Source organism: Pseudarthrobacter sp. C1, assembly GCF_034720455.1.
Lineage (GTDB): Bacteria > Actinomycetota > Actinomycetes > Actinomycetales > Micrococcaceae > Arthrobacter.
Genome location: NZ_JAYESK010000010.1, coordinates 57,672 through 113,240 on the forward strand (window position 1 = coordinate 57,672; position 55,569 = coordinate 113,240).

Annotated in this window: 56 protein-coding genes (2 of these 56 running past the window's edge); 28 read left to right on the forward strand and 28 right to left on the reverse strand. The window is 66.6% G+C overall.

What is annotated here, in order from left to right; translation table 11 throughout:
• A protein-coding gene (locus tag U7114_RS15980) for a carbohydrate kinase family protein (RefSeq protein ID WP_157239921.1) crosses the window boundary here: on the reverse strand, positions 1–293 show its 5' portion. The gene continues 649 nt to the left of window position 1, outside the view; the window shows 293 of its 942 coding nt (coding positions 1–293); its start codon is at positions 291–293; its stop codon lies off the left edge, out of view.
• Positions 294–332: 39 nt separating this feature from the next.
• Complete coding sequence (locus U7114_RS15985) at positions 333–1,154, reverse strand: alpha/beta hydrolase (RefSeq protein ID WP_323057917.1); 822 nt, start codon at positions 1,152–1,154, stop codon at positions 333–335.
• Positions 1,155–1,272: 118 nt separating this feature from the next.
• Here U7114_RS15985 and U7114_RS15990 point away from each other — a divergent pair, with 118 nt between their 5' ends.
• Together U7114_RS15990 and U7114_RS15995 are read left to right on the forward strand one after the other, a co-directional pair.
• Positions 1,273–1,599, forward strand: coding sequence for a GYD domain-containing protein (locus U7114_RS15990; protein ID WP_323057918.1), 327 nt, complete (start codon positions 1,273–1,275; stop codon positions 1,597–1,599).
• A gap of 174 nt (positions 1,600–1,773) precedes the next feature.
• Positions 1,774–2,880, forward strand: coding sequence for a RelA/SpoT domain-containing protein (locus U7114_RS15995; RefSeq protein WP_323057919.1), 1,107 nt, complete (start codon positions 1,774–1,776; stop codon positions 2,878–2,880).
• Between the two features lie 33 nt (positions 2,881–2,913).
• Here the strand turns inward: U7114_RS15995 and U7114_RS16000 are convergent, their stop codons facing one another.
• Positions 2,914–3,960 carry a LacI family DNA-binding transcriptional regulator gene (locus U7114_RS16000; protein WP_323057920.1) on the reverse strand — a complete coding sequence of 349 codons (1,047 nt, stop codon included), beginning with the start codon at positions 3,958–3,960 and terminating at the stop codon, positions 2,914–2,916.
• 297 nt (positions 3,961–4,257) lie between these two features.
• Between U7114_RS16000 and U7114_RS16005 the strand changes: the two genes are divergently transcribed.
• From U7114_RS16005 to U7114_RS16035, 7 genes are read left to right on the forward strand one after another with little or no spacing between them, the layout of a single operon-like run.
• Positions 4,258–5,577, forward strand: a complete 1,320-nt coding sequence (locus tag U7114_RS16005) for an extracellular solute-binding protein (RefSeq protein ID WP_321214979.1) — start codon at positions 4,258–4,260, stop codon at positions 5,575–5,577.
• Positions 5,578–5,583: 6 nt separating this feature from the next.
• Positions 5,584–6,486: a sugar ABC transporter permease gene (locus tag U7114_RS16010; protein ID WP_321214978.1), complete on the forward strand. Its 903-nt coding sequence runs from the start codon at positions 5,584–5,586 to the stop codon at positions 6,484–6,486.
• Positions 6,486–7,391 carry a carbohydrate ABC transporter permease gene (locus U7114_RS16015; protein ID WP_321214977.1) on the forward strand — a complete coding sequence of 302 codons (906 nt, stop codon included), beginning with the start codon at positions 6,486–6,488 and terminating at the stop codon, positions 7,389–7,391. Before U7114_RS16010 ends, U7114_RS16015 begins: the two co-directional genes overlap by 1 nt.
• A 12-nt stretch (positions 7,392–7,403) precedes the next feature.
• Complete coding sequence (locus U7114_RS16020; RefSeq protein ID WP_323057921.1) at positions 7,404–8,594, forward strand: Gfo/Idh/MocA family oxidoreductase; 1,191 nt, start codon at positions 7,404–7,406, stop codon at positions 8,592–8,594.
• Between the two features lie 37 nt (positions 8,595–8,631).
• Positions 8,632–9,636 (forward strand): sugar phosphate isomerase/epimerase family protein, encoded by a 1,005-nt coding sequence (locus tag U7114_RS16025; RefSeq protein WP_157239936.1) that lies wholly within the window; start codon positions 8,632–8,634, stop codon positions 9,634–9,636.
• 54 nt (positions 9,637–9,690) lie between these two features.
• Complete coding sequence (locus tag U7114_RS16030; RefSeq protein ID WP_323057922.1) at positions 9,691–10,389, forward strand: ThuA domain-containing protein; 699 nt, start codon at positions 9,691–9,693, stop codon at positions 10,387–10,389.
• Positions 10,374–11,501: a Gfo/Idh/MocA family oxidoreductase gene (locus tag U7114_RS16035; RefSeq protein WP_323057923.1), complete on the forward strand. Its 1,128-nt coding sequence runs from the start codon at positions 10,374–10,376 to the stop codon at positions 11,499–11,501. The genes U7114_RS16030 and U7114_RS16035 overlap by 16 nt, the downstream gene beginning before the upstream one ends.
• 38 nt (positions 11,502–11,539) lie before the next feature.
• Here the strand turns inward: U7114_RS16035 and U7114_RS16040 are convergent, their stop codons facing one another.
• Entirely contained in the window at positions 11,540–11,914 is a 375-nt protein-coding gene (locus tag U7114_RS16040) for a CBU_0592 family membrane protein (protein ID WP_157239939.1), read from the reverse strand.
• 265 nt (positions 11,915–12,179) lie between these two features.
• Here U7114_RS16040 and U7114_RS16045 point away from each other — a divergent pair, with 265 nt between their 5' ends.
• The 5 genes from U7114_RS16045 to U7114_RS16065 all read left to right on the forward strand — a co-directional run bounded on the left by U7114_RS16045 (position 12,180) and on the right by U7114_RS16065 (position 17,048).
• Positions 12,180–12,638 carry a helix-turn-helix transcriptional regulator gene (locus tag U7114_RS16045; RefSeq protein ID WP_323057924.1) on the forward strand — a complete coding sequence of 153 codons (459 nt, stop codon included), beginning with the start codon at positions 12,180–12,182 and terminating at the stop codon, positions 12,636–12,638.
• The gene (locus U7114_RS16050) at positions 12,626–13,048 is read left to right on the forward strand and encodes a VOC family protein (RefSeq protein WP_323057925.1); all 423 of its coding nucleotides are present in this window, start codon (positions 12,626–12,628) and stop codon (positions 13,046–13,048) included. Before U7114_RS16045 ends, U7114_RS16050 begins: the two co-directional genes overlap by 13 nt.
• A gap of 24 nt (positions 13,049–13,072) precedes the next feature.
• A complete protein-coding gene (locus U7114_RS16055) occupies positions 13,073–15,484 on the forward strand; it encodes an excinuclease ABC subunit UvrA (RefSeq protein WP_323057926.1) in 2,412 nt (803 codons plus the stop codon).
• On the forward strand, positions 15,481–16,053 hold the full coding sequence (locus U7114_RS16060; RefSeq protein ID WP_323057927.1) for an MOSC domain-containing protein: 573 nt from the start codon (positions 15,481–15,483) through the stop codon (positions 16,051–16,053). The genes U7114_RS16055 and U7114_RS16060 overlap by 4 nt, the downstream gene beginning before the upstream one ends.
• 269 nt (positions 16,054–16,322) lie before the next feature.
• Positions 16,323–17,048 carry an SDR family NAD(P)-dependent oxidoreductase gene (locus tag U7114_RS16065; protein ID WP_323057928.1) on the forward strand — a complete coding sequence of 242 codons (726 nt, stop codon included), beginning with the start codon at positions 16,323–16,325 and terminating at the stop codon, positions 17,046–17,048.
• Between the two features lie 18 nt (positions 17,049–17,066).
• On the opposite strand, the gene U7114_RS16070 is transcribed toward U7114_RS16065, so the two are convergent.
• From U7114_RS16070 to U7114_RS16105, 8 genes are all read right to left on the reverse strand, one after another.
• Positions 17,067–18,056, reverse strand: a complete 990-nt coding sequence (locus tag U7114_RS16070; protein ID WP_323057929.1) for a cyclase family protein — start codon at positions 18,054–18,056, stop codon at positions 17,067–17,069.
• A complete protein-coding gene (locus U7114_RS16075; RefSeq protein WP_157239946.1) occupies positions 18,053–18,307 on the reverse strand; it encodes a hypothetical protein in 255 nt (84 codons plus the stop codon). Before U7114_RS16075 ends, U7114_RS16070 begins: the two co-directional genes overlap by 4 nt.
• Before the next feature lie 13 nt (positions 18,308–18,320).
• On the reverse strand, positions 18,321–19,658 hold the full coding sequence (locus U7114_RS16080; protein WP_323057930.1) for a TRAP transporter large permease subunit: 1,338 nt from the start codon (positions 19,656–19,658) through the stop codon (positions 18,321–18,323).
• 79 nt (positions 19,659–19,737) lie between these two features.
• On the reverse strand, positions 19,738–20,517 hold the full coding sequence (locus tag U7114_RS16085) for an NAD(P)-dependent oxidoreductase (RefSeq protein WP_323057931.1): 780 nt from the start codon (positions 20,515–20,517) through the stop codon (positions 19,738–19,740).
• A 21-nt stretch (positions 20,518–20,538) separates the two neighbouring features.
• Complete coding sequence (locus U7114_RS16090) at positions 20,539–21,168, reverse strand: methyltransferase (RefSeq protein ID WP_323057932.1); 630 nt, start codon at positions 21,166–21,168, stop codon at positions 20,539–20,541.
• 30 nt (positions 21,169–21,198) lie between these two features.
• On the reverse strand, positions 21,199–22,203 hold the full coding sequence (locus tag U7114_RS16095) for a tripartite tricarboxylate transporter substrate binding protein (RefSeq protein WP_323057933.1): 1,005 nt from the start codon (positions 22,201–22,203) through the stop codon (positions 21,199–21,201).
• A gap of 46 nt (positions 22,204–22,249) precedes the next feature.
• A complete protein-coding gene (locus U7114_RS16100; RefSeq protein WP_323057934.1) occupies positions 22,250–23,752 on the reverse strand; it encodes a tripartite tricarboxylate transporter permease in 1,503 nt (500 codons plus the stop codon).
• Between the two features lie 2 nt (positions 23,753–23,754).
• Entirely contained in the window at positions 23,755–24,258 is a 504-nt protein-coding gene (locus U7114_RS16105; RefSeq protein WP_323057935.1) for a tripartite tricarboxylate transporter TctB family protein, read from the reverse strand.
• A 135-nt stretch (positions 24,259–24,393) separates the two neighbouring features.
• Between U7114_RS16105 and U7114_RS16110 the strand changes: the two genes are divergently transcribed.
• The 4 genes from U7114_RS16110 (at position 24,394) to U7114_RS16125 (ending at position 28,741) form a co-directional block, all read left to right on the forward strand.
• Complete coding sequence (locus U7114_RS16110) at positions 24,394–25,197, forward strand: IclR family transcriptional regulator (protein WP_323057936.1); 804 nt, start codon at positions 24,394–24,396, stop codon at positions 25,195–25,197.
• A gap of 124 nt (positions 25,198–25,321) precedes the next feature.
• Entirely contained in the window at positions 25,322–26,983 is a 1,662-nt protein-coding gene (locus U7114_RS16115) for an alkaline phosphatase D family protein (protein ID WP_321214969.1), read from the forward strand.
• Positions 26,980–28,248: an alkaline phosphatase family protein gene (locus U7114_RS16120; protein WP_323057937.1), complete on the forward strand. Its 1,269-nt coding sequence runs from the start codon at positions 26,980–26,982 to the stop codon at positions 28,246–28,248. The genes U7114_RS16115 and U7114_RS16120 overlap by 4 nt, the downstream gene beginning before the upstream one ends.
• Before the next feature lie 73 nt (positions 28,249–28,321).
• Positions 28,322–28,741 carry a nuclear transport factor 2 family protein gene (locus U7114_RS16125; RefSeq protein ID WP_323057938.1) on the forward strand — a complete coding sequence of 140 codons (420 nt, stop codon included), beginning with the start codon at positions 28,322–28,324 and terminating at the stop codon, positions 28,739–28,741.
• Here the strand turns inward: U7114_RS16125 and U7114_RS16130 are convergent.
• The 7 genes from U7114_RS16130 to U7114_RS16160 all read right to left on the reverse strand — a co-directional run bounded on the left by U7114_RS16130 (position 28,738) and on the right by U7114_RS16160 (position 35,424).
• The gene (locus U7114_RS16130; protein WP_323057939.1) at positions 28,738–31,206 is read right to left on the reverse strand and encodes a heavy metal translocating P-type ATPase; all 2,469 of its coding nucleotides are present in this window, start codon (positions 31,204–31,206) and stop codon (positions 28,738–28,740) included. The two genes, U7114_RS16125 and U7114_RS16130, sit on opposite strands and share 4 nt — an antisense overlap.
• A gap of 189 nt (positions 31,207–31,395) precedes the next feature.
• Positions 31,396–32,073 carry a TIGR00730 family Rossman fold protein gene (locus U7114_RS16135; protein WP_321214966.1) on the reverse strand — a complete coding sequence of 226 codons (678 nt, stop codon included), beginning with the start codon at positions 32,071–32,073 and terminating at the stop codon, positions 31,396–31,398.
• Positions 32,070–32,798: an ABC transporter ATP-binding protein gene (locus U7114_RS16140; protein WP_323057940.1), complete on the reverse strand. Its 729-nt coding sequence runs from the start codon at positions 32,796–32,798 to the stop codon at positions 32,070–32,072. Before U7114_RS16140 ends, U7114_RS16135 begins: the two co-directional genes overlap by 4 nt.
• Entirely contained in the window at positions 32,795–33,901 is a 1,107-nt protein-coding gene (locus U7114_RS16145; RefSeq protein WP_323057941.1) for an ABC transporter permease, read from the reverse strand. Before U7114_RS16145 ends, U7114_RS16140 begins: the two co-directional genes overlap by 4 nt.
• Positions 33,902–33,938: 37 nt before the next feature.
• On the reverse strand, positions 33,939–34,610 hold the full coding sequence (locus U7114_RS16150) for a methyltransferase family protein (protein WP_157239969.1): 672 nt from the start codon (positions 34,608–34,610) through the stop codon (positions 33,939–33,941).
• Positions 34,600–34,872 (reverse strand): DUF2933 domain-containing protein, encoded by a 273-nt coding sequence (locus tag U7114_RS16155; RefSeq protein ID WP_323057942.1) that lies wholly within the window; start codon positions 34,870–34,872, stop codon positions 34,600–34,602. The genes U7114_RS16150 and U7114_RS16155 overlap by 11 nt, the downstream gene beginning before the upstream one ends.
• Before the next feature lie 111 nt (positions 34,873–34,983).
• Positions 34,984–35,424, reverse strand: coding sequence for a hypothetical protein (locus tag U7114_RS16160; protein WP_323057943.1), 441 nt, complete (start codon positions 35,422–35,424; stop codon positions 34,984–34,986).
• Between the two features lie 392 nt (positions 35,425–35,816).
• Here U7114_RS16160 and U7114_RS16165 point away from each other — a divergent pair, with 392 nt between their 5' ends.
• The gene (locus U7114_RS16165; RefSeq protein ID WP_323057944.1) at positions 35,817–36,698 is read left to right on the forward strand and encodes a F510_1955 family glycosylhydrolase; all 882 of its coding nucleotides are present in this window, start codon (positions 35,817–35,819) and stop codon (positions 36,696–36,698) included.
• Positions 36,699–37,386: 688 nt separating this feature from the next.
• On the opposite strand, the gene U7114_RS16170 is transcribed toward U7114_RS16165, so the two are convergent.
• The 3 genes from U7114_RS16170 to U7114_RS16180 all read right to left on the reverse strand — a co-directional run bounded on the left by U7114_RS16170 (position 37,387) and on the right by U7114_RS16180 (position 39,815).
• Positions 37,387–37,842 carry a universal stress protein gene (locus U7114_RS16170; protein ID WP_323057945.1) on the reverse strand — a complete coding sequence of 152 codons (456 nt, stop codon included), beginning with the start codon at positions 37,840–37,842 and terminating at the stop codon, positions 37,387–37,389.
• 71 nt (positions 37,843–37,913) lie between these two features.
• Positions 37,914–39,242 carry an erythromycin esterase family protein gene (locus U7114_RS16175; RefSeq protein WP_323057946.1) on the reverse strand — a complete coding sequence of 443 codons (1,329 nt, stop codon included), beginning with the start codon at positions 39,240–39,242 and terminating at the stop codon, positions 37,914–37,916.
• A 105-nt stretch (positions 39,243–39,347) separates the two neighbouring features.
• Positions 39,348–39,815, reverse strand: coding sequence for a DUF4383 domain-containing protein (locus U7114_RS16180; RefSeq protein WP_157239976.1), 468 nt, complete (start codon positions 39,813–39,815; stop codon positions 39,348–39,350).
• Between the two features lie 329 nt (positions 39,816–40,144).
• Here U7114_RS16180 and U7114_RS16185 point away from each other — a divergent pair, with 329 nt between their 5' ends.
• Complete coding sequence (locus U7114_RS16185; RefSeq protein WP_321214957.1) at positions 40,145–40,612, forward strand: Hsp20/alpha crystallin family protein; 468 nt, start codon at positions 40,145–40,147, stop codon at positions 40,610–40,612.
• Positions 40,613–40,765: 153 nt separating this feature from the next.
• Positions 40,766–42,151, forward strand: coding sequence for an MBL fold metallo-hydrolase (locus U7114_RS16190; protein WP_323057947.1), 1,386 nt, complete (start codon positions 40,766–40,768; stop codon positions 42,149–42,151).
• A gap of 38 nt (positions 42,152–42,189) precedes the next feature.
• On the opposite strand, the gene U7114_RS16195 is transcribed toward U7114_RS16190, so the two are convergent.
• A complete protein-coding gene (locus U7114_RS16195) occupies positions 42,190–42,708 on the reverse strand; it encodes a flavin reductase family protein (protein WP_323057948.1) in 519 nt (172 codons plus the stop codon).
• A gap of 132 nt (positions 42,709–42,840) precedes the next feature.
• A complete protein-coding gene (locus U7114_RS16200) occupies positions 42,841–44,358 on the reverse strand; it encodes an FAD-dependent monooxygenase (RefSeq protein WP_323057949.1) in 1,518 nt (505 codons plus the stop codon).
• 236 nt (positions 44,359–44,594) lie between these two features.
• Between U7114_RS16200 and U7114_RS16205 the strand changes: the two genes are divergently transcribed.
• Positions 44,595–45,074, forward strand: a complete 480-nt coding sequence (locus tag U7114_RS16205) for a hypothetical protein (RefSeq protein ID WP_157239986.1) — start codon at positions 44,595–44,597, stop codon at positions 45,072–45,074.
• Here the strand turns inward: U7114_RS16205 and U7114_RS16210 are convergent.
• Together U7114_RS16210 and U7114_RS16215 are read right to left on the reverse strand one after the other, a co-directional pair.
• Entirely contained in the window at positions 45,071–45,361 is a 291-nt protein-coding gene (locus U7114_RS16210) for a hypothetical protein (RefSeq protein ID WP_157239988.1), read from the reverse strand. The two genes, U7114_RS16205 and U7114_RS16210, sit on opposite strands and share 4 nt — an antisense overlap.
• Before the next feature lie 201 nt (positions 45,362–45,562).
• Positions 45,563–45,766, reverse strand: a complete 204-nt coding sequence (locus U7114_RS16215) for a hypothetical protein (RefSeq protein WP_157239990.1) — start codon at positions 45,764–45,766, stop codon at positions 45,563–45,565.
• A 301-nt stretch (positions 45,767–46,067) separates the two neighbouring features.
• On the opposite strand from U7114_RS16215, the gene U7114_RS16220 reads away from it, so the two are divergent.
• Both U7114_RS16220 and U7114_RS16225 read left to right on the forward strand, forming a co-directional pair.
• The gene (locus U7114_RS16220) at positions 46,068–47,402 is read left to right on the forward strand and encodes a glycosyltransferase family 87 protein (protein ID WP_323057950.1); all 1,335 of its coding nucleotides are present in this window, start codon (positions 46,068–46,070) and stop codon (positions 47,400–47,402) included.
• Between the two features lie 28 nt (positions 47,403–47,430).
• Entirely contained in the window at positions 47,431–48,687 is a 1,257-nt protein-coding gene (locus U7114_RS16225; RefSeq protein ID WP_321214953.1) for a glycosyltransferase 87 family protein, read from the forward strand.
• Here the strand turns inward: U7114_RS16225 and U7114_RS16230 are convergent.
• Positions 48,684–50,000, reverse strand: a complete 1,317-nt coding sequence (locus U7114_RS16230) for a phosphoribosyltransferase (RefSeq protein WP_157239993.1) — start codon at positions 49,998–50,000, stop codon at positions 48,684–48,686. The two genes, U7114_RS16225 and U7114_RS16230, sit on opposite strands and share 4 nt — an antisense overlap.
• A gap of 63 nt (positions 50,001–50,063) precedes the next feature.
• Positions 50,064–50,396 (reverse strand): CU044_2847 family protein, encoded by a 333-nt coding sequence (locus U7114_RS16235; protein ID WP_157239994.1) that lies wholly within the window; start codon positions 50,394–50,396, stop codon positions 50,064–50,066.
• Between the two features lie 192 nt (positions 50,397–50,588).
• On the opposite strand from U7114_RS16235, the gene acsA reads away from it, so the two are divergent.
• The 4 genes in view from acsA to U7114_RS16255 are tightly spaced (each overlapping or abutting the next) and all read left to right on the forward strand, a layout consistent with a single transcriptional unit that may run on beyond the window.
• Complete coding sequence (gene acsA / locus U7114_RS16240) at positions 50,589–52,400, forward strand: acetate--CoA ligase (protein WP_323057951.1); 1,812 nt, start codon at positions 50,589–50,591, stop codon at positions 52,398–52,400.
• Positions 52,397–53,395: a pyruvate dehydrogenase (acetyl-transferring) E1 component subunit alpha gene (gene pdhA / locus U7114_RS16245; protein WP_323057952.1), complete on the forward strand. Its 999-nt coding sequence runs from the start codon at positions 52,397–52,399 to the stop codon at positions 53,393–53,395. Before acsA ends, pdhA begins: the two co-directional genes overlap by 4 nt.
• Complete coding sequence (locus U7114_RS16250) at positions 53,392–54,372, forward strand: alpha-ketoacid dehydrogenase subunit beta (RefSeq protein WP_321214947.1); 981 nt, start codon at positions 53,392–53,394, stop codon at positions 54,370–54,372. The genes pdhA and U7114_RS16250 overlap by 4 nt, the downstream gene beginning before the upstream one ends.
• Positions 54,365–55,569 carry the 5' portion of a dihydrolipoamide acetyltransferase family protein gene (locus tag U7114_RS16255; RefSeq protein WP_323057953.1) on the forward strand. The gene runs 196 nt beyond the window's last position, so the window shows 1,205 of its 1,401 coding nt (coding positions 1–1,205); its start codon is at positions 54,365–54,367; its stop codon lies off the right edge, out of view. The genes U7114_RS16250 and U7114_RS16255 overlap by 8 nt, the downstream gene beginning before the upstream one ends.

Here is a 55,569-nt window from a genome sequence, read left to right on the forward strand (position 1 = left end):
TGCCAGGTGAGGTCGAACGTGTAGGTGGCGGCGCCGTCGTCGTCAATCAGTGCGGTGGCCACGCTGGTGGGCAGGTCATCCGGGCCCATGGGAAGCATCACGGAGCTGGCGCGCAGGTGCGCCGCGACGGAGTCACCGTAGGCGTCCCGGCCGTACCGCCCGATGAACTGCACCGGGTGGTCGAGGCGGGCCAGGCCCACTGCGACATTCAGGGGGCTGCCGCCTACGTGGGCTTCGATTCCGGAGGCGCGCTGGACAACGTCAACGAGGCCTTCGCCAATAACTGTGAGCATGCTCATACTCTGCCAGAGGAGAGGCCGGCCGGCACGTTGCTAAGCCCGATGACGCTCAGCCCAGTGCAGCAGCTCCCCCACCAGCTCCCGGCACTTCGCGTACGCCTCCGTTGATGGATCGATCAGCGCGAAGTGGTCCCCCGGCACCATGACCAGCCGCGCGGGAGCCGGCCCGGACCTGGCCGCCTCCACATAGGACGCTGACATGCCCAGCGGCACGTCGGCGTCGTCCGTTGCATGCACGGCATAGACGGGGACGCTCAGCGGCAACGCGGCCATCGGGTCCGCGTACCTGTGCCGGCCGGGGAAGTCCGACGACGGCCCGCCCAGCAGGTTGGCCACGGCACCATCGCTGAGGTTCAGTTCCTCCGCTGCCGCGAGGTTGAGCACGCCGGACTGGCTGACCACGCCGGCGAGGCGGACGCCGTCGGGGCTGGCGCCGGCCTCGCGGTGCTCGGCCTCCAGCCCCAGGCGGCCCAGGCGGTCCCGGCCCGCCGCCCACACTGCGAGATGCCCGCCGGCGGAATGGCCCAGCGCCACCACCTTGCCCAAATCCAGGGCGTGGGGCCCTGCGAGCTCCTGGAGTTTGTCGATGCCTGCAAGGATGTCCGAGAAGGTTTGCGGCCAGCCCCCGCCGTTGCCCGCCCGGCGATACTCGAGGTTCCACGCGGCGAACCCGTGCCCGGCAAGGTCCGCGGCCAGGGGCTCCCCCAGTTCGGCACCGTACTTTGACCGCCAGTAGCCGCCGTGGATCACCACCACCACGCCGCGGTGGGGCGCCCCTTTTGGCATTTCGGGAAGGAACAATTCGCCCCACTGGCTGGGGTCATCGCCGTAGTGATACCTATGCCGCTTTGCCATCTGCCGAGCGTACCGCGCAGTGCATTGCCGGGCCTCACCACAGGCCGTTGCCGGGCGGGCAGCACAGTGCCATTCTGGGTGGACCTTACCCCGCGCCACCGACCGAAAGGATGGGAAAATGCCGCTCTATCTGTCAAGGTTCAGCTACACGCCGGAGACCTGGGGCCGGTTGATCAACAACCCGGAAGACCGGCGGAAAGCTGCCCAGGCGTACATCGAATCGGTGGGCGGAAAGCTCCATGGGTTCTGGTACGCCTTCGGCAGCCACGATGGCTACAACCTTTGGGAGGCGCCGGACAACGTGTCCATGGCGGCGGTGGCCCTGGCCATCAGCGGGGGCGGCGCCCTGAGTTCATTCGAAACCACGGTACTGATGAGCGTCGAGGAGACCATCGAAGCCCTGCAGAAGGCGGCCGAGATAAAATACCAGCCTCCGGGCGACTGAGGAGCTCGCCCGGCACGCCTCCCCTTCATCGAGTGCTCCGTACCGGCCCTTTTGGCGCGTGAAAACGGCAGGTACGGAGCAGTCGATGGAATCGCAAGCCGGCGCCGGGCAACGCGGTGAAGGAGCGACGGCGGTGCGCGGATCACGGCCGGGCCTCCGCCGTAAGCTGGAACCATGCCGAGTCATTGGGACAGCCTGGATGCGAGCCTCCGCGAATCCGTGGAGCAGAACGTGGAGATCTATGAGCGGGTCCGCCCTGCCCTGAAGCTGGTCACCCGGGACGTCCTGCTGACCCTTCGGGACATGCTGAAGGACTCCGAGGTCACGCCGCTGTTCGTCACGGGCCGCACCAAGACCGTGGAATCGTTCAAGGAGAAGATCTCCCGGATCGAGCAACCCCTGGAGCCTGGCGCGCCCCCTGTCCTCAAGTTCCCTGACCCGTTCCGGACCCTGAATGACATGGTGGGCATCCGGGTGATCACCAAGCTGCCCGCAGAGAATGCCCTGGTGGCCAACATCATCAAACACCAGCGGCAGCTCTTCGATTGCCGCGGGGACCGGGAAAAGGACATCGGCTCCATCGAATCGGGCACCTACGGGTACTCCAGCAGGCACCTGATCCTGCGCACCATCCAGAACGAGGCCGTCAAGGAGTACCAGTCGGTCTTCAACCCGGATGCCGTGCCCAACGGCAGCTACTTCTTCGAATGCCAGATCCGCACCATTTTCGCCCACGCGTGGAGCGAGATCGAGCATGATATCCGTTTCAAGGCCGAGGACCCCCGGGCCTGGACACCCCACTTCGACCGGCAGTTCACCGCCACGGCCGCCATGCTGGAAACAGTGGAGACCGCCTTCGCCGACCTGCACGAGCGCTACGAGGAAGTCCGCGGTTTCTGGGACGCCGACGGCGAAGGTGCTGCTCCGCTGACGCCCAACCGGATCCGCGACGTCTGGCGCACCCTGCTCCCCCACGTTGACCGCAAAGTGGACGATGACTGGGGCTGGGCGGCGGAACTCCTCGCAGCCCATGGCCTGAACCAGACCATGCAGCTGGCCGGGCTGCTCAGCGCCAACCGGATCACCGAGGTCCGCAAGGCACTGGACCACCGCTACTCCCCCGGTCCCGACCGGCTGCTCGACGACCTGCTGCTATGGCAGTACGGCACCAGGCACATCGACCTCACGGCAGAGGCGGCCGAGACCGTCCCGCACCCCCGGCGCGACAGCCTGATGCGGCGCCTGAGGCAGATCGAGCGCTACCGGCTCACCAAGAAGTAGGGCTCGCCCCCTGCCTGTCGCGCAGACCCGGGACTAACGCGGCTTCAGCTCCGCGGTCGATTCCCGGACCACCAGGTGCGTCGCCAGCTCCACGCGCTGGGAGTCGAGCGCTTCACCGTGCAACTGCCGGAGCACGGCCCGAAGCGCAGTGCGGCCCATCTCCTGCAGCGGCTGTGACACGGAGGTGAGGGGCGGGATGGACTCCTCCGCCTGGTACGTTCCGTCGAACCCCACAAGGCTAAGGTCTTCCGGGATCCGGAGGCCGTTCTTGCGCGCTTCACTGAGAACCCCGAGCGCAATACTGTCGCTGGCGGCGAAAATCGCCGTAGGGGGTTCGACGAGGTCCAGTAGCTTCTTAAGTCCCAGCACTCCGTGCTCGGCGCGGAAGCGTCCGGGGATAACGTAGGCAGGGTTCACTGCTACGCCCTTCGCCATCAACGCGGCCATGTAGCCGTGCAGCCGCGCCTGGTTGCATTCGGCCGTCTCAGGGCCGCCAAGGTACGCGATCCGTGAATGCCCAAGCTGGAGCAGGTGCTCCGTGGCAGCCTTGCCGCCGGCCCAGTTCGTCGCACCGACGCTCACCACATCCGCCGGCGGAGGGTTCAGCGGGTCGATGACGGCCACCGGAATCTTCCGGCGCCGGAACGCGTGCAGCTGGGCGGCGCTAAAAGCCGAGGTCACCACGATCATGCCGCTGCGGCCCGCTTCCACCATGCGCTGCGCCCGCCGTTCCGGGCTCAGGGTGGCGCCACCCAGGTGGCTGGTCACGCTGATCATGATCTCCACGTCGCTGGCCCCCGCATATTCCAGCACCCCGTTGAGGATCTCGACTGCATAGGCGGAGGTCAGCGCGTCAAAAATGACTTCGACGACGGTCTGTCCCGGCAGTGCCGTCCGGCGCTGCAGGGGCGACTGGTACCCCAGTTCCTCCAGCGCGGCGAGCACCCTGGCGCGAGTGGCTGACGAAACGTCCTCGCGCCCGTTGACAACCTTGGAAACTGTGGGCGCCGAGACTCCTGCCCGCAGCGCAACAGCTGCCAGGGTGGTCTTTTCCGGCTGGGCGGTGGTGGCCAACGTCATTCCCGTCTTTCGAAACATTTCGAGAAGTCCATCATGCCCTTGCTAGTAGAGCGCGTCAACAGACAGCGGCACTCGTCGTGCGGTGTGAGCTCGCTCTCGAAGAAAAATCCCTTGACTGTGACGGCGCTCACCGCTAGGTTTACCTCACTGACCGCAACTTTTCGAAATATTTCGAAAGACTGCCGCGGTCAACTACTGAACGAATGCGGACGTGCCGCCTCGAAGCCGAGGCGTAAAAGTCCACTTACACACGCTACCGGGTCCCAGCGTTGAGCCCGGAGGATGAACGGATGCGAAATGAAGATTCGAAAGTTGCGCTCGGCACTCTTGGCAGTTTCCGCCGCTGGTATGGCGATCAGCCTGGCCGCCTGCGGTTCAGCAGGTCCTGCCGGCACCAATGTGAGCAGTGACTCGGCGACGATGTGGGGCCTCACAGGAGGCAACCAGCCCGTCCTGCAGAAGTCAGTGGACGAATGGAACAAGGCGAACCCGGAGAAGTCGATCAAGCTGGACTTCTTCGCCAATGATGCCTACAAGACAAAGGTCCGGACCGCCGTCGGGGCCGGCGAAGGCCCCACGTTCATCTACGGCTGGGGCGGCGGGGTGCTGAAGTCGTACGTGGATGCAGGGCAGGTGGCTGACCTTTCCGGTTTCATCAAGGAAAACCCCGACGTCAAGGACCGCTACCTTCCGTCCGTCCTGAAGAACGGCGAGGTGGACGGCAAGACCTACGCCCTGCCGAACAACAACGTCCAGCCCGTAGTCCTCTACTACAACAAGGAAGTCTTCGAGAAGGTCGGCGCCCAGCCACCCAAGACCTGGGACGAGCTGATGGCCCTCGTGCCGAAGTTCAAGGACGCAGGCATCGCCCCCTTCTCGCTGGGAGGCCAGTCGAAGTGGCCGGACCTGATGTGGCTCGAGTACCTCGTGGAACGCATCGGCGGACCGGAAGTCTTCGAGAACATCGCAGCGAACAAGCCCGGCGCCTGGTCCGACCCAGCCGTGGTCGAGTCGCTTACCAAAATCCAGGAACTGGTTGACGCCGGCGGGTTCATCAACGGCTTCTCCTCCATTGCCGCCGACAGCAATGCCGACCAGGCCCTGATGTACACCGGCAAGGCCGCCATGATCCTGCAGGGCGGCTGGATCTACCAGGGCATGAAGAAGGACGCCGCCGACTTCGTCAAGAGCGGCAAGCTCGGCTACACCACCTTCCCGACGGTTACGGGCGGCAAGGGCGATCCTGCAAACGTTGTGGGCAACCCCTCCAACTTCTGGTCCATCTCCTCCAAGGCCACGGACGCCCAGAAGCAGGCTGCCCTGGACTACGTCAAGAACGGCATGTTCACCGACTCCAACACCGACGCCCTGATCAGCTCGGGCGCCGTACCGGTGGTGCAGGGCATCGAGTCCAAGCTCGCGGCCTCCCCGGACAAGGACTTCCTGACTTTCGTGTACGGCATGGCAAAGAACGCCCCCAGCTTCACACTCTCCTGGGACCAGGCACTCAGCCCGGCGCAGGGCGACGCGATGCTGTCCAACCTGGACCAGATCTTCCTGAAGAAGATCAGCCCGGAACAGTTCGTCACCACCATGAACGCCACGATCGGAAAGTAAAAGACCGTGACATCCCTTAGCTCTGCAAACCGGGGGGTCCGCGACGCGGGCCCCTCGGGGTGGCTCGCAGCACCGGCCCTGGTCTTCTTCCTGGCCTTCGCCGTCATCCCGCTCCTGGGCGTGGTCTTCCTCAGCTTCACCAGCTGGAACGGCCTGGGCGAGATCAAGCTCGAGGGCCTGTCCAGTTGGACCACGGTCCTGACGGATCCGGTCACGGGCAACGCACTGGTGGTGACAGCCAAGATCATGTTCTTCTCGTTCATCGTCCAGGCGCCGGTCAGCCTGCTGCTTGGCGTGTTCACGGCCGGGGGACAGAAATACCGCGCTGCCCTGGCCGTCCTGTACTTCCTGCCGCTGCTGCTCTCCTCGGCAGCCGTTGCCATTGCCTTCAAGGCCCTGCTGGATCCCAACTTCGGTCTGGGACCCGGGTTCAACCTGCCCGTCCTCACCCAGGACTGGCTCGGCAACTCGGACCTGGTGCTGTTTGTGGTGGTCTTCGTGATCGCCTGGCAGTTCGTCCCCTTCCACACCCTGATCTACCAGGGCGGCGTGCGCCAAGTCCCAACATCCCTGTATGAAGCCGCGGAAATCGACGGTGCGGGACGTCTTCGCCAGTTCTGGAACATCACGCTGCCACAGCTGAAGTACACAATCATCACCTCATCCACGCTGATGGTGGTGGGCAGCCTCGCCTACTTTGACCTCATCTTCGTGCTGACCGGCGGCGGACCCGGCTACAGCACCCGGCTGCTGCCGCTGCACATGTACCTGACCGGATTCAAAGCCAATGACATGGGCGCCGCGAGCGCCCTCGGCGTCATCCTCATCGTCATCGGCCTGGGACTGGCGCTCCTGCTGCAGCGACTGGGCGGCAAAAACCGCAATGCAAGCCAATTGGAAGGTGCCTGATGGCCTCCACGACCCAACTCCCCGTTCCTCCCTCCCCGACAGCCGGCACCATTGCAGCAAAGCCGGCTCCCCGGACCAAGGGGCCCGGGCGGCAGCGCCCCAACCTCCTCGGAGGGCTGGGCGGCTGGTTATGGCTGGCGATCATCATCGTCCCGATCTACTACGTGGTGATCACCAGCTTCAAGAACCAGGCCGGGTTCTTCACCTCCAACCCGATGCTTCCGGCAACGGAACCAACCCTGGACAACTACAGGCTGGTCCTGGAGAACAACTTCGTCCAGTACTTCACGAACAGCCTCATCGTCACCCTCGGCACAGTGTTTCCGGCCCTGCTCGTGTCCTTCATGGCCGCCTACGCAATCGTCCGCGGCAGGAGCCGGTTCCTGAGCCTGACGAACAACCTCTTCCTGCTTGGCCTCGCCATTCCCCTGCACGCCACCATCATCCCCATCTACTGGATGATCACCAGGGCGCACCTGTATGACACGCTGCTGGCCCTGATCCTCCCGTCCGTCGCCTTCGCCATTCCCGTCAGCGTCCTCATCCTGTCCAACTTCCTGCGGGACGTGCCCAACGAACTGTTCGAGTCCATGCGGCTGGACGGCTGCTCGGACTGGGCCATGATGTGGCGGCTCGCCCTCCCCATGACCAAGCCGGCCGTCATCACCGTGGGCATCTACAACGCCCTCCACGTCTGGAACGGGTTCCTCTTCCCGCTGATCCTGACCCAGAGCCCGTCCACCAGGGTCCTGCCGCTCTCACTCTGGACGTTCCAGGGCGAGTTCAGCGTCAACATTCCCGCCGTCCTCGCTTCGGTTGTCCTGGCGACCCTCCCCCTCCTGGTGATTTACGTCGTCGCCCGCCGGCAGCTGCTCAGCGGCCTGACCGCCGGCTTCAGCAAATAGAAAGGACTTCCGATGACACAACCCAAGCCCCTTCGCGTCGGCATGGTGGGGTACGCCTTCATGGGTGCAGCCCACTCCCACGCCTGGCGCACCGCTCCCCGGTTTTTCGACCTGCCGCTGCAGCCCCGGCTCACCGCCGTCGCCGGCCGGAACGCCGACGGCGTGCGGGCCGCAGCGGACAAGCTTGGCTGGGACTCGGTGGAGACGGACTGGCGCCGCCTGATCGAACGCGACGACATCGACCTGATCGACATCTGCACCCCCGGCGACACACACGCCGAGATCGCCACCGCCGCCCTTGAGGCCGGCAAGCACGTGCTGTGCGAGAAGCCGCTGGCCAACTCCGTGGAGGAGGCCGAGCGGATGACCCTCGCCGCGGAGACCGCCGCCAAGCAGGGAGTCATGTCCATGTGCGGCTTCAGCTACCGCCGCACCCCTGCCCTGGCGCTGGCCAAACGGTTCGTGGAGCAGGGCAGGCTGGGCGAGATCCGCCACGTCCGGGCCCAGTACCTGCAGGACTGGCTCTCCGACGCCAATGCCCCCATGACCTGGCGGCTGGACAAGAGCAAGTCCGGATCAGGATCCCTCGGCGACATCGGGGCGCACAGCATCGATGCGGCCCAGTGGGTCACCGGACAGCACATCACCGGCGTTTCGGCGCTGCTCGAAACGTTCGTTCCCGAGCGCCCGCTGGCCGGCGACCTCGTGGGCCTGGGCGGCCACGGCGACCTCAGCGGCGACGCGCCCCGCGGGAAGGTCACCGTGGATGATGCGGCCATCTTCAGCGCAAAGTTCGACGGCGGCGCCTCCGCAGGTGCCATAGGGGTCTTCGAGGCGACGCGGTACGCGCTGGGCCGGAAGAACGCCATGCGTTTGGAACTGAACGGCACCAAAGGCTCCGTTGCCTTCGATTTCGAGGACATGAATGTCCTGTCCTTCTACGACGCGGCCGAGTCCCCGGACGCCGGCTTCCGGAAAATCTTCGTCACCGAACCCGAGCACCCGTACGTCGGCAACTGGTGGCCCACCGGCCACGGCCTGGGCTACGAGCACGGCTTCACCCACCAGGTGGTGGACCTCGTCACCGCCATCGGTGAAGGCCGCCAGCCCGAACCGTCCTTTGCCGATGCCCTGCAGGTCCAGCGGGTCCTCGCGGCCGTGGAGTCCAGCGCCGCGAACTCCAGCCAGTGGCAAAAAGTCTGAGCATCGCCGCAAGCGACAGTACAACCAAGGAACCCTGATGACACGACCAATCACACTGTTTACCGGCCAGTGGGCCGACCTGCCCTTCGAGGAGGTGGCCCGGCTGGCCGGCGAGTGGGGCTTCGACGGGCTGGAGATCGCCTGCTGGGGCGACCACCTGGACCCCCGCCGGGCGGCTGAGGACGACAACTACCTCCAGGGCCGGCTGGACATCCTCGAGAAGAACAACCTGCAGGTCTTCGCCATCGCCAACCATCTCACCGGACAGGCCGTGTGCGACGACCCCATCGACGAGCGCCACCAGGGCATCCTGTCCGCTGGGATCTGGGGCGACGGCGACCCCGAAGGTGTCCGGCGCCGGGCCGCGGAGTCCATGAAGGACACCGCACGGGCCGCCGCGCGCCTGGGCGTCAAGACGGTAACGGGCTTTACCGGATCGTCCATCTGGAAGGCGGTGGCCATGTTCCCGCCCGCCTCCGAGGCAATGATCGACGCCGGCTACCAGGACTTCGCGGACCGCTGGAACCCCATCCTGGATGTCTTCGACGAGGTGGGCGTCCGTTTCGCGCTGGAGGTCCACCCGTCCGAAATTGCCTACGACTACTGGACCGCCAAGCGCACCCTGGAGGCGATCGGGCACCGCAAGGGCTTCGGCCTGAACTTCGACCCGTCCCACTTCATCTGGCAGGACCTGGATCCGGTGATGTTCCTGCAGGACTTCGCGGACCACATCCTCCATGTGCACGTCAAGGAATCGGTCCGCCAGCTCGATGGCCGCAACGGGCGCCTAGGCTCCCACCTGGCATGGGCGGACCCCCGCCGGGGCTGGGACTTCGTCACCGCCGGGCACGGTGACGTCCAGTGGAACCGGATCTTCCGTACCCTGAACGCCATCGGCTATGACGGCCCCACCAGCATCGAGTGGGAGGACGCCGGCATGGACCGGCTCGTCGGCGCACCGCAGGCGCTGGCCATGGTCAAGGAACTCGCCCGCATCGCCCCGCCGGCAGCCGCTTTCGACGCCGCCTTCGCCAGCCGCTGACCCATTTTTCGCCGGCCCTCCGGGGCCGGAAGCCAAACAAAAGGAAACCCCGACATGACAGATCGCAAGAACGCCCTGGTGGTCCGCGGCGGCTGGGACGGCCACCAGCCGTACGAGGCCACCGAGCTCTTCATCCCCTACCTCAAGGACAACGGCTACGACGTCCGCGTGGAGGAATCCCCCAAGGTGTACGCCGATGCCGAGTACATGGCAGGGGTGGATCTGATCCTGCAGTGCATGACCATGACCACCATCGAAAAGGACGAGTTCGCCGGGCTGCGGACCGCCGTCGAAAACGGCACGGGCCTGGCCGGCTGGCACGGCGGCATCGCCGATTCCTACCGCAACAACTCGGACTACCTGCACCTGATCGGAGGGCAGTTCGCCTGCCATCCCGGCAAACACCCGGACGAATGCGTCGGCGAGCAGTCGGACAACTACGTCCCCTACACGGTCAACATGCTCCCAGCCGCCGCGGAACACCCGATCACCAAAGGCATCTCCGACTTCGACCTGGTCACCGAGCAGTACTGGGTGCTCTCCGACGACTACATCGACGTCCTGGCCACCACCACCCAGAAGGTCCGGGAGTGGGACCCCTGGAACCGCGAAGTCACCTCCCCCGCCATCTGGACCCGCCAGTGGGGCAAAGGCCGCATCTTTGTCGCCACCCCCGGCCACCGGGTCGAAATCCTCCAGGACGCCAACGTCCGCACCATCATCGAAAGGGGCCTGCTGTGGGCAAGCCGTTGAAAGTCGGAATCATTGGCTGCGGAGCCATCATCGCGCAGTACCTCACCAACTTCCGCAAACTCGGCCAGATCGACCTGGTGGCCGTGGCGGACCTGGACCCCGCACGCGCCCAGGCCGTGGCGGAGCAGTACGAGGGTGTCCGCGCCATCTCCGTGGACGAGCTCCTCGCTGCGGACGACGTCGAACTGGTCCTGAACCTGACCATCCCCGCCGCGCACGCGGAGGTGGCGCTGAAGGCCATCGCGGCCGGAAAGAGCGTCTACGGCGAGAAGCCCCTCGCCGCCACCACTGCGGAGGCGCGCCAGGTGCTGGACGCGGCGCGCGAGGCGGGCGTCGCCGTCGGCTGTGCTCCTGACACCGTGCTGGGCACCGGCATCCAGACCGCCCGCAAGGCGATCGACGACGGGCTGATCGGCGCGCCGATTTCCGCCAGCGCCACCATGGTGACCCCAGGCCACGAGCGCTGGCACCCCAACCCGGACTTCTACTACCAGCCCGGCGGCGGCCCGCTGCTGGACATGGGCCCCTACTACGTCACCGCCCTGGTCACCCTCCTGGGTCCCGTGGTCTCGGTCATCGGCGCGGCGAGCCACACGCGCAACGAACGCATCATCGGTTCGGGACCGCGCCAGGGCGAAAAGGTCCCCGTCAACATCGATTCCCATGTCACCGGTGTCCTGGTGCACGCCTCCGGCGCGCTGTCCACGCTCTTCATGAGTTTTGACGCCGTCAAGTCCAAGTCCCCGAACATCGAGATCCACGGGGAGCGCGGATCGCTGGTGGTGCCGGACCCGAACCACTTCGACGGCGACGTCCAGCTGTTTTCCCTCGGGGCAGAGGACTGGGAGACCCTTCCCGTGTCCGCCGGCTACGTCGATTCCGGCAGAGGCTTCGGCATTGCCGACCTCGCCTCCACCCCTGAAGGCTCCGAGCCACGCGCGGGCGGGGCCATGGCCTACCACGCCCTCGATGTCATGGAATCCGTGCTCGAGTCAGCGCACAGCGGCACGGCAGTACGCATCAACAGCACGGTTGAGCGGCCGGCAAGCGTGGAACTGGCCGTCCTGGCCACTGACGTGGACATCCTCCAGGCCCAGGAAGCTGCTCCCTAGGCCTTTCCGTTGTTCATCGGGCGGCGAGTGTCGTGCGGTCAGCGAAGGGGGCGGTGCCCGTCGTCGTCGCCGTGGACGGAGCCGGTAAGAACCTCAACAACAGCGAGCTGGCCGGTGGTGTCCGGGACGCCGGGGAATTGGACCTGCGGAGCGTCTTCGGGCGTCACCGGCGGCCGGTCCGCCTGGCGCATGCGCAGAAGCGCAATGGCGGAAATGAGGAACCAGGCCACGTTCGTGACCACGGATGGCCATGCTTCGTGGACGGATCCGTTGATGATGAAGGCCACGGCACCCAGGAGATTCGCCGTCTGGAAACCCCTGCCGGCCTTCATCCAGCCCATGGAAACGGCAAGGTAGGCACTGAGGATGGCAACCGCACCGGCCCAGCCGGCAATTTCCCACAGCAGTTCCATGGAGACCTCTCAAGGGCGGTGCCCGGCAGGCAGAGGCCGGGCAAGGTTGTTGACGGGGTTTTCGGGGTGTCTTTTGCCGGAGGCCACTGCTGGCTGGATCAGGCGTTGCCGGACAAACCGTTTACTCGAGCCCGCAAGCGGGCGAGGACCTCATTTGTTGGTCGGCGGGATAATCATACTCTGCGGAGGGGGCGTGCTTTTATCGCCCGAAGCCCGGTTTTTCGCGCTCTGGACAACTCCCCCGCCGCGTAGCACCATCTGAAAGGTGACCACCAGCCCCCTCTCCGATGCCCGCCTGCGCGAACTCAGGGACCTCCGCCGCGTCAAGGACCGGATCGACCGGGAGTATGCGCAGCCGCTGGACGTCGAATCCCTGGCCCGCGGGGTCCACATGTCGGCCGGGCACCTGAGCCGCAGGTTCAAGCTCGCCTATCAGGAAAGCCCCTACAGCTACCTGATGACCCGGCGCATTGAACGGGCCATGGCGCTCCTTCGCCGTGGCGACGTTTCCGTCACGGAGGCGTGCTTCGCCGTCGGCTGTTCCTCGCTGGGGACGTTCAGCACGCGGTTCACGGAACTCGTGGGAATGCCGCCCAGCGTGTACAAACAGGAAGCGGCGATGTCGACGGCGGGCATCCCCGCGTGCGTGGCGAAACAGGTCACCAAACCGGTCAGGAATCGAGAAGCGTCCGCGCCGGAGCCGCAACTAGCATGGCTGCCATGAACAACATCAGCATTTCCTCTAGCTTCCTTCCGCACACCGATCCGGACGCCTCGCTGGCGTTCTACCGCGACGCCCTGGGCTTCGAGGTCCGCAACGACGTTGGGCGCGGCACCATGCGCTGGATCACCGTGGGACCCGCCGGCCAGCCGGACGTGTCCATCGTCCTGCACCCGCCGGCCGTGGACCCCGGCATCACCGATGACGAGCGCCGGACCATCGCGGAGATGATGGCCAAGGGCACCTACGCCACCGTCATCCTGTCCGCGCCGAACGTGGACGAAGCCTTCGCAAAAGTGGAGGCGACCGGGGCGGACGTGGTCCAGGAGCCGGTGGACCAGCCGTACGGAATCCGCGACTGCGCGTTCCGCGACCCGGCCGGAAACACCGTCCGCATCACCCAGCAGCAGTAAGCCGCAGCGAGCCCAGGGAGACGCATGAGCACCGACACCGGGACCCATACCCAAGCCCATACCGAAAGAAATGGCGTGCACATCGCGGACACCCACGGCCTCATCCGCGTGCAGGGCGCGCGGGAAAACAACCTCAAGGACATCAGCGTCGAGCTGCCCAAGCGCCGGCTGACCGTGTTCACCGGTGTCTCCGGTTCCGGCAAGAGCTCGCTGGTGTTCGCCACCATCGCCGCAGAGTCGCAGCGCCTGATCAACGAAACCTACAGCGCGTTCGTCCAGGGCTTCATGCCTTCGCTGGCCCGGCCCGAGGTGGACTTCCTGGAAGGGCTCACGACGGCGATCATCGTGGACCAGGAGCGGATGGGCGCCAACCCTCGCTCCACAGTGGGGACGGCCACGGACGCCCATGCAATGCTCCGCATCCTTTTCAGCCGGCTCGGCTCCCCGTACGTCGGCCCGCCCACCGCCTATTCCTTCAACGTGCCCACGCGCAAGGCCAGCGGCGTGATGTCCACGGAGAAGGGCGGGCGGGTGGAAAAGGCCGTGGTCCAGCAGGCCGTCTACCTCGGCGGCATGTGCCCGCGGTGCGAGGGGATGGGCAACGTCAGCGACATTGACCGGACAGCGCTGTACGACGACGAAAAGTCCCTGAGCGAGGGCGCCCTGCTTGTTCCGGGCTACTCCATGGACGGCTGGTACGGGCGCCTGTTCGAGGGCATGGCGCTGCCCATGGACAAACCGATTTCCAAGTTCACCAAGAAGCAGCTGGACACGATGCTCTACGCGGAGCCCACCAAGATCAAGGTGGAGGGCGTCAACCTGACCTTCGAGGGGATCATCCCCAAGATCCAGAAGTCCATGCTGTCCAAGGACCCGGAGGCGATGCAGCCGCACGTGCGCCGGTTCGTGGAACGCGCGGTGACCTTCCAGACCTGCCCGGAGTGCAAGGGGACCCGGCTGACCCGGCAGGCGCTGTCCTCGAAGATCAACGGCAAGAACATTGCCGAGCTGTGCCAGATGCAGATCAGCGACCTGGCCGGGTGGATCCGGGACCTGAAGGACCCCTCCGTGGCTCCCCTGCTCAAGGGCCTCCAGCACCTGCTCGACTCCTTTTCCGACATCGGCCTGGGCTACCTCAGCCTGGACCGGCCCGCCGGCACCCTCTCCGGCGGTGAGGCCCAGCGCACCAAGATGATCCGGCACCTGGGCTCTTCGCTCACGGACGTCACGTACGTCTTCGATGAGCCCTCCATCGGCCTCCATCCCCACGACATCGAGCGCATGAACCAGCTGCTGCTCCAGCTGCGGGACAAAGGCAACACCGTCCTGGTGGTGGAGCACAAGCCGGAAATGATCACCATCGCGGACCACGTCGTCGACCTCGGTCCCGGCGCCGGCACCCAAGGCGGCGAGGTCTGTTACGAGGGCAGCGTGGAGGGCCTGCGGTCCAGCGACACCATTACCGGCCGGCACCTCGGGGACCGCGCGTCCTTGAAGGACGCCGTCCGGAAGGCTTCGGGGGCGCTGGAGGTCCGCGGCGCGTCCACGCACAACCTGCAGGCGGTCGACGTCGACATCCCCCTGGGCGTCCTGACGGTAGTTACGGGCGTGGCCGGCTCGGGCAAGAGTTCGCTGATCCACGGCTCAGTGGCCAAGCGCGAGGGCGTGGTGGTCATCGACCAGGGTGCCATCCGCGGCTCCCGGCGCAGCAACCCCGCCACCTACACCGGCATGCTGGAGCCCATCCGCAAGGCGTTCGCGAAGGCCAACGGCGTGAAGCCCGCGCTGTTCAGCTCCAACTCCGAGGGCGCGTGCCCCACCTGCAACGGCGCCGGCGTTATCTTCACCGAGCTGGGGGTCATGGCCACGGTCGAGTCACCGTGCGAGGACTGCGAAGGCCGCCGGTTCCAGGCTTCCGTCCTTGAATACACCCTCGGCGGCCGGAACATTGCCGACGTGCTGGCCATGTCCGTGACGGAGGCCGCCGCCTTCTTCGCGGAGGGCGAGGCCAAAACGCCGGCGGCCCGGACCATCCTGGACCGGCTCGACGACGTGGGGCTGGGCTACCTCAGCCTCGGCCAGCCGCTCACCACCCTTTCCGGCGGCGAGCGCCAGCGGCTCAAGCTCGCCACGCAGATGGCGGAGAAAGGCGACGTCTACGTGCTGGACGAGCCCACCACCGGCCTGCACCTCGCCGACGTGGAGAACCTGCTGGGCCTGCTGGACCGGCTGGTGGACTCCGGCAAGTCCGTGATTGTCATCGAGCACCACCAGGCGGTGATGGCGCACGCCGACTGGCTCATCGACCTGGGTCCGGGAGCAGGGCACGACGGCGGCCGGATCGTTTTCGAGGGCACGCCGGCTGGGCTGGTGGCCGACGCCTCGACGCTCACCGGCAAGCATTTGGCCGCTTACGTTGGTTCGCAGGTGGCATGACGGAGACCTACCGGTACGACGTCCAGATCCTGCACCTGCTGGTGTCACCGGGGCACGCCTACTTCGGACGGGCCCGGGACGGCGCCGCGGAGGTGCCGACGTTCGACGCCCAGGCCGCCGAAGTGGTGGCGGGCAAGGGCATCGCGGGCGACCGGTTCTTCGGAAAAGCCGCCCACATGGACGCCGCAGTGACGCTGTTCGCCGTCGAGGCCCTGGAAGCCATGGCCGCGGAACTTGGGGCCGGACCGTTTGATCCCCTGGCCACCCGCCGGAACGTGATCCTCCGCGGAGCGCACCTCGCTCCGCTGCTGGGGCAGGACTTCACCCTGGAGCCCGGCGGTTCCCGGGTTGGGCTCCACGGCGGGCGTCCCGCACACCCCTGCGCCTGGATGAACGAGGTGCTGGCGCCGGGAGGCCATGCCGCCATGCGAGGCAGGGGCGGGATCCGTTGCCGCGCCCTGTCGAGTGGCACCCTGTACCGGGGCCCGGCGGTCCTGGTCAGCCCCGTTCCGCTGGACCCCGGGCAGGCTGGCGTGCCGAGCCTGCTGCGGCCCGGCCGGCTGCCGTAGCTGGACTTCCGACGGCGTCACACACGGCACGCTTTTGGCCCACCACGGCCTCGGGGCCGCGGAAACCCGCGCCGCCGCCCCCGCCTTTTCCCCAAAAGCGTGTTTTGCGTGACGCCCTGACAGGTGGCCAGCGCAGCACATCTGATTGCACAACGGGTCCTGGCAGGGCACCCCTTGCCCGCAGCAACCGTCATAGCCTTGGAACATGCCCGCATTCCACGGACGCGGGAACATCGCCGTCGGAACAATGAACAACTGCTGGAGGGATAGTGCCGCGCATATTCATCACCGGTTCAGCTGACGGGCTGGGGCGGCACACTGCCGGTACGCTGCTGGGCGAGGGCCACGACGTCGTCGTGCATGTACGCAGCGCCGCCCGCCTTGGCGCAGTCCAGGACCTCCTGGACCGCGGCGCCGCCGCCGTTGTTGGCGACTTGGCCGACCTGGAGCAGTCGCGGGACGCCGCCGAACAAGTCAACCGGATGGGGCCGGTGGACGCCGTCATCCATAACGCGGGAGTGCTGCACGGCCCGGACGTCTTCAACGTCAATGTCGTGGCCCCCTACCTCCTCACCGCACTCATCCACCGCCCGCGCCGGCTGATATATGTCAGCAGCGGCATGCACCGCGGCGGCCGCGCCGAGCTCGCGAAACTCGACGGGGGCGCCCGGACGCTGACCTACTCGGACAGCAAGCTTTACCTCACGGCCCTGGCGGCCGCCGTCGCCCGTTTATGGCCGGACGTCCTCAGCAACGCCGTCGATCCCGGCTGGGTGCCCACCAAAATGGGCGGCGCCGGGGCCCCGGACGATCTCCGGCTCGGTCACTTGACGCAGGAGTGGCTGGCCACCAGCGAGGATCCGGCGGCGCTCACGAGTGGCGGCTACTGGTTCCACCAGCACCGGCGAGACCCGCACCCGGCCGTCCACGACGAGGCGTTCCAGAACAAACTCCTGGACCACCTGGCCCGGATCACCGGCGAGCGCCTGGCCTGACCCAAATCCCCCCCAGGATCACATCACCGCAGTGGCGTTCGCGGGTGATCCGGTTCCGCCGGTGATGTTCAGCGGCTTGACGGTGATGAAGGCGTCCCACTGGCCGGCAGCCCGCATGTGCCGGGTCAGCGGACCCAGCCGCCACAGTTCCCCCAGCGGCAAGCCCAGCTTGGCCAGCAGCTGCTGGTGCATCATGCCGTGGTCGTTCGGTGCTGAATCGCGGTAAGGGCTGGCGGGCAGTGCGGGCAGGCATTCGAGGGCAAAATTGTCCGCCGCCAGGAGCGCGAGCCGGCGGTCCCATGCCCACGCAACGAACTCCTCGGACTGGGCCACGCCCGTTGCCCGCCTGCTGTCCCGCATGCGCTGCTTCTCCTCCGGCTGCAGGCCAAGGAACCATTCGCACCAGCCCGTATGCAGCATGAGGATGTCGCCCTGCCGGAGGTCTATGGACTGGCCGGCCATCGCCCCCTCGATCAGGTCAAGGCCCAGGGGTTCCCCGGCGGCATGGTCGATCGGGGCGCCCTGCCCGGCGCGGTACCCGGCCAGGTCCACCAGCACTCCCCTCCCCACAATGGGACTGTCCGCCCATTCCTGGATGCCGAGGTCCGGCGTGCCCTCGCTGATGCGGTCATCGGGCGTGCCGTTGTAGAAACCGGCGTCGTCCGCCCGGCGGTGGCGCAGCCCGTCGATCTGGCTGGATCCCTGCAGGTAGTACCCGTCAAGATAATCGTCGCGGTGGGCCGGGTGCGAGGAGTAGATGGTGTGCCGGGGGGCGCTGCGCTTAAGGGACATGCCCGGGTCGAAGGCATCCGCCGGATAGTCCAGGCCAAAGGCAGTTCCGGTCCGGATGCAGTCCCGCGCGTCCCGCACAGTTTGGGGAGTAATGAACGACGGCGTCCCCCGGGTTGGGTCCGGAAACAGGCCCCAGGAAGTCCCGGCCAATGCGCCCTCCCGGCGGAGGAGTTCAGCGAACGTCGGGTGCCGTCCGTCTTCGGCAGCAGGACTCACCGTGCCCCCGCTTCCTGGGGCTGATCCTGGTCCTGGCGGCGTTTGTAACTGAGCAGGAACCCGGCGACGGCACAGATGGAGGCGGCGATGCAGATGGGCGCCTTGATGGTGCCGTTGAGCAGTGTCAGCCACTCGCCTTTGCCGGCCGCCAGGGCGATGGCCTGCCCGGCCACGAACACGACGCCGCCGGCCAGCAGCACTGCCAGGGTCAGGACGAAGAGGACTTCGATGGCCCTTCGGATCGGTTGCATGTGTCTTTTTCCTTTAGATGGGCAGGATGCCGAGGATGATCAGGACGCCGATGCCCAGCAGCGGCAGGGCGTAGTGGGTCAGCAGCCGGAGGAATGTGGTGATCGGGTCCACGTCCGCTATGCCGCACGCCACGTACAGCGGGGCCCCTCCCGGCGGGACCGCCGCCTCGCAGGAGGAGAAGACAAGGACGGCCACGGCCGCCGTGGTGGCCGGGACACCTGCTGCCACCAAGGCGGCCACACCGACGGTTCCGACGGCCGCCATGGTCGCCGTCGCCGAAAGGGGCGCAGCCACGGCGATGACGATCAAGCCGATCAGGATGGCCAGGATCCACAGCGGCAGGTTCATCCCGTTGAGCAGTTCGGTCATCTGCTTGGGCAGGCCGGTGGCGGCGAGGGCGTTGGCACCGGCGAAGGCGAACACCACGGTGACGCCCACGATGCCGAAGCGCGGCGCGGACTCCTCCAGCAGCGCCCACCAGGCCCGGCCATCGGCGGGCAGCTTCTTCCGGCCCAGCAGGACGCCGGTGATGATGAGGACCACGGGGATCCAGACAATCACGCTGACCGATCTGGTGACGTCTCCGCCGGTCCAGTCCGACAGTCCCTTGGCGATGGCGCCGGAGGTGATGACCAGCGGGATGGCCACCACAACGAACAGCAGCAGGGTGGCCCAGCCGCGGCCGAACGCGGCCCGGACAGGCAACCGGTGCGCGGCGTCAAGCGGTGCCATGCCGCTCTTGCGGACCAGGAGCCAGGTGACAATCAGCCGGTGCACGAAGCACCACAGGCCGCCGAACAGCAGCGGAAGCACCAGCGCATTGATGTCCAGCAGGGGCCCCACCGTGGCGGAACCCACCAGGACGAACATCGAGGCACTGAACGGAAACGTGATGCCCATTCCAGCGTTCCCCGCCACAAGCGTGGCCGCCGAGGGCTTGTCCAGCCGGGACTTTTCCATCCACGGGATGGTCACCGATCCCACCGTTGCGGCGATGGCGGCCTGGTTGTGGACCACGCTGCCCAGTCCCGCTGATGCCACGGTGGAAACCCAGGCCGGCCCGCCTTTGACGCCGCCGATCAGGGAGTTCAGCAGGTCGATCAGCCGGTCCAGCACGCCGGTCCTGTCCAGCAGGTAGCCCATGAACACGAACGCCATGGTGGCGTAGACGATCTCGTCCGTGATGGCCGAGTACAGCGCCGCCAAGCCGATTTGCGCCGCAGCCGCCCCGGTGAACGGAAGCACGGCCAGGAACCCGAGGATCATGGCTTCCCCGACGCTGCGCTTGAGCACGGTGGTCCACAGCAGGATGGCGGCAAGGTAGGCGCCGAGTGCCCAAATGCCGATCATGCTGCTGCTCCTGACGGCGGTACGCCGGTTAGGTGGTGAGTCACGTAATACCCGTTCCTGATTCTGCCCGACTCCGGGCTCAGCGCAAGGCCGGCGCTGATTCCTGGGCGATGCGGCCAAGGGCGGCAGCGGACGCGGTGGTCATCTCGGCGGGCACTCCAAGGTCGCCGAGGTAGCCGGCGGTGTCCCGCATCTCCTTCGAGCGGCGGACGGCGTGCTTGGCAGTCCCGGTGAGGAACCGGTCAATCACTGCCTGCCCGTCACCGGCCAACTGGTTCGCAATCTGCGCACGGATCCATTCTTCGAGCCCGGCCGCCCGGCCCGCGGTGACTGCCTCGACCACCACGGAGGCCAGGCCCTTCATCAGGACGCTCCGTAGGAGTTTGTGCGCCATGGCCGCCCCGGGTTCCCCGTCAGCAATTTCGACGTCGACGCCAAGGGGGCTGAGCAGCCGGGCCACCGCCTGGGCACCCTTTCCGCTGACCATCAGGGGCGTCCTTTCGCCCAGTGCGGAAACCGGTCCCAGGATGGCGACGTCGGCGAAGGCGGCTTTGCTTGGCAGCTGTCCGAGTTCCTTCATGACTCCGGGGGAGGATGAGGTGAAGTCCGCGTAGCAGCTGCCTGTTTCGAGGACCGGAAGGCACTCCCCGGCGACGGTGCGCGCCGCGGCGGCACCCGTCATCACCAGGACAATGTCTGCTCCGATGCAGGCTTCGGCGGCAGTCGCCGCGCGGGTGACGCCGGCGGGGGCGGTGGGCGCAACGGGATCAAAGCCCGTGACCTTGTGGCCGGCGGCGTGGAGTGCCGCGGCGTAGGTGGCGCCGGCTTCGCCGAGGCCAATAACGGTTACCGCTGTCATGGTTTCTCTGTCTTTCTTGCGTTAGTGGCGGGCAGCGACGATGGTTTGGCGGCGGCTGGTTTCATCGGCGAAGACTGCTTCGGCGGCTTCGGCGACGGCGGCTGCCTGCTCCCGGGGAATCACCACGACGCCGTCTGAGTCGCCGACGATGACGTCGCCCGGCAGGACGGGGACGCCGCCGAAAGCGAGCGGCGTCCCCAGGCGGTAGGGGCCGTTCTTGTAGGGGCCGGCGGGGGAAGTAGCCCGGGCGAAGACGGGCATGCCGATCTCACCCAGCGCCTCGGCGTCGCGCGCTGCTCCGTCGAGCGCGAAACCCGCGATGCCAAGGTTGATGGCACGTTCACCAATGAGTTCACCGAGCAGTGCGCGGGAGGAGTCGCCGCCGCCGGCCACCACAATGACATCGCCGGGCCGGGCCAGCTCCAGCGCCTTGTGGATGCCCTGGTTGTCCCCCGGCCGGGTCCACACCGTGAAGGCAGGCCCGGCCAGGTTGGCACCTGGCCAGATCGCCTGGATGGCGGAGTCGGCGACGCCAAGCCGGTCCATGGCGTCGCCGATGTTGGCGGCCGGCAGTTTGGCGAGGCGTTCCACAACGTCCCTGGCAGGGCGGGGGAAATCGGCGTCGATGATGTCGATTGCTGGTGTTGTCATGATGGCTTCCGTCCGGTGGTTGCGGGAGGGTCAGTCGGTTTTCTGGACCAGCGGGAGGACCTTCTTGAAGTCCTCTTCCTGCCCGGCCCAGAACTGCTTGTAGTCGTTGCCGGAGAGGTAGCTGGTCTGCAGGCCGAGGTCGTTCATCTTCTGCACGACGGACGGATCTTCGATGGCCTTCTGGATGGCAGCCTCAAGCTTCGTTGCTACGGCTTCAGGCAGTCCGGCGGGGGCGGAGTAGCCACGGGCGGTCCCCGCTTCAACTTCGTAGCCAGCTTCCTTGAACGTGGGAACGTCCGGCAGTGAAGGGGACCTCTCGGACGTCATGACACCCAGGACGCGGGCCTTGCCCTGCTTGGTCAGGTCCGTCACGTCGCTGACGTTCGCCACCAGGATGTCAACGTGCTTGCCCAGGAATGCCGTGGTTGCCTGTGATGCGCCCTCAGAGAAGTGAACGGGAGCGAACTCCGCACCCGTCACCTCCTGGATCTGCGCCATGGCGAAGTGCTCGCCGGTCTGCAGGCCGGTGGTGCTCGCGGTCATGGACTTCGGGTTTGCCTTGGCTGCATCCAGGAGCTCCGTGAGCGTCTGGTACGGGCTGTCCGGCTGGACCGCAATGACGGCGGGGTCGATGACCTGGCGGCCCAGCGGCTGGAAGCTGTCGCGGGTGTACTTGGCGCCGCGGGCGGGATCCAGGGGTGATACGACGACGGACGGGGAACCGGTGGCGCCGATGGTGTAGCCGTCCGGCGCCGCGCTGGTCAGCTGGGTGTAACCGATCTGGCCGCCGGCGCCGGGCTTGTTGATGACCTCCACGTTGGTGCCGAGTTCCTTTTCCAGGATGGGCTGGATGAGCCGGGCGGCCGTGTCCACGGCACCGCCCGACGAGAAGGCGACCACGAGGTCGATCGTCTTGCCCTTCTTCGGGAAGTCGCCGGCGGAGGCGTTGGTGGCTCCGGCGTTGGCGCCACAGCCGGTGAGTGCAATCAGGGATGCTGCCGCGATGGCGGCGGCGATGCGGGAACGGGTTTTCATGGTTCTTCTCCTTTGAAGGGGTGTTGGGGGCAGTACCGGAAGGGGTTTAGGTTTCGGGGTCTTCATTGAGCGCTTTCGGCTTGCGGAGCTTGAGCATTGGGCTGAAGACGATCAGCAATCCCAGGCCGATCAGGACTGCTGAGATGGGGCGGCTGGTGAAGATACTGAAGTCGCCCTGCGAAATTTCGAGGGATTCGCGCAAGGAGCGTTCCATCAGCGGGCCGAGGACCAGGGTCAGCACCATGGGTGCCAGCGGGATGTCCAGGTGCCGGAGGGCGAGGCCCAGGAGCCCGAAGCCGATCATCACGAAGACATCGAAGACGCTGAAGTTGATGGTGTAGGCGCCGATCACCATGAAGAGCAGGATCAGCGCGGTCAGGATCGACGACGGGACACGGAGGATGGAGGTCCAGAGGCCCACCAGCGGAACGTTGAGGACCAGGAGGAGGAGGTTTCCGATGAAGAGGCTGGCGATGATGGCCCAGGCGATTTCGGAATGTTCGGTGAACAGGGTGGGGCCTGGGGTGAGGCCCTGCTGGAGGAAGGCGCCCATCAGGACAGCGATGGTGGGCGACGCCGGAATGCCGAGGGTGAACAGCGGGATCAGGGCGGCGTTGGCATGGGAGTTGTTGGCCGTTTCAGGGCCGGCAACACCTTCGATGGCGCCCTTGCCCAGTTCGCTGCGGTGGCGGGAGAACTTCTTCTCGGCGCCGTAGGCCAGCAGGGACGAAACGGAGCCGGTCATGCCCGGGATGAGTCCCAGGCCGAAGCCGATCCCGGTGCCGCGGGCCATGGCCGGTGCACTCCGGCGCCATTCCTTGCCGGTGGGAAGCAACGAGCGGAAGTTCGGGGCGTGCACCGTGGGCGTTGCCGTGCCCTTGCGATAGGACAGGAGTTCGGAGAGACCGAAGACGCCCACAATCACGGCAACGAAGCTGACGCCGTCCAGCAAACGGTCCATGCCGAAGGTGAACCGGGGGGCACCGGCGACGGGGTCGATGCCCACCATGGCGATCAGCAGGCCGAGGGCACCCGAGATCACCGCCTTGACCATCGATTTGCCGGCGAGCGCAACAAGCAGGGATATGCCCACCACCATCAGCGCGAAGAATTCCGGCGGCCCCACAAGCAGGCCCAGTTCCCCGAGCGGCTTGGCTGCCGCCACGAGGCCGATGGTGGCCACAGTTCCACCCACAAACGATCCGACGGCGGCGATGGTCAGGGCGGCTCCGGCCTTGCCGATCTTGGTCATTGCGTAGCCGTCAATGGTGGTGATGGCGGAGGCGGCTTCGCCGGGAGTATTCAGCAGCACGCTGGTGATGGTTCCCCCGTAGGCGGTGCCGTAGAAGATGGCACAGAGCATGATGATGGCACCGGTGGCATCCAGGTTCAGGGTGAGCGGGATGAGCAGTGCAACGCCGGCGACGGGACCGATTCCGGGCAGGACCCCGATGATGGTGCCCAGGAGGCAGCCCAGGAAGGCAAAGAGCAGGTTCTGCCAGGTCATGGCGGCGGCAAAGCCGCCCATAAGTTCGTTGAAGATATCCACGACTAGAGTCCGATCGTGTTCAGCAGGGGGAAGGCCGAGACGGGCAATGCCACGTTCAAGCCGTAGTTGAAGGCGTAGAACGCGCCCACGCTGCCAGCGAGCGCTGTGACCAGGGAGGAGACCCAGCCCCGGCGGCCGCGCAGCTTCAGGTGGTACAGGAGGAAGAAGAACATGCTGAGCTGGAAGCCGATCAGGTCCATGACGGCCGCTAGGATCGCTAGGCTCAGGACGACGGCGGCCACCAGTCCGCGGTCAACGCCTTCCGCCGTTTCGCTGGGACTGCGGAGTTCCTGGAGCAGCCACAAGACGGCCATGGCGGCGAGGACCGCGCCCATCGCGAAGGGGAACAGGCCAGGGCCTGGTCCCAGGGAAGTCCAGAGGCCGAGGCCGAGCGAGCTGACCAGGACGTAGACGCCGACGGCGGCGAAAGCGCCGATCCCCACGAGCACGGAGGGGGCCACCCGGCCGGTGCTCGTTGGTTTGGTCATCACTGACTCCGTTGTCATTGGTTCCTTCTTACTGTGCGTCGTTTTCACGCTGCGTCATTGCATTCCACAGAATGAAACTATATTGCGTACAGAGAAATAGTGACAGCAGACACACGCGCTGTCAAGCGCAAGGAACTTACATAGAATGAAAGGATGGCTACGACGACACCCACGCCCGCGGGCAGCCCGGCAGACGAGGGCCCCAAGGCCTCGAACATGCGTTCCCTCTCCCGCGCCATGGAGGTCTTCGCGGAACTGCAGCGCGCCGAACGCCCCCAGCGGCTTAGCGACCTGGCCAGGAACTGCGGCATGAGCCTGCCCACCACGCTCCGGATCCTGCGGGTGCTGCAGGATTTCGGCATGGTGAGCCAGACAGACAAGTCCTACCGGATCGGGCCGGCCGTGCTACCGGCGGCAAAGAGCTTCCTTGAGAACGATCCCTTGGCGGTTGCCGGACGTCCGGTCCTGCAACAGCTGGCAACGCAGACCGGCATGTCCGTTTCTCTCCATACCCGGCTCGGGAACGAGCGGATCCTGGTGGCGCGGGTTCAAGGCAAGGCGCCCATGCAGTACGACCTTCCCTTGGGTAAACGCCTGCCACTGACCCGCGGCGCGGCAGGGAAAATCCTGATTGCAGACGCTTCTGACCAAGAGCTCGAACAGGTAGTGGCGGCCGCGATCGCCGCCGGCCATGAGGAGCCGGGATTCACGGTTGAGGAACTGCGGTCGCGGCTGCCCGGGCCAGGCCTGGACTACGCGTACTCCGCGAACGAGCGCGTCGTGGGCGTGCTCTCCGTCGGGGTTGCCTTGACCAACAGGGCAGGCCGCGCCAACGAGGCCATGGCGCTGAACTGCCCGGCAGAGGCGACGACCGAAGAGAAAATCAAGGCCAATGTCCCGGAGCTGCGACGCGCCGCCCGCAGGCTGTCGGAACTGCTCGAGGGCTCCGTCTATTAGGAGGCTTGCACCCGGCCCCAGGGCCTGAAGGGGGCGAAACTGCAGGCGAACCTCGGTGGGACGTTTGGTGAACATCCGGCAAAATCCGCCAATTGCGCCGCACGGGGCGTTGATACTGGAGTACATGCCTTTTGTTACCCGCCAGTACGGACAATCGCCCACCCGCCGCCAGGTCCTCCGCGCAGGCGGCCTTGCCGCGGCCGTCGCCGGAGTGGCGCCCCTCGTCTCGAGCCCTGCCCAAGCGGCTGATCCGCTGTTCGCGCATGGAGTTGCCTCCGGCGATCCGCACCCGGACAGCGTGGTGCTCTGGACCCGGGTGACCCCCAGCCCGGAAGCCACACCCGGCTCGGGACTCGGCCCCGCCGCTACAGTGAACTGGGAAGTGGCGGCCGACCCCGCCTTCACAAGGATCGTCTCGAAGGGCTCGGTGAAGACCGGGCCGGAGCGTGACCACACCGTGAAGGTGGTCGCCGATCGCCTGCAGCCGGGCACCCCGTACTGGTACCGCTTCACAGTGGGCCGCGGGATGTCCGCCACAGGCCGGACCAAGACGGCACCGGCGGCCGGGGCCCAGGTGGAGCAGCTCCGCTTCGGCGTGGTCTCCTGCGCCAACTATCAGGCAGGCTACTTCAGCTCCTACCGCCACCTCGCCCAGCGCGGGGACCTCGACGCCGTGCTCCACCTCGGCGATTACCTCTACGAGTACGCACCCGGGGAATACCAGGCGAGGGACGTCGTCGTACGCCCGCACGATCCCGCCGTCGAAATGACCACCCTCTCGCATTACCGGCGCCGGCACGCCCAGTACAAAACAGACGCCGACCTGCAGGCCCTGCATTCGGCTGCACCCTTCATCGTCACCTGGGACGACCATGAAGCGGCCAACGATGCCTGGAGCGGAGGAGCGGAAAACCACACCGAGGGCGCAGAGGGGCCCTGGGCCGAACGCCGCGCGGCTGCCAACCAGGCCTACGCGGAGTGGATGCCCGTGCGCTACCAGCCCGGAGGTCCGCTGTACCGCCGCCTTGACTTCGGTTCGCTGGCCAGCCTGTCCATGCTGGACCTCCGCTCCTATCGGAGCCAGCAGGCCGCCAACGGCCTCGACCCCGCCGTGGACAGCCCGGACCGCACCATCACGGGAGCTGCGCAGATGGACTGGCTGCTGGGCAACCTCACGTCCGGCGGCCCCCAGTGGAAGCTGGTGGGCAACCCGGTGATGATTGCCCCCGTCCGGGTTCCCTCGACGCTCAGCCTGGCCGAACTGGCGGGGGTCCAGAAGCTCATGGGCGGCACCACCGTCGACGGCGTCCCCTACAACGTGGACCAGTGGGACGGCTACGAGGCGGACCGGAGCCGGGTGGTCCGGCACCTGCGGGACCAGGCAATCAAGGACACCGTTTTCCTCACCGGCGACATCCACTCCGGGTGGGCCTGCGACCTCCCCGCCGACCCCCTGACCTACCCCACCACCGGCGATTCGGTGGCGGCGGAACTGGTCTGCACGTCGGTGACCAGTGACAACCTCGACGACATACTGAACGCTCCACCGCGGACCTCCTCCCTGGCGGTGGAGGCGGCCATCAGGACGGCCAACCCCCACGTGAAGTACCTCGACTTCGACTCGCATGGATACTCCGTCCTGGACGTCACTCCTGCGGGAGTCCGGATGGACTGGTACGTCCTTGCCGACCGGACGGCGCAGGCCTCGGCGGCCACGCTGTCCACCTCCTTCAGGGTCGGTGCCGGCACCGGCAAAGTCGTCGCGGCAACCGGCGGCGCGCTGTGAACCCGGACCGCCGCCAGTTCCTGCGCCTCGCCGGCGCCGGAAGTGCCGCCGTCGTCCTTTCAGCGGCGCCCGGCACGTCGTGGGCCGGCCCGGCGACGAATCCCGGCACCGCCCGGACGCGCACCTATGTCCTTGTGGTGGACGGCTGCCGGCCGGACGAGATCACCCCTGAGCTGACCCCGCGGCTCGCCGCGCTGCGGACGCAGGGCACCAACTTCCCTGCCGCCAGGTCGCTGCCGGTGATGGAGACGATCCCGAACCACGTCATGATGATGACCGGCGTCCGGCCGGACAGGTCCGGAGTCCCCGCCAACTCGGTTTACGATCCCGCCGAGGGGGCAGCCAGGGACATGGACCGCGAAACCGACCTCCGCTTTCCCACGCTGCTTGAACGCCTGCGCGACTCCGGCTTCACCACCGCCTCCGTCCTGAGCAAGAAGTACCTCTACGGAATCTTCGGCACGCGGGCAAGCTACCGCTGGGAGCCTTATCCCCTGCTGCCCGTGACAGGACACGCGCCGGACGCCGCGACCATGGACGCCCTGCTGGCCATCGTTAGCGGCCCCGACCCGGACTTCACGTTCACCAACCTCGGCGACGTTGACCGGATGGGGCACTCGGACCTGACCGGAACCACGCTGCAGGCCGCGCGCACGGCTGCCCTCGCGGACACCGACCTGCAGGTGGGCCGGCTGGTGGACCACCTGGTTGATACGGGCAAGTGGGAGTCCAGCGTCCTGGTGGTGCTTGCGGACCACTCCATGGACTGGTCACTGCCCACCAATGTGGTTTCGGTGGACCTGATCCTCCAGGCCCGGCCGGACCTCCGGTCCTCCATCACCGTGGCCCAGAACGGCGGTGCGGACCTGCTGTACTGGACCGGCCCCTCGGAGCAGAAGGCGGCCGGCCTCCAGGCCGTGCGTTCCCTGGTCGAATCACACCCCGGCGTGCTGTCGGTGCAGGCACCTGCCGAGCTGCGGCTGGGGGCGGAGGCCGGCGACCTGGTGGCCTTCTGCCGTGCCGGCTGGCGGTTCTCGGACCCCTACATCGTCTCGAATCCCATACCCGGCAACCACGGGCATCCCGCCACCGAACCCATCCCGTTCTTCATCTCCGGCGGCAGCCCCCGGGTGCTCCGCGGCCGGACGTCCTCTGATCCTGCGCGGACGGTGGACGTGGCCCCGACCGTCGGTGCCCTTTACGGGCTCAAGGCGCCTTCGGGCGGCTACGACGGTGTTGCCAGGACGACGGCGTTCAGCGGCTGAGGGGGCGTGAGGGCCGCAGCCGGACCGGAGGAAGGGGTCGCAGCGGCCGAGGTGCCGGGATCATACTGGTGGCATGAGCGATCGCGCCGATTTCCTGGACTGGGTGAGGACCGAGCTGCACGCTGCGGAACTCGCCATTCATAACGGTAATGCCGCCCCGCGCAGGGCACTCTGGTCCCGCAACGAACCCGTGAGCGTCCTTGGTGCATGGCGCAATGCCTTCGGACAGCAGGAACTGGACGACTTGTTCACGGGCCTTGCCAGGCAGTTCTCCAACTGCACTTCGTACAGATTCGAGTTGCAGGCCTACGACATTGTGGGCGACATGGCATATACGGCGGGCCTGGAACACACTTCAGCCTCGGTCGACGGCCAACCGCGCAGCTACGTGCTCCGGGCAACCCAGATTTACCGCCGCGAGGACGGTGCATGGAAGGTCGCCCACCGGCACGGCGACACAGTAACCGGCTGGGGTCTTGGCCCGGGCGGCTAACGGTTGCCGGCCGGGGCCAGCGGCCGGGCCGGGCGGGCGGTGGTGGCCTCGGGCGTTTCGGGCCGGGGCAGCCGGAGCCTTTTGAGCAGCAGGGCGTTGACGGCGACCAGGAAGCTGGAACCTGACATCGACAGGGCCGCGATCTCGGGGCTGAGGACGATCCCCGCGAACGCGAACACCCCTGCCGCGATGGGCAGGGCTATTGCGTTGTATCCGACAGCCCAGCCCAGGTTTTGGCGCATCTTCCGCAGGGTTCCTTTGCCGATGCGCAGGGCGATGGGCACGTCCAGCGGGTCCGAGCGCATCAGCACGACGTCGGCCGTTTCGATGGCCACGTCGGTGCCGGCACCGATGGCGATGCCAAGGTCAGCCTGGGCCAGGGCTGGGGCGTCGTTGACGCCGTCGCCGACCATGGCGACTTTCCTGCCCTCCTGTTGCAGTTCGGCAATCTTCGCTGATTTGTCCCCCGGGAGCACTTCCGCGATGACGGTGTCGATGCCGAGCTGGCCGGCGATCCTTTGGGCGGTGGCTTCGTTATCGCCCGTGAGCATGACGACTTCGATCCCGGCCTCGTGCAGGGCAGCTATCGCCGCCGGCGCGGTTTCCCGGGCGGCGTCCGCCAGGGCCACCACGGCCGCGGCACGGCCGTCGACGGCGACGAGCACGGCGGTCCGTCCGGTTCCTGCCAGCTCGCTGCGCACCGCAGCCAGCGGCCCCAGTTCGATGTTCTCGTCTGCCATGAGTTTTCGGTTGCCCACCAGGACCTTGCGCCCCCCTACGGTTGCGCCGGCCCCGTGGCCGGGAACGTTCAGGAAGTCGCTGGCGTCCACGGCGGCGGCGCCGTGTTCCTCGGCGTGCCGAACCACTGCCGCGGCGAGGGGATGTTCGGATTCCTTTTCCACGGCGGCGACCAGGGCCAGCAGTTCTCCTTGGTCAATGCCCTCAACGACGACGTCGGTGACTTCCGGTTCGCCCTTGGTGAGAGTTCCGGTCTTGTCCATCACGACAGTATCGATCCGGGCGGAAACCTCCAGGGCAGTGGCGTTCTTGAACAGTACGCCGCGTTTGGCCCCGAGGCCGGTTCCGACCATGATGGCTGTCGGTGTGGCCAGGCCCAGGGCGTCCGGGCAGGTGATGACGACGACGGTGATGGCGAACAGCAGCGCGGTTTGGACCCCCGCGCCGAGGGCGAGCCAGGCCGCGAACGTCACGGTTCCGCCGACCAGGGCGACCAGGACCAGCCAGAACGCGGCCCGGTCGGCCAGCCGCTGGCCGGGGGCCTTGGAGTTCTGGGCTTCCTGGACGAGGGCGACGATCTGGGCCAGGGCGGTGTCGGCCCCGACCTTGGTGGCCCGGACCCTCAGGGTGCCGCTGGTGTTGATGGACGCGCCAATCACCTCGGAGCCGGTGGTCTTGGCGACCGGGAGGCTCTCCCCGGTGACCATGGACTCATCAACCTCCGATTGGCCCTCTTCGACCTGCCCGTCGACGGGGATTTTGGATCCTGGCCGGATCAGCAGCAGGTCCCCCACCAGGACTTCGGAGGTGGGGATCTCCACTGTCCCGCCCTCGCGGATGACGACCGCGACCGGAGGTGCGAGTTCGAGCAGGGTCCGGATGGCCTCATTCGCCCCGCCGCGGGCGCGCATTTCAAACCAATGGCCCAGCAGCACGAAGGCGGCCAGGACGGTGGCGGCTTCGTAGAACACTTCCCCGCCGCCGGTGAGTGTAACCCACACGCTGTAGAGCCAGCCGGTGCCGACGGCAATCGCGACCAGGACCATCATGTCCAGGGTGCGGGCCTTCAGTGCCCGGTAGGCGCCGTCGAAGAAGATCCAGGCGGAGTAAAAGATGACGGGCAGGGACAGGATCAGGGCCATGACGTCATCGCGGAGCCCGAACGGTGTCGGGGCGGTGAAGCCGAGCATGTCCCGGCCCATCGGGGACCAGAGCGTCACACCGATGGACAGGACGGCGGCCACCAGGAACCGGTTGCGCATGTCCCTGACCATGTCATCCATCGACATCCCGGCGTGGTGTCCGCCGTGGCCCATCATCTCCTGCGGGGTTCCGTGCATCGCCCCGTGGCCGGCGGGGCCGTGGCCTGCATGTTCGCCGGCCGCCGGATGGGCATGCCCGGCACCCTGGGTCCTGGCCGGGGCGTGCAGGGGCTCGTCCATGGGGTAGCACACGTGATCCGGGACCGATTCGCCCCGGCAGTGGTATCCGCAGTCCCGGACCCATCCGGAGATCTGCTTCACGGACGTCAGTGACGGGTCGAACTTCACGGTGGCGGTCTGGGCGACGGGGTTCGCATCGACGGCGGTGACTCCGGGCCGCTGCAGCAGCACGCGTTCAATGACCGCTTTGGAGGTCGCCCAGTGCAGGCCCCGCACCTCCACGACGGTGCTCTTCAAAGGAGCGTCTACTGCTCCGCCGGCGGTGGCCTTCCTGTCAGCAGTCATCGCGGGTCCTTTCGCAGGGTTGTCCGGGAAGGCAGCGGGCGTTTCACCCGTTGCCGGACCTTCACCGCGTGGGAGCAATGCACCACTGCCCTACCGTTCACTATCGTCCTTGGCGCCGGGAAGCGTCAGAGTCTTTGGTCCCCGGCGTCCGGGGCTGTTCGGCGGGCGGCACATTCATCGCGTCCCGGATCACCGGGCGAGCTGGCGCAGGTGGCAGTGCTGGATCAATTCCACGGCTTCGTCGATGTCGTCGGTGCACCGCAGCAGGCGGATGTCCTGGGCTGCAATGAATCCCTGGCTTTGGAGCTGCTCCCGGATCCAGTCGGTCAGTCCGGTCCAGTGCCTGGTCCCGATCAGGACGACGGGAAACTCGTGGATTTTGCCGGTCTGGACGAGGGTGAGGGCTTCAAAGAGTTCATCAAGTGTGCCGAACCCGCCGGGAAGGACAACAAAGGCCGAGGCGTAGCGGACGAACATGAGTTTTCGGGCGAAGAAGTACCGGAAAGTCATGGACACATCGACATAAGGGTTCAACACCTGTTCCCTCGGAAGTTCGATACCCAGTCCGACCGAGGTGCCGCCGGCTTCCGTGGCGCCGCGGTTGGCAGCTTCCATCAGTCCCGGCCCGCCCCCTGTAATCACGGCGAACCCGGCCTTTGCGCACCGGGCGCCCAAGGTCCGGGCCACCGCGTAGCGGGGATCCTGGGGGCCGGGGCGTGCTGATCCGAAGACGGCGACTGCTTTGCCGAGCCGGTGTGAGAGGAGGCTGAATCCGGCGTCGATTTCGGTGCTGATCCGTTCCATCCGGGCCGGGTCATCGGCCGGGTCGGCGAGGACTGCGAGCAGTTCTTCATCGGTCATTTTCATGCCGGTGCCGCTTCCGTGTGCATGCTGCAGTAGCGGTTGTGTTCCCCGGCTTCTTCGGCGGTGAGCCGGCCGTCTTCAATGGTGAGGACACGTTTGGCCGCGGTCCGCAGCCGCTGGTCGTGGCTGACGATGATGACGGCCCGATTTTCCCGGCAGGCCGTCCCGCACAGGAGCAGGGTCACGTCCTGGCCTGTTTTCGCGTCCAGGTTGGCGGTGGGTTCGTCGGCGAGGATCAGCCGCGGGTCGTTCGCCAGGGACCGTGCGATGGCCACGCGTTGCTTCTCGCCGCCGGAGAGGTCCCGGGGCAGGTTCCGCAGCCGGTGTCCGAGCTGGAGTTGTTCCAGCGCGGCCCGGGCTTTTGTCCGCGCCGCTTTCCTCGGTGTTCCCGCCGTGATCAGTGGCAGCATGACGTTTTCCTCGGCAGTCAGGGCCGAGAGCAGGTTAAAGGTCTGGAAGACGAAACCGAATTCGCGCAGCCGCAGCCGGGACAGTTGCGCAGGTGAAAGGTTGGAGGTGTCCTGCCCGGCAATGAGGATCCGGCCGCCGGAAGGGGACATGAGCGTGCCGATCATGGACAGCAGGGTTGTTTTCCCGGATCCGGAGGGGCCCATGACGAGCACGATGTCCCCGGGGTCAACGCTCAGGGACACGTGCTCCACCGCGGTCACGGCGGTGTGCCCGGACCCGAAGGTCTTGGACACGTCCTGGACGTCGACAATTCTCATGCCCGGAACACCTCCGCCGGGTCGATCCGTGACAGCCGGCGCACCGGCAGCAGTGAAGCCACCACGGCCATCACCAGTGTGACCGCGAGGATCCAGGCGGCGTCCAGCCAGCGGATTTCCGTGATGAACTCCGGGACATAGATTCCCGCGGCCCCGCTGACGGCCAAGGCAAGGCCTGCCCCGACGAGGTACCCGAGCACGGCGGCGGTGATGGCCTGTTCGATCACAACGGTGTAGAGCTGGCGGTTGCTTACCCCGATCGCTTTCAGGACACCGTATTCGCGCGCTTTTTCGATGGTTGAGGTGAAGATGGTCAGGCCGATCACGGTCATGCCCACGGCAATCCCGATTAAGAGCAGCACCAGGATGATGGGCAGGAAGGTGTCCCGGACGATGTTTGTGTTGTTCTCCACGAACCTGTCCTTGGTGATCGCGTCCACCGCGGGGTCCGCTTCGATCCGGGATGCGACCGCGCCGGCGTCGGTGCCGTCCTTGACGGTGACAAGGAAGAAGTTGGTGGCTCCGGGGAGCTGCAGGATCCTTTCGGCGTCTTCCTTGGTGGTGAACGCGAAGGAGAAGCTGAGGATGTATCCGCCCTCGGAGTAGCCGGCGACCTTCAGCGTCCTGCCTGCGACGGGGATGGTGTCCCCGATCCTGATGTCCTGGCTGCGCCCTACCACCCGGTCGATGATGATTTCGCCCTTATCGGGCACGGTTTTGCCCTCGACCACCCGGGCGGGTGCGCCGACATTATTCTCCGTGTCATCGGCAATGACGTAGAGGTTGATGTCCTTGCCGTTATGCGCGAACGCCACCCGGCGGCCGCTGAAGGGCTTGGCGCTGGCGACACCGTCAACCCCGCTCAGGAAATCCCTGACGGTCAGGGGCAGCACGGAGGGGGTGTGGAACATGTCCGTCGCGCCCGTCTGGGTGATCCAATAATCGGCAGGGACAGTGCGGATGTACTCACCGATCTTGTTGCTCCAGCCCTGATACAGGCCCTGGATGCTCATGATCAGCAGCACGCTGAACGCGACCCCGCCCACGCTGATCAGCAGCCGGGTTTTCTCCTGGACGAGGTTCTTTACCGCCAAGAACAGCATGATGCCACCCTTCAGGCCGTCGTTGCCCGCATGGCTGTCACGGGCCTTCCTGCAACTTCTGCCCGGTCCCGGCACGGCCCCGACCGGACCGGGGGACGAAGCCGGGGACCTCCCGGCGGTACGCGGCATAGGCTTCGCCGAACTCGGCCTCCATCATCCGCTCCTCCTTCCGGGCCAGGCGAAGGTACACGATGACCAGGACCGGGAACATCAGCAGTGTCAGCAGCGTGGGCCACTGCAGCAGGAATCCGGCCATGATCGTCAAAAACCCCATGTACTGCGGATGCCGCACCTTTGCGTAGGGGCCCGACGTGGCCAGCCGGTGCTCGCGCTGCGCGGCGAACAGGACCTGCCAGGACAGGTAAAGCAACATGAAACCGGCTGCGATCAGCACATTGCTGAGGAGGTGCAGCGGGCTCAGATGTGGGTCCCCCTGCCAGCCCGTGAGGTCCTGCCACAAATGACCCGTGTTATGGCTCAGCAGGTCCAGGCCCGGGACCCGGTTCCCCAGCCAGCCCGACAGCAGATAGATGGTCAGGGGAAAACCGTACATCTCGGTAAAGAGCGCCACGATGAAAGCAGAGAAACCGCCCAGGGCGCGCCAGTCCAGCTTCGTCCTGGGCCGGACAAAACTGAACGCGAAAATGATGAACACGGCCGAATTGAGGATAACCAGCCACCACAGGTCATACCCGTAGTCAGTGGGCATGCCCGGCACCCCCTCCGGAGTGCGGCCGGCCCGCACCACGGCCAGCGCCACCATGACCGGCATGGCCGTGGCCGCCATGCATGAAGAGATGCATCGACATCATCAGCACCACCCACAGGTACGGCAACGCGTCCAGGACATGCAGCCAGTGGTTCGTGACCAGGTACACCGCGGTGGCCGCGATAAGGACCGTCAGCAGCCCCTGCGTCCAAGGCCCCGACGGCCTGGGTATGGGGAGCTGCGGCTCCGGGCTAGTGCTCATACCGGAAAGTATTGGCCGCACCACGGCACGGGGAAAGGGTCAAACGGCCCGAGGAAAACAGATGTTTCCTGGATGCCCCACGACCTGGCGCGCTCACACGAACCCGGACGTTCAGTGGCCGCCGGTATGCCCTCCGGAGTGATCCACGGTGGGCACCGGTCCGGGGGTTATGTCCGTCCCGGTGCTGCTGATCGCGGGACCTATGACAAACGCGGACAGGGAAAACATGGCGGCGAAAACCAGCAGTCCCAGCACCGGTGCGATCCAGCTGCCAAACCGCCGGTAAAGCCGGACCAGCAGGGGAACCGATGCCAGAAGCCCCAGCGCGCCGAAAAGTGCCGTGCCGCCGGACCCTGCCACCAGGGCAGTTCCGGCGAGCAGGCCGATGTGGTGCAGAACGTGCGGCAACAGCCCCATGATCAGGCCGACGGCGCCGACCACAGTGTGCCATAGCGCCTGGATCCTGCCCCGGATGCCCGGTCCGGCAGGAACCGCTCCGCCCCGCGCCCCCGCTCCCCGGTGCATGTGGTGGGAGGAATGGTCAGCGGTCACGGCTATCCTGCTCACCCCGGGCATCCCGGGAGCTGTGCCCGGACGGTGCAGAACCATCCAAGCCCGCCGCGATCCTGAACACTTCACCGCCTATGACTTATGCCCTTCAGGAGGTGCCTGCCACTGTTGCCCCCCAGTGTGATGCCAACCTCAAGTACACCGCAAGGGCCGAAACTCCCTACCCGCCCCGGCCGGCTGACCGGGGTGAAACGGAACCCGCCGCAGGCTCGTTGTACCGGACAGCGTCCTGCCATTGGGCCGATAGTCTTGAACATAAACGTTGTCCGCGAAGGAGGACCCATGACCGAGCCGGCCTGCGCCCCTGCGGTTGCCACGCTTCGCCGCGCAGGACTCCCCGCGGCTGTTCCGGCCCCGATGACCGGATCCTCGGCATGCGTGTTCTGACCACCGGCAGGTCCTCGGCCGCGTCCACCGCCGCTGCCCTCCTGCTTACCCTCTCCGCCTGCGTCCCAGGCGCTACACCCGGTAGTCCGGGCGCCGGCCCTGTCCCGGCAACCGCCACCGCCGGGCTGCCCAGCTCCCATGTCCACGGCCTGACCGTAAACCGCAAAACGGACCAGGTGCTGCTTGCCACCCATGAAGGCCTGTTTGACGTCACCAAACTACCGGGCACCAAAATTGGCGCCACCAACGATCTGATGGGCTTTACCGCCGCGGCTGACCAAGGTGTCTTCTACGCATCCGGACATCCCGGCCCCGGCTCCGATCTGCCCAACCCCATGGGCCTGATCAGGTCCGTCGATGGCGGCAAGACATGGGAACAGCTCTCCCGACAGGGCGAATCTGATTTTCACGCCCTCGCCGCCACCGCGTCCGGCATCGTCGCCTACGACGGGACGCTTCAAACCAGCCCGGACGGAAAAACCTGGACCCCGGCAAGGGCGGGCTTCGTTCCGGCCGTCCTTGCAGGCACCCCGGAGAGCGACACCGTTCTGGCCACCACCCGCGAAGGGCTCCAGCGCTCCACCGACGGCGGGAAAACCTGGGAACTAAACGCCACAGCCCCCATTGTCCAGTTCGTCGCCTTCGCCGGCGCCACGGAGGTCATCGGCGTCGAACCCGGCGGGACCGTGCATTACTCCGCCGACGCCGGAAGAACCTGGACACGCACCGGCCAAATCGAGGGTCAGGTCCAGGCAATGACAGCTGTAACCGGCGCTGAAGGCAAGCCACGGATCTGGGCCGCGACCGCCGAAAGGCTCGTCGTATCCACCGACGGCGGAGCCAGCTTCCGGGCCGCCGATTCCTCCTGAGCCGCCAGGCTCTGCCGGCTTCGTTGCCTTGAGGATGGCCAGCCGGCGCTGATGACCACGACTGCGCTAGGGGGTTTGGGGTGAGGGTAAACGGCCGGGAACGGCTGCTCTGAGCAGGGGGCGTGGCCTGGCGCCGAATAAGGGGAAGCCCCATCAGCCAGGCTGAAGGGGCTTCGACTGTTTTGATTCCGTTATGACGAACATCATCTCCCGAACTTGCGGGAATCCCGGCGCTTCCTGCCTCGTCACCGGCAGACCACCATGGATCAGATCCACGGCGTGTTCCAAGGTTCCCTGGTTGTTCGTTCCCGTCCTTCTTTCGAAGAACGTATAACTAGTTTCTCGCCTACTTTCCGGTACCGCAAGGGCAATTCCAGTGGATTTCGGGCGTTCCCGACGACACCTGCGCATCGCTCGAACGCAGGGATTCTGCTTGCAAGCGCCGCGCAAGTCCTTAAGCGCAGAACCTGCAGGTACCTTCGCGATCTCGCTAAGAGAAGGCCCGGACATTCTCATGTCCTGAACGACCCGGCGTCATCTGATGGTTACCTGCAGGCGATTTAAGTCTACGCCCGGACTGCGCCCTACAACAGGGCACGGTCCGCATCGCATCCCGCGGGAACTGCATCTTTGTGCCGGCTGGAAGGGGCATGTCCATTGGGACCAGTGAAGGGAAGCTCCGGGGAGGTCACGCCTTGGAGTGGACCACCAGAACAGGACATTGTGCGTGGTTGACGACCTGCGTCGAAACCGAGCCCAGGTGCAACCCGGGAAAACCGCCATGACCCCGGGAACCGACGACGATAAGGTCCGCGTCCTTGGCGGCGTCGAGTATTGCCGAAGCGGGTGAATTGGTATTGACGAGGTGTCCTGCGGCGGTCACGCCTCCGTCTGCAGCGGTCTTCAGCGCCTCACCCTGAAGCGTCCGCGCGGCTTGCTCTGGAGACTCTTCGGCGGCAATTTCGCCTGCCGCCGTTTCCAGGACAGCCGGATACCACGCCAACGGAGCCTTGTTCCAGGCTGTGACGAGGCGGAGCTGGCCGTGGCGCTGGCGGGCCTCATCCATGGCCCAGTCCAGTGCTGCCCGGGAATGCCCGGAACCGTCAAAACCAACAATAATCAAGAACGAACCGGTGCTGGTCACTTGTCTTTCCTTTCGATCGCCTCGCCGGGCCCTACCGCAATCAGGGTTACGCTTCTGTCTCGAGGCATCGCTTAGAAGCCTGTCGGTTCGGTTTCGAGCTCAGGTTCGCTGGGCAGGTGTTCATGGTGGAGCGGCCGCAGCGCTGTTGTTTGCGGGAACCACAGCAATGCGTCGTAGCGGTGGCCCATGGCCGTGGGGACGTAGTTGCCTTTCTCACGGTCGGGGTTGTAGACAACCCCGATGGCGCGGTGGCCGCGCCAGGAGGAGAGCCAGTGGCCCGCCCGGTCCGGTCCGAACACGAGAGTGGACGGGCTTTCGAGTGCCGCGTGGAGGAGGTCTTCGTGGCTTCCGCGTACGGCTGCCGGGACGTTCATGACCTCTTCCGGGAGACCCCAGGCCGGCGCGGCAGTGACGGATCCCCCATAGGACGCGAAGCCGACAAGGACTACTGATCCGTGATGGCGCAGGCGCATGAGTTGGCCGATGTTGACCATGCCGTCCAGCGCCATATCCGTTGCCCTGGCGTCGCCTATATGCGTGTTGTGCGCCCAGACCAGTCCCTTGGAGCCGGGGCCGTGGTGGCGTGCCAGCCGGTCTATGGTGTCGCTCATGTGGTGGTCCCGGATGTTCCAGGATTGCCGGTCACCGCGGATCATGGTCCGGTAGTAGCGTTCGGCGTTTGCCGCCACGATGGCGTTCTGCACTGCGTCAAAAGCTGCAGCATCGTCCTCCACCCGGCCGAAGGTCTGCCGGTGCACCTCGGCCAGAAGCATCACCACGTCCGCCTCGCAGGATCGTGGTACCAGGCGGGTGTCCGAGGCATACCGCTGGGGGTCTTCCCGGAACGGTACAAAGCACTGCCAGGCCTTCATTGCTGCCGGCATGGCCTCGGGTGCGTTGGCGTTGAGCCAGCCGAAGATTTCCCTCAGGGAATCCCAGAGGGAATAGACATCCAGTCCGTAGAAGCCGGTGCGCTGTTCTTCCGGTCGGGCCAGATTCCATTCGCGTAGCCAGGTGAGGAACTCTGCCACTTCCTGGTTTGCCCACATCCAGGTGGGCCACCGCTCGAAGCCGGCCAATAGTTGCCGGGCATCGAGGTTCTGGTCGGTTTGGCCGCGGACCCAGCGGTTGACGCGCCAACAGTCCGGCCAGTCGCCCTCCACCCCAATCCAGCTGAATTGGTGTTCCTCGATGAGACGACGGCTGAGGGCTGCCCGCCACTGGTAATACTCCTGCGTGCCGTGTGAAGCCTCGCCCAGGCAGACGAAGCGTGCCCGGGCACATAAATCCACCAGGCCGTCCAGGTGTCGGGAAGCCGTTTGCAGCGGCCTGGCCAGGGCCCGGATCTCGTCCAGTTCCAGCCCGTGGGGATGGTGCCGGTCCCCGGTCCCGCGGTTCACAACATCATCCCTCGCACGTCATTGGACTGTTTCCCTGGCAAGCCGGCTGCTTCCCGGGTGCATCGGGATCCGCAGGACAGACGGGCGGATCAGCAGCCGGGCGGATCAGCGCGCTTTCGCTTGGCCGGTACCGCGGCCAAGCAAGATCCCCACGGCGAGCATGACGACTCCCAGAACGACGTGGAGCCAGTTATCTGCCGTGTTCACTGGGATGAAGTTGGCAGACGACGCCTGGTCAATCAGCAGCCCGTAGAGCCAGATCACCAGATAGAGGGCGCCCGCACCGATGAGGTAGTACTTCGACTGGAGTGCGGACCTGCCCATGAGCAGGCCGGCGGCTCCGAAGAGCAGGTGAACAATGTTGTGCAGGATGGACACCTGGAAAATGCCGAGGAGCATCGCGCCGGACTCAGTGCCGGCAAAGGTCATTTCCGCATAGTTCGTGGTGACCCCGGGGATGAAACCGAGGACGCCCACCAGAGCGAAAACTGCTCCAGCGCCCAGGGCTGTGATTTCGAGGGGCGTGCGGTGGTGGCGTGCGCCGATTCCCGGATGTGCTGATGATGCCGACATGGCTTTCTTCCTTGTTTGAAGGGGTGGAATCTTTGGTGCTCGAGTGCGGCCGCCAGCGGGGAGTGGTGCAGCGCCACGCTGGTTATGCTTCCAGCTTCAAGCTACGGTTGCCTGGCTTTCAGAGGCTTAAGTCCTTAGGTCAGTGAAGGTTAGGGATGAAGTGCGAAAACCGCTATTTTCCGGGCTCCGGGCATGAACGCAGACCGTGTGCGAAGGCTCCCGGGAGGAGGGTCTTTTGTCCCTATCTGGACCACATCCGCAGGTGTTAACTGGATTGACACCGGCCCCTCACGCGGCCCTTTGCCTGCATGGAATCTGGAGAACCCGTCATGTCTGATCTGCTCAAATGGTCCCCTTTTGCATCGACCCGGTGGACCTCCCCCTTCAACACCGTATTGCGATCCCCGGCCGAGCTGCTGGACTCCGTAGAGCGCATGTTCGACTCGGCAACAGGCCCCGCCCCCATCCGGGTCGAAGAGTTCGTCGACGGTAAAACGCTTGTGGTGCGTGCTGAGATGCCCGGCGTCGATCCGGACAAAGACGTCGAAGTGACCATGGACGACGGGTTCCTGCGGATTCGCGCCGAGCGCCAGGAAAAAGAAGAGCACAAGGACAAAGGACGCTACCGGTCGGAGTTCCGCTACGGGTCATTCAGCCGGAACATCCCGCTCCCTGAAGGGGTTAAGGAAGAAGACATCAAGGCCACCTACGTCAACGGGGTCCTGGAAGTCCGTGCCCCGCTGCCCGAGCAGGGCCTGCCCGCGGAGCCGAAGAAGCTCCCCATCACCCGCGGGTAACCTGGCAGCGCCCCACAACCACACCGGCACCACCGTTGTGCCCCGCAAAATCACCGCCGAGCTTTGCGGGGTCGTCGGCCAGCCGCTTCCCAGGATTCCCACGGCTGACACCAGGAAGCTTCTGAGCTGAGTGAGGTGTCCGAAGGAGCTGCTATGAGAGAACAGCATCCCCCGACGCTGCGGTTTCTCGGCGCAGCCGACACAGTGACAGGTTCCAGATACCTGATCCGGTCGCAAGGCCACCGGGTCCTTGTAGAGTGCGGCCTGTTCCAGGGCTATAAACACCTTCGCGACCGTAACCGCGTACCTTTCCAGGTCAGTCCCGCGAACATCGATGCCGTTGTCCTCACCCATGCCCATCTGGATCACAGCGGATACATCCCTGCACTGGTGCGCGACGGATTCCACGGCCCCGTCTATGCCACACCGGGCACGGCCGAACTGTGCAAGCTGCTGCTTCCCGACAGCGGATACCTCCAGGAAGAGGAAGCCCGCTACGCAGACCACAGGGCATCATCAACCCATCACCCTCCCGTGCCCCTCTACACAGCCCAGGACGCCGTCCGATCGCTCGACAGTTTCAAAACCCGGGACTTCGACTCTCCGTTCCCCCTGCCCGGGGGCATTGAAGCAACGTTCCTTCCTGCCGGCCACATCCTCGGCGCGGCCCAGGTGCACCTCCAACTTGCCGGCCGGACTATCCACTTCACTGGAGACCTGGGGCGGGCCGATGACCCCCTGATGTACGCGCCGAGAGCGCTGGGGCGCGTCAATGTACTGGTCACCGAATCCACCTACGGCAACCGGACACACCCGCAGGGCAACCCGGAAACTGAACTCGGCGACATCATCACCCGGGTGGCCAAGCGAAACGGCGTCATCATGATCGCCGCGTTCGCCGTCGGCCGGGCCGAAACGGTCCTGCTGCACCTGTCGCGGCTTCTCGCCAAACATGCGATCCCCTCCATCCCCGTCTACCTCAACAGCCCAATGGCAATCGACGCATCCGGCATGTATCAGCGCCATCGCGAAGAACACAGGCTCAAGCAGGACGAATTCGAAGCCATGTACAAAGTGGCCACCCCCGTCCGCAGCCCCGACGAGTCAAAACTGCTCAACCTGCGCGGCGGACCCATAATCATCATCTCCGCCAGCGGCATGCTCACCGGCGGCAGGATCCTGCACCACCTCACGGCCTACGGGCCGGACCGGCGCAACGCCATTATCCTCAGCGGATACCAGGCCGGTGGAACACGGGGCGCATCACTCGCCGCAGGCGAAAAATGCCTCCGGATCTACGGACAGGACGTCAGGATCGAAGCAGAAGTCATCCAGATGGAAGGACTATCCGCCCACGCCGACTCCAGCGAACTGATCCAATGGATGAGGACCGCCCCTCAGGCCCCGTCGATGACCTACGTCACGCATGGAGAGCCGGACGCCTCCGACGCCCTCCGGGCCCGCATCAAACGCCAACTGGGATGGAAAGCCCGCATTCCCGAGCACCTGGAAGCCATCTCACTCGAAAACCCGCGCTGAAGAAAACGCGTTCAAGGGGCTGCCGGGACCTGGCCCCGTCATGCCACCTTCTCCTGCCGATTGGCACGGGGTTCCACTCCTTCAAAGTAGCCGCCCTTGAAGAAGAGGAGCGGCTCGGCGCCGTCCCGCGCCCCCAGTGCGCGGACAGCACCCACCACAATGGTGTGGTCGCCGCCGTCGTACTCCTCATGCAGTTCGCAGTCCACCCAGGCGAGCGCCTGGTCCAGTACGGGATTGCCCAGGGGTGACGCAGAGTAGTTGACGCCGGCGTATTTGTCGGTGCCGGAGCGGGCAAACCGGGCTGCCAGGTGCTGGTGTTCCGCGGGCAGGATGTTCACGGTGAACCGGCCCGCGTCGCGCAGCCGCGGCCAGGTGCTGGAGCTTCGTGCAGGGCTGAAGGTGACCAGGGCGGGGTCCAGGGAGAGCGACGAAAACGACTGGCAGGTGAAGCCAACGGGGCCGTTGTCCGTGGCGGCGGTGATGACGGTCAGTCCGGAGGCGAAATGGCCCAGGACGTGGCGCAGGCGCTGCGGCGTGAGGTCAAAGTGTTCCGTCATTGTTCTTTCCTTTCGAGGCCGGTGGTTCAAACCAACCACCCGTAAGCGTGCTGTTCAATCGGGGGTGAAACGCACTGACTCCCTGGGCAATACGTGGTCACGGCCCGAAGCATGACGTAACGAAAAGGGGGGTCAAAGGCTTGGCACCGAAGCCGGCGGCGTAGCGGGTCCGAACCATCTGGCCAGCGCCTCCCTGAGGCCGGCTTCGCTTCCGCCACCCACCCAGGCCACATGCCCGTCCGGCCGGACGAGGACTGCGGCAGGCGCCGGAACCTCCCCGAGCGCGGGCAGCTTCCATGCCCCGCCGTACTCGGCATCCACCAGCTTCACCCGTGGCGGCCGCGGAAGATTGTCGAAGGCGCCCGGCACCCCGAAGTTCAGGAGCACGGGCCGGGCGTCATGCAGCAGCGAATAGACCGTGCGGGGTCCTTCCCGGGCGGCGAGCTCGACGTCGGGCATCCGCCGCCCGAGCAGCGGGTGTCCCTCGCCGACGTCGTAGTGAACGTCCAGGCCGGACTGCATTGCCGCGAAACGCCGGCGCGGTTCCTCCATGCCCAGGAGCTCGGCAACAACTTCCCCTGCCGCCTCGATCCGCGGGTCCGGGCGGCGCAGTGCGCTCTGCGCCATGGTGTTGCGCAGCACGCGGGCAGCCACCGGGTGGCGCTCGGCATGGTAGGTATCCAGGAGCCCGTCCGGGGCTGTTCCATGGACCACCTGCCCCAGCTTCCAGCCCAGGTTCACCGCGTCCTGCACCCCGATGTTCAGGCCCTGCCCGCCGTCCGGGGCATGCACGTGCGCCGCGTCGCCCGCGAGGAGGATCCGACCCGAACGGTAGGCAGCGGCCTGGCGCGTCATGTCCGTGAACCGGGAAATCCAGGTGGGGCTGTGGGCCCCGTAGTCCGTGCCGCAGGCGGCAATCAGGGCCGCGCTGAGATCAGCCAGCGTGGGTTCCGTAGCGGGACCCACGTGTTCCTCGGTCACCATCACCCCCACCGGCCCGCTGTCCGCGTAAACCACCTTGCCGTCCACGATCTTGTACTCCCGCCGGCCAAAGGAGTGGATGCCAAAAGCGTTCCGGTGCACGCCGAACTCCGGCTGGCCTGTCATCTCCACCTCGGCAATCAGCGCACTGGTGGTGGGCTCCCAGCCGGGGAACCCGATGCCCGCAGCCTTACGGACGAGGCTCCTGCCGCCGTCGCACCCCACCACGTAGTCCCCCCGCAGCGTCCTGCCGTCCTTGAGGTGGAGGCCGACGCCGGTGCCATCCTGCGCCAGGCCGGTCACCTCGCATCCGCGGTAGAACGTTACGGCCAGCTCCGCCACCCAGCCGGCCAGGATGCGTTCGATGTGGTTCTGCCACAGGCCCAGCCCGTAGGGATGGCGGGTGGGAAAGTCGCTGATGTCCAGGCGGGTGCCGGCGAAGCCCGCCACCTGGGCCACCTGGCCCTCCGCGAGGAACCTCCCCGCGATGCCTCGCTGGTCCAGGACTTCAAGGGTCCGCGCATGAAGCCCGCCCGCCCGCGCTCCGGCGAGGTCCTGGTTGGGGCGCCGCTCCACAACGGCCACATCAACCTCCGCCAGCGCCAACTCCCCTGCCAGCATCAGCCCCGTCGGGCCGCCGCCCACAATCACTACCGCATGCCCTGTCATTCCGCTTGCTCCAGTTCTCCCGGTTTCCGGCCCTGCGATTATCCGGCCGCGCCCGGGCCTTGCCGCAAGCCCCACCTGCGGGGATACAGTGGAAATGGAAGGTGTGCACAGGCCTCCGCGCGGGCCGGCCGCCCGTTGCGTCCAAATCGGTCCCGGGAGCACCCGTTCAGGGGACCCATATGGGTCTAGTGTTGGGCGGGTCGGCATTTGCCGCGAATAGCCCTCAGGGAGGGTGCATGAACTCCAGACAGTCCAGCTCCGAGCAATTTATGCAGTACTTGGAAAGCGTTGGGGGCTCGGAGGCGGACGTCGCCGGAGCGTCGTACGTGGTCAGCGACGGGGACACCGTGGAGAACGTGGTTTCAGCGCTGCGGATGGAACAACAGCAGCATGGCAGCACCGCCAAGGACCCGTCCGTCCTCCATGCCTTGGCGCAGGTGATGGTCAGCAGGCGCGATGAGCGGGATCCAGGCCACCATGCCGGAGCCTCCCAGCCCGGGGAGTACCAGCTGGACATCCATCTCAGCGCTGGAAACAACACCCGCGAAAGCATCCCGGAAACTGACATCGAAGCCGCCAAGGCCTGGGCACGCAAACGGATCGAAGCCCAAGGCGCCGAGTTTGGGGCCATCTACTTCCCGGCGGGCGGAAGCGGCGCATCAGGCACGGGAGCCTTGGTGTCCAGTTACGACCGTTCCGTGGGCTGGTACCGCTAGCCGGATTCCCCGCGCTGATGTCCGCCAGCAGCCAAGAGGGCATCCAGCTGGGCGGACTGGTGTGCCTGGAAGGCCTTGTCGGCGCTCACGTTCGTGCTGGCCAGCAGCGGTATGTCCAGGCTGGCGTTGCAGCCCCGGCAGCGGATCTCGTCCGTCCACACCCAGCTGTAAGCCGCATGCAATTCCCGCACCCTCTGCATCGCTGAGGTGATTGCTTCCGTCTTGGCCGCAAAGTGCGCTGCGTCCTCATTGCTGAGGCTTGTACCAATCTCGATGTCGATGCTCATCGTGCCTCTTCTCCGTTGTCCCGGATGGTGCTGTCGACAGTAACGGGCGATGCGCCGGGACGGAACGATTGGAAGGTCACGGTTGGCTAACCTTCTGATGCACAGCCGCGCATCAGGAACCGAAGAGAGCGGGAGGGCCCGGAAACGGCTCCGCAGCACCGGGCACAGCTAAAGCGCCGGTAACGCGGACCGGCCGCCCGGCTACCAGGCCTGGTGTTCGCGGGTGAGGCCGAAGGGGACTGCCTCGCTGAGGGCAACAGTGAACTTGTCGACGCCGAGGCGTGTGACCAGGATGCCGTGGCGCTTGCCGGCGAGTGCCTGGGCCTTGGCGGCCGTCACGGCGGCGTCGAGCTCAGCGTCCATGCTGTGGCGGTCGGCGACGGTCAGGGTGAGGGGGAAGTTCATGGGTCTAGCCTTTGTAGGTCGAGGGACGGGGGGTGAACAGGCACCTGCGCTCCCCAAGGCTGCAGACGAAGCGGGCATCGGTGTGCCCCGCCCAATGTTTCCCGAACGTTAAACTGCCAGCAACTTTAGATAAAAGCCGCAGGTCAGAGAGGGATATGGCTTTCCGTGGGCCTGCAACAGTCATCGGGCTCCAAGCGGTTGAATTAGAGTTGGACAGGAGTGGGCGCTGTTTCCGGACGGTTCCCATGCCCCTGAACAACCGCCAGGCGCAGAACCAAGCAACCAGCGCAGCACCATACGCGTGCCACAACCTGACAAGGATCCCGCCATTTCCACGGACGCTTTCTTCGGCAGACTCACCCGGATCCGCAATGTCATCCTTCCCGCACCCGCCCGGGCGCGGCTGAACACCGGGCGCGGACTGCTGGGCGGATTCATCGTTGTGCACATGGTCTTCCTGGTCTTCGCCGCCTCGGTGTCCCTGCGCGGCGAAGCCTTCAGCGACACCTTCATCTACCGCGACTGGGCCATGGCAGGCTTCAACGACGCCAACCTGACCGGCGGCCCCAGCCCCTGGGTCTACCCCATCCTGGCGCTGATCCCCATGGCCATCGCGGGCATCGCCGGCCCCGGACCGTTCTTTTTCCTGTGGGTGCTGATGACCACGCTGCTCAACGGCTGGGCCCTGCTGAAGCTCACCAACCGCGGCCGCGACCGCAACGCGATCCCCGCCGCCTGGTGGTGGCTGGTCTTCACATTGCTGATGGGCTGGCTCGGCTTCGCCCGCGTGGACGGGCTCACCGCCCCGCTGGTCCTGGTCGCCCTCGCATACGGCGTGGGCCGGCCGTTCATCGCCTCCGTCCTGCTGGCCATCGGCACCTGGGTCAAGGTGTGGCCGGCAGCGGTCATGCTGGCCCTGTTCGCGGTCGTCCGGAACCGGATCCTGGTGGTCCTGGCAGGCATAACGACGACGGCGGGCGTGGTTGCGCTGGCCGCTGCGGTGGGCAGCGTCCCCAAGCTTTTGAACTTCCTCACCCAGCAGGGTGACCGCGGCATGCAGCTTGAGGCCACCTTCACCACGCCCTGGCTCTGGCTGTCCGTCCTAAACGTGGGCGGTTCCCGGATGTACATGAACACGGACATCAACTCCATGCAGGTGGACGGCCCCGGCACGGCGCTGATGTCAGTGCTGATGCAGCCCCTCCTGGTCCTGGCGGCACTGCTGGTGGCGGCCCTGACGTTCTGGGCGCTCCATAACGGAAAAGTCAGCGGCGGCGTGGACCGCACTGAACTGCTCCTGGCCGGCGCCCTTACGCTGGCCACCGCGTTCGTTGTCTTCAACAAGGTAGGCTCCCCGCAGTTCATGGTGTGGCTCGCCCCCGCTGTCGCCGTCGGTTTGGCCCACAGCTGGCGGGAATGGCGCGTCCCTGCCACCATGCTGATCGTTATCGCCGTGGCCACGTACTTCATCTACCCGCTCTTCTACGACGCCCTGAGCCACAACAACCCCTGGATGGCGCTGGTGCTGACCATCCGCAACGTCCTCCTGGTGGTCCTGTTCCTGTGGAGCGTCCGCCGCCTCTACCTGCTGGGTAAGAAGACGCCCGCAGCGGCTCCCGCGCTGAAGGAGTCCTGACATTTCCGCGAAGTTCTTTGACCGGCTGGTGACCGTCCGCACCAAAGTCCTCCCCGCCAAGGTGGTGGACTGGTTCGCCCGCCCGTCCTCCGTGTGGTGGGGCTTCGCCGTCGTCCATCTCTATTTCCTGGGCTGGATGGCGTCCTTCTTCCTGCACGGCGATACGTTCAGCGACACCGAGCAGTACCGCCAGTGGGCCGTGGACGGCTACAACCCGCAGGACCTGGACGGGAAGATCAGCCCCTGGGTCTACCCGGTACTGGCGCAGCTCCCCATCTTCCTCGCCAACATCGCGGGACCGGACCTGTACCTCCTCGTCTGGTTCCTGATCATCACAGCCCTCAACGCCGTCGGGCTTGCCTTCCTCACCCGCGGACCGCGGAAGGCGGGCGGCATTGCGCCCGCCTGGTGGTGGCTGTTCTTCACCGTCTTCATGGGCTACCTCAGCTTCGCGCGGGTGGAAGGCATCACCGCGCCGATCGTGCTGATCGCGCTGCTGTACGCGGCGCAGCGTCCGGTGGTGGCCGGCATCCTGCTCAGCGTCGCCACCTGGATCAAGGTATGGCCCGCGGCTGTGCTGGTACCCATCGTGATAGCCAGCCGGAAGCGGGTCCAGGTGGTCCTCTCAGGCGTCGCCGTGACCGCCGTCGTTGCGCTGGGAACGTGGATGTCCGGCGGCCTCCGGCACATCATGGACTTCCTCCTGAACCAGGGCGAGCGCGGCATGCAGCTTGAAGCCACCTTCTCCACTCCGTGGGTGTGGCTGAGCGTCTTCAACATCGCCGGTTCCAGGATGGCGGACAACACCGCCATCAACTCCACCGAGGTCTACGGCCCGGGCGCGGGGACTGCGGCTTTCCTGATGCAGCCGCTGCTGATCCTGGCCGCGGTGGTGGCCGCCGTCCTGCTGGTGCGGGCCCTGAACCGCGGCGCCGAACGGGAGGAGCTGTTCCTTGAGGGTTCCCTCATGATGGTCACGGCGTTCATCGTGTTCAACAAGGTGGGTTCGCCGCAGTTCATCATCTGGCTGGCGCCGGTGATCATCGCCGGGCTTACCCACGACTGGAACAGGTGGAAGGTCCCGGCAGCTCTGCTCATGGGCATCGCCATGACCACGTTCGTGATCTATCCCCTGTTCTACACCCCGCTGATCCACGCCCACCCGGTGATGGCGGCCATCCTCACCACGCGCAATGTGCTCCTGGTGGTGCTGCTGTGGTGGTCGGTGAAGCGGACTGCCGAGCTGGGGCGGAAATCCCCTGCCGCGGTGCCTGCCGGCGCCTAGTTGCCGGCCTGGCTCCCCGGCAGCAGGTAGCGCGCAAACCATTCCCTGGCGAGGGTTGCGGCCTGGGTGAGCGTTCCGGGTTCTTCGAACAGGTGGGTTGCCCCCGGGACCACTTCCAGCCGGACCGGCGCCCGCATCCGGTCCATTGCCTGGCGGTTCAGGGCCAGGACCTGGGTGTCGGCGCCCCCTACCACCAGCAGGGTGGGTGCGCGCACCGCCGCCAGCCGCGGCCCGGCGAGGTCCGGGCGGCCGCCGCGGGAAACGACGGCGTCCACTTCCGTGTCAGGGTCGGCTGCCGCCCACAAGGCGGCACCCGCGCCGGTGCTGGCGCCGAAGTAGCCCACCTTGCATCCCGCTGTGTCACTCCTGCCGTTCAGCCAGCGGGTTGCCGCGGCCAGCCGCTCCGCCAGCAGGGCGATGTCGAAGACATTCCCGCGGTCCATCTCCTCGGCCGGGGTGAGCAGGTCCAGCAGCAGTGTGCCCAGGCCCGCCCCCTGCAGGACTGAGGCAACGTAGCGGTTGCGGGGGCTGTGCCGGCTGCTCCCGCTGCCGTGGGCGAACACCACCACTGCATTGCAGGGTTCCGGGAGGTGCAGATCGCCGTGGAGCGCCACCCCGTCCACCGCGATCTCCACATCCTGGTCGGTGCCCGCAGCCCCAGCCCCGGCGAGGCGTTCCCGCAGCGCGGCGGCATCGAGCAGCTGCACCACCTCTTCGTCGGTGGTGGGCGAGAAGTCGCGGTAGTAGTACCCCACGGCCTGGAAGTTCCGGGCGCTGATCAGGGAATAGACCTGGTCCGGCTCGGACAGTGTTCCCATCGCGTCCGCCGGGGCCACAGGAACTGCCAGGATCACCTTTGCGGCGCCCAGGTGGCGTGCAACCTGGCAGGCAACACGCGCCGTCGACCCCGTTGCGATGCCGTCGTCCACAACGATGGCAGTGCGCCCGGCAAGGTCCTTCCGGGGCCTCCCCTGGCGGTAGCGCTCCAGCCTGGACTCCAGCCGCACGCGCTCGCGCCGCTCAACGGCCTCAAGGTCATCCTCCGTGACTCCGGCGAGCGAGATGACGCGCTGGTTGAGGACCCGCGCGCCGCCTTCACCTATAGCTCCCATGGCTACTTCAGGCTGGAACGGAAGGCCGAGTTTCCGCACCACGATGACGTCCAGCGGCGCATTCAGGGCCTTCGCAACTTCGGCCGCCACCGGAACCCCTCCACGGGGCAGCCCCAGGACCAGCACATCTTCCGCCCGGAACCGTTCCAACATGAGCCCCAGTTTCCGGCCGGCGTCAACCCTGTCCAGGAATTCATACATCAGGCCACCCCTTCGCATGGAGCCCAGTTATCTGTTCCGGGAAAACCCTCCCCCGCAGGCCCGCTACTCTTCCTCAAACAGGACCTCCGCTGCGGCCGACCATGACAGCCTCAGGACAAAGTGGCCGTCTGCGGTGTTCCGGGCAATGACCGCCCCTGCCGTCCCTGCCAGTTTCACGCCGAACTCCACTTCGATGTGTTCAGGCCCGATTTCCCGCATGGCGTCCACGGCAGCGGCGGCAGCGGGGCGGACGGCAGCGAGCGCGTCCTCCAGCCGGCGGCCGGCGTCCAGGATCCCCTGCTCGTTCCGGCCGGGATGGTCCACACCGTAGCTGTTGTCATCCACCTCGACCAGGATTGTCCCGGACCCCACTTCATAGCGGACTACTTCAGTCATGGCGGGTGCCTCCAATCACGGGCGGGGAAGGACAGTTGCCGGGTCCCGGTGCGCTTCCAGTAGACACCTGCCCGGAGCGCAGCTGACAGTGCCGAAAGGCCCGGCCGGGCGGCGCCGGTCCGGGTGCCGGCCCTCTTTCCCGGGGGACTTTCTACCCTTGCCCGCATGGGCTGCGGGGCGTCGGATAGGAACATGACGGCAGGAACCGAACGGCCCATGCGCTGGCAGCGAATCCCCAAGGACGTTCAAGGCTTCCCTGTCCGGCCCAACCTGCAGGACTATGAAACCGCCTGCCGCCAGTTCTCCTGGGACGATGCCCGCCGGGCTCTTTCCGGGCTCCGGGGCGGCGGCCTGAACATAGCCCATGAAGCAGTGGACCGCCATGCCGCCGGGCCGCGGGCCCACCACGAGGCCTTGCGGTTCGTGCGCGCCGACGGATCCGCTCATTCCCTGACCTATCTGGAGCTTGCCGGCCAGACCAACCGTTTTGCCGCTGTGCTGCGGCAGCTGGGCATCGGCCGCGGGGAGCGGATCTTCTCGCTCACCGGCCGCAGCCCCGAGCTGTACGTTGCGGTGCTGGGCGCCCTCAAGAACGGAAGCGTCTTCTGCCCGTTGTTTTCCGCCTTCGGGCCGGAGCCCGTGAGGCAGCGCCTGCACCTGGGGCACGGGCGGGCGCTGGTCACCACCAGGGCTCTCTACCGCAAGAAAGTGGCCCAGATCCGGGATAGCCTCCCGGATCTCAAGCACGTCTTCCTCATTGACGCGGACGGCGCTCCGGAACCGGGGACCCTCGACCTCGAGGGGCTCCTGGCGGCCGCCCCGGCGGACAGCATCATGGCGCCCACCTCCGGCGAGGACATGGCGCTGCTGCACTTCACCAGCGGCACCACGGGCACCCCGAAAGGCGCCATCCATGTCCACGAGGCCGTCACCGCCCACTATGCGACGGGCCGGTTCGCGCTGGACCTGCACCCCGGCGACACCTACTGGTGCACAGCGGACCCCGGATGGGTCACGGGCACCTCCTACGGTGTCATCGCCCCGCTGGTGCACGGCGTCACCACAGTGGTGGACGAGGAGGAGATGGACGCGGACCGGTGGTACCGGATCCTCGCTGAGCAGCGCGTTACCGTCTGGTACACCGCGCCGACCGCCCTGCGCATGCTGATGAAAGCCGGCGCGGAGAGGGCCGCCGGGCACGATCTTTCGGCGCTGCGGTTCGTGGCCAGCGTGGGCGAGCCGCTCAACCCGGAAGTGGTGGTCTGGGGCCAGGAAGCGTTCGGCCTGCCCGTCCACGACAACTGGTGGCAGACGGAGACCGGCGGAATCATGATCGCCAACTTCGCGGCCACGGAAATCCGGCCCGGTTCCATGGGCCGGCCGCTGCCGGGAGTGGAGGCGGCGCTCGTCGCGCGGGACGGGGACGGCAAGCCGGTGGTCCGTGACGGCGACCCCGTGCTGGTCACGGAACCGGACACCATGGGGGAACTGGCGCTGCGCGCCGGCTGGCCATCAATGTTCAGGGGCTACCTCAATGAGGAGGAGCGCTACCGCAGGTGCTTCGCCGGAGGCTGGTACCTCACCGGGGACGTCGCAAAACGCGATGCGGACGGGTACTACTGGTTCGTTGGCCGCGGCGACGACGTCATCAAGTCCTCCGGCCACCTCATCGGTCCCTTCGAGGTGGAGAGCTCGCTGATGGAGCACCCGGCCGTGGCCCAGGCGGGGGTCATCGGCGTCCCGGACCCGGTGGCCGGCGAGGTGGTCAAGGCGTTTGTCGAGCTCAGGACCGGATGGGAGCCCTCCGAAGAGCTGCGCCTGGACATCATCGGTTTTGCGCGCAAGCGGCTCGGCGCCGCAGTTGCGCCGCGCATGGTGGACTTCACCGCGGCGCTGCCGAAAACCCGCAGCGGAAAGATCCTTCGGAGGCTCCTGAAGGCCCGCGAACTGGGGCTCCCCGAGGGGGACACATCCACCGTCGAAACCACCACGGAGGCACCATGACCGGCACACCGGAAAGGATCGGCGCGGACCGGGCCGGCACCGCGAGGCATCTCCTGCACCAGATGCTCCGGGTGCGCCGGCTGGAGGAAAAGTGCGTCGAACTCTACACCGAGGCGAAAATCCGGGGCTTCCTGCACGTCTACATCGGCGAGGAAGCCGTGGCTGCGGGCGTCCTGGACAACCTGGACGCAGGAGACGCCGTGGTGGCAACCTACCGGGAACACGGCCATGCACTGCTGCGGGGCGTGGCCGCCGGGGCCATCCTCGCCGAAATGTACGGCAACGTCCAGGGCTGCTGCCGCGGGCGGGGCGGCTCCATGCACCTGTTCGACGCCGCCACCCGCTTCTACGGCGGCAACGCGATCGTGGCGGGCGGGCTGCCCCTCGCCGTCGGCCTAGCGCTGGCGGACAAGATGGCCGGCCGCGCGCGCGTGACGGCCTGCTTCTTCGGCGAAGGGGCCGTGGCCGAGGGAGAATTCCACGAAAGCCTGAACCTGGCGGCACTGTGGCAGTTGCCCGTGCTCTTCTGCTGCGAGAACAACCTGTATGCGATGGGCACGGCACTGCGCCGCTCCGAGTCGCAGACGGACATTGCGCTGAAGGCTGCCGGCTACGAGCTCGCGGCCTGGGCAGTGGACGGGATGGACGTCCTCGCCGTCCATGAAGCCGCCCGCCGCGCCGTGGATGCCGTGCGGTCGGGCGCGGGTCCGCACTTCCTGGAGCTGCGGACCTACCGCTTCCGTGCCCACTCCATGTTTGATCCGGAGCGCTACCGGGAGAAGGCAGAGGTGGCGCACTGGATCGAGCGGGACCCCATCACCCTCCTGCGCAACGCCCTGGAGGCTGCGGGCCAGCTGAGCGAAGACCAGTTGGCAGGCATCCAGGGTGACGCCGACGCGGAGGTGGCGTCCGCCGTCGAGTTCGCCGAAGCCGGGACTCCGGAGCCGCTGGAGGACCTGGCCCGGTTTGTCTACAGCGAGCGGGGACCGGAATGAAAACCACCTACCGGGAAGCCATCAGGGCCGGGATCCGGGATGCCATGAACCGTGACCCCCGGGTGTTCCTCATGGGCGAGGACGTGGGCGCGTACGGCGGCTGCTTCGCCGTCAGCCTGGGACTGTTCGAGGAGTTCGGGCCGCAACGGATCCGCGACACTCCCCTGTCCGAATCCGGCTTCGTCGGTGCGGGCATCGGCGCGGCGCTGGGCGGCATGCGGCCCATCGTGGAGATCATGACCGTCAACTTCAGCCTGCTGGCCCTGGACCAGATCGTGAACAACGCGGCCACGCTCCTGCACATGTCCGGCGGGCAGTTCAACGTCCCGCTGGTGATCAGGATGACCACCGGCGCGGGACGCCAGCTGGGCGCCCAGCACTCGCACAGCCTGGAGGGCTGGTACGCCCACATTCCGGGCCTGCGCATTCTCGCGCCGGCCACCTTGGAGGATGCACGCGGCATGCTCTGGACCGCGCTGGAGGACCCGGACCCGGTGCTGATTTTCGAGCACGGGACGCTCTACAACATGCCGGGCGAGCTTGATGACGGCGCCGGGCCGGTGGACATCACCGCCGCCGCCGTCCGGCGGCCGGGGACGGACGTCTCGCTCATCACCTACGGCGGCACGCTGCCGGCAGTGCTCGACGCCGCCGGGCGGCTGGCAGCGGAAGGCATCGGTGCCGAGGTACTGGACCTGCGCGTCCTGCGCCCGCTCGATGATGCGGCAATCCTGGCCACGGTGGGCAAGACGCACCGGGCCGTGGTGGTGGATGAAGGGTGGCGCAGCGGCAGCATCTCGGCCGAGATCAGCGCGCGGATCACGGAGGCGGCCTTCTACGACCTCGACGCCCCGGTGGGACGGGTCTGCAGCGCCGAGGTCCCGCTGCCCTACGCCAAGCACCTGGAGCTTGCCGCGCTTCCCTCGGCTGAACGGATCGTGGCGGCGGCGCGGGAGGTGACGGGCGGGCGTGGGTGATTTCCGCATGCCGTCCCTGGGGGCGGATATGGACCACGGCAAGATGGTGGAGTGGCTCGTCAAGCCGGGCGACTACGTCCACCGCGGTGACGTGGTGGCCGTAGTGGACACCGAGAAGACGGTCATGGACATCGAGACCTTCGAAGAGGGGGTTGTGGCCGAGCTGCTGGTGGACGTCGGCACCACGGTTCCCGTCGGCACCCCGCTCGCGCGGATCACTGCAACGCCCGATGACGGGACGGGAGCCGCGCCGCCGGCGGAAACCCACGGGCCCCTCTCGCCCCCGGTGCGGCACCTCGCCCACCAGCTGGGAGTTGATCCGGGCTCCATCCGCGGCACGGGCAGGCACGGGGCGGTGACGCGTTCCGACGTGGAACGCGCTGCAGCGCTGGTGCCGGTGACGGCAGCTCCGGAACCCGCACCGGCAGCTCCGGAGCCCGCGGCGCCTCACGTGGAGGACGACGGCGGCAACCGTGGGCGGGTGCGCTCGTCACCTCTCGCCCGGCGCCTGGCGGCCGAGCGCGGAGTTGACCTTTCGGCCGTGGCCGGGACCGGGCCCGGCGGTGCGGTCACGGAAGGCGACGTCCTCCACGCGGCCGCTGCCGCCCCCGCACCGGTGCCACCAGGGGGTGCGGCGCCGGAAGCTCCGGCATCACCGGAGCTGACTGTGCCTGAAGTCCCGGCAACAGCAGAAGAGCCTGCGGCCAGGCCCGCGGAGGACCGGCAGCGCGAGGCAAGCCTGCGCAGGGCGGTCGGGGCGCTGATGTCCCGCTCCAAGAAGACGATTCCGCACTACTACCTCAGCACCACGCTGGACATGGGTGCCGCTGTGGCCTGGATGCAGTCCGTTAACCTCCAGCGCCCTGTTTCCTCCCGGCTGGTTCCCTCTGCACTCCTGCTGAAGGCCGCTGCCCTTGCTGCCAGGGACGTGCCCGAGGTCAACGGCCTGTATGTGGATGACGAGTTCCGGCCCAGCCAGGCAGTGCATCTCGGCGTCGCCGTTGCCCTTCGGAAGGGCGGCATCGTGGCCCCGGCAATCCACGACGCCGACCAGCTCCCGGTGGACACCCTCATGGAGCAGCTGAGGGACCTCGTGTCCCGTGCCCGGGCAGGCAGGCTGCAGCGGGCAGAAATGGCCGATCCCACCATCACCGTGACCAACCTGGGCGACCTGGGCGTGGAGAGCGTGTTCGGGGT

Coding starts and splice junctions, on each gene's coding strand:
- U7114_RS16060 (WP_323057927.1), top strand. CDS start 15,481: ATGACGGAGACCTACCGGTACGACGTCCAGATCCTGCACCTGCTGGTG.
- U7114_RS16230 (WP_157239993.1), bottom strand. CDS start 50,000: ATGTATGAATTCCTGGACAGGGTTGACGCCGGCCGGAAACTGGGGCTC.
- U7114_RS16055 (WP_323057926.1), top strand. CDS start 13,073: ATGAGCACCGACACCGGGACCCATACCCAAGCCCATACCGAAAGAAAT.
- U7114_RS16115 (WP_321214969.1), top strand. CDS start 25,322: ATGCCTTTTGTTACCCGCCAGTACGGACAATCGCCCACCCGCCGCCAG.
- U7114_RS15985 (WP_323057917.1), bottom strand. CDS start 1,154: ATGGCAAAGCGGCATAGGTATCACTACGGCGATGACCCCAGCCAGTGG.
- U7114_RS16150 (WP_157239969.1), bottom strand. CDS start 34,610: ATGCCCACTGACTACGGGTATGACCTGTGGTGGCTGGTTATCCTCAAT.
- U7114_RS15990 (WP_323057918.1), top strand. CDS start 1,273: ATGCCGCTCTATCTGTCAAGGTTCAGCTACACGCCGGAGACCTGGGGC.
- U7114_RS16145 (WP_323057941.1), bottom strand. CDS start 33,901: ATGCTGTTCTTGGCGGTAAAGAACCTCGTCCAGGAGAAAACCCGGCTG.
- U7114_RS16215 (WP_157239990.1), bottom strand. CDS start 45,766: ATGAACTTCCCCCTCACCCTGACCGTCGCCGACCGCCACAGCATGGAC.
- U7114_RS16090 (WP_323057932.1), bottom strand. CDS start 21,168: ATGACAACACCAGCAATCGACATCATCGACGCCGATTTCCCCCGCCCT.
- U7114_RS16015 (WP_321214977.1), top strand. CDS start 6,486: ATGGCCTCCACGACCCAACTCCCCGTTCCTCCCTCCCCGACAGCCGGC.
- U7114_RS16235 (WP_157239994.1), bottom strand. CDS start 50,396: ATGACTGAAGTAGTCCGCTATGAAGTGGGGTCCGGGACAATCCTGGTC.
- U7114_RS16200 (WP_323057949.1), bottom strand. CDS start 44,358: ATGACAGGGCATGCGGTAGTGATTGTGGGCGGCGGCCCGACGGGGCTG.
- U7114_RS16140 (WP_323057940.1), bottom strand. CDS start 32,798: ATGAGAATTGTCGACGTCCAGGACGTGTCCAAGACCTTCGGGTCCGGG.
- U7114_RS16205 (WP_157239986.1), top strand. CDS start 44,595: ATGAACTCCAGACAGTCCAGCTCCGAGCAATTTATGCAGTACTTGGAA.
- U7114_RS16125 (WP_323057938.1), top strand. CDS start 28,322: ATGAGCGATCGCGCCGATTTCCTGGACTGGGTGAGGACCGAGCTGCAC.
- U7114_RS16075 (WP_157239946.1), bottom strand. CDS start 18,307: ATGCAACCGATCCGAAGGGCCATCGAAGTCCTCTTCGTCCTGACCCTG.
- U7114_RS16050 (WP_323057925.1), top strand. CDS start 12,626: ATGGCTGCCATGAACAACATCAGCATTTCCTCTAGCTTCCTTCCGCAC.
- pdhA (WP_323057952.1), top strand. CDS start 52,397: ATGACCGGCACACCGGAAAGGATCGGCGCGGACCGGGCCGGCACCGCG.
- U7114_RS16005 (WP_321214979.1), top strand. CDS start 4,258: ATGAAGATTCGAAAGTTGCGCTCGGCACTCTTGGCAGTTTCCGCCGCT.
- U7114_RS16190 (WP_323057947.1), top strand. CDS start 40,766: ATGAGAGAACAGCATCCCCCGACGCTGCGGTTTCTCGGCGCAGCCGAC.
- U7114_RS16030 (WP_323057922.1), top strand. CDS start 9,691: ATGACAGATCGCAAGAACGCCCTGGTGGTCCGCGGCGGCTGGGACGGC.
- U7114_RS16025 (WP_157239936.1), top strand. CDS start 8,632: ATGACACGACCAATCACACTGTTTACCGGCCAGTGGGCCGACCTGCCC.
- U7114_RS16185 (WP_321214957.1), top strand. CDS start 40,145: ATGTCTGATCTGCTCAAATGGTCCCCTTTTGCATCGACCCGGTGGACC.
- U7114_RS16085 (WP_323057931.1), bottom strand. CDS start 20,517: ATGACAGCGGTAACCGTTATTGGCCTCGGCGAAGCCGGCGCCACCTAC.
- U7114_RS16210 (WP_157239988.1), bottom strand. CDS start 45,361: ATGAGCATCGACATCGAGATTGGTACAAGCCTCAGCAATGAGGACGCA.
- U7114_RS16180 (WP_157239976.1), bottom strand. CDS start 39,815: ATGTCGGCATCATCAGCACATCCGGGAATCGGCGCACGCCACCACCGC.
- U7114_RS16165 (WP_323057944.1), top strand. CDS start 35,817: ATGCGTGTTCTGACCACCGGCAGGTCCTCGGCCGCGTCCACCGCCGCT.
- U7114_RS16105 (WP_323057935.1), bottom strand. CDS start 24,258: ATGACAACGGAGTCAGTGATGACCAAACCAACGAGCACCGGCCGGGTG.
- acsA (WP_323057951.1), top strand. CDS start 50,589: ATGACGGCAGGAACCGAACGGCCCATGCGCTGGCAGCGAATCCCCAAG.
- U7114_RS16155 (WP_323057942.1), bottom strand. CDS start 34,872: ATGAGCACTAGCCCGGAGCCGCAGCTCCCCATACCCAGGCCGTCGGGG.
- U7114_RS16130 (WP_323057939.1), bottom strand. CDS start 31,206: ATGACTGCTGACAGGAAGGCCACCGCCGGCGGAGCAGTAGACGCTCCT.
- U7114_RS16250 (WP_321214947.1), top strand. CDS start 53,392: ATGAAAACCACCTACCGGGAAGCCATCAGGGCCGGGATCCGGGATGCC.
- U7114_RS16000 (WP_323057920.1), bottom strand. CDS start 3,960: ATGACGTTGGCCACCACCGCCCAGCCGGAAAAGACCACCCTGGCAGCT.
- U7114_RS16095 (WP_323057933.1), bottom strand. CDS start 22,203: ATGAAAACCCGTTCCCGCATCGCCGCCGCCATCGCGGCAGCATCCCTG.
- U7114_RS16040 (WP_157239939.1), bottom strand. CDS start 11,914: ATGGAACTGCTGTGGGAAATTGCCGGCTGGGCCGGTGCGGTTGCCATC.
- U7114_RS16195 (WP_323057948.1), bottom strand. CDS start 42,708: ATGACGGAACACTTTGACCTCACGCCGCAGCGCCTGCGCCACGTCCTG.
- U7114_RS16110 (WP_323057936.1), top strand. CDS start 24,394: ATGGCTACGACGACACCCACGCCCGCGGGCAGCCCGGCAGACGAGGGC.
- U7114_RS16135 (WP_321214966.1), bottom strand. CDS start 32,073: ATGAAAATGACCGATGAAGAACTGCTCGCAGTCCTCGCCGACCCGGCC.
- U7114_RS16020 (WP_323057921.1), top strand. CDS start 7,404: ATGACACAACCCAAGCCCCTTCGCGTCGGCATGGTGGGGTACGCCTTC.
- U7114_RS15995 (WP_323057919.1), top strand. CDS start 1,774: ATGCCGAGTCATTGGGACAGCCTGGATGCGAGCCTCCGCGAATCCGTG.
- U7114_RS16080 (WP_323057930.1), bottom strand. CDS start 19,658: ATGATCGGCATTTGGGCACTCGGCGCCTACCTTGCCGCCATCCTGCTG.